General features: G+C 47.0%; 30 protein-coding genes, 2 tRNA genes, 1 pseudogene and 1 riboswitch. Of the genes and pseudogenes, 15 read left to right on the top strand and 18 right to left on the bottom strand.

The window, feature by feature from the left end; translation table 11 throughout:
• The 10 genes from SPD80_RS01360 to galE all read right to left on the bottom strand — a co-directional run.
• On the bottom strand, positions 1-898 hold an 898-nt coding region (locus SPD80_RS01360), incomplete at its 3' end, for a hypothetical protein (RefSeq protein ID WP_320828127.1).
• Positions 899-1048: 150 nt separating this feature from the next.
• Positions 1049-2446, bottom strand: coding sequence for an NADPH-dependent glutamate synthase (gene gltA, locus SPD80_RS01355; protein WP_320828126.1), 1398 nt, complete (start codon positions 2444-2446; stop codon positions 1049-1051).
• Entirely contained in the window at positions 2434-3276 is an 843-nt protein-coding gene (locus SPD80_RS01350) for a sulfide/dihydroorotate dehydrogenase-like FAD/NAD-binding protein (protein WP_320606094.1), read from the bottom strand. Before SPD80_RS01350 ends, gltA begins: the two co-directional genes overlap by 13 nt.
• A gap of 154 nt (positions 3277-3430) precedes the next feature.
• Positions 3431-4000, bottom strand: a complete 570-nt coding sequence (gene pth, locus SPD80_RS01345) for an aminoacyl-tRNA hydrolase (protein WP_320606093.1) — start codon at positions 3998-4000, stop codon at positions 3431-3433.
• A 6-nt stretch (positions 4001-4006) separates the two neighbouring features.
• Complete coding sequence (locus tag SPD80_RS01340) at positions 4007-5002, bottom strand: ribose-phosphate pyrophosphokinase (RefSeq protein WP_320606092.1); 996 nt, start codon at positions 5000-5002, stop codon at positions 4007-4009.
• Positions 5002-6411 carry a bifunctional UDP-N-acetylglucosamine diphosphorylase/glucosamine-1-phosphate N-acetyltransferase GlmU gene (gene glmU / locus SPD80_RS01335; RefSeq protein ID WP_320828124.1) on the bottom strand — a complete coding sequence of 470 codons (1410 nt, stop codon included), beginning with the start codon at positions 6409-6411 and terminating at the stop codon, positions 5002-5004. The genes SPD80_RS01340 and glmU overlap by 1 nt, the downstream gene beginning before the upstream one ends.
• Before the next feature lie 42 nt (positions 6412-6453).
• Positions 6454-6528 (bottom strand) — tRNA-Gln (locus SPD80_RS01330).
• Positions 6529-6573: 45 nt separating this feature from the next.
• The gene (locus SPD80_RS01325; protein ID WP_320606090.1) at positions 6574-7485 is read right to left on the bottom strand and encodes a peptidoglycan-binding domain-containing protein; all 912 of its coding nucleotides are present in this window, start codon (positions 7483-7485) and stop codon (positions 6574-6576) included.
• 90 nt (positions 7486-7575) lie between these two features.
• Positions 7576-8661, bottom strand: a complete 1086-nt coding sequence (locus SPD80_RS01320) for a polyprenyl synthetase family protein (protein ID WP_320828123.1) — start codon at positions 8659-8661, stop codon at positions 7576-7578.
• A gap of 3 nt (positions 8662-8664) precedes the next feature.
• Complete coding sequence (galE, locus tag SPD80_RS01315) at positions 8665-9720, bottom strand: UDP-glucose 4-epimerase GalE (protein ID WP_320828122.1); 1056 nt, start codon at positions 9718-9720, stop codon at positions 8665-8667.
• Between the two features lie 151 nt (positions 9721-9871).
• On the opposite strand from galE, the gene SPD80_RS01310 reads away from it, so the two are divergent.
• A complete protein-coding gene (locus SPD80_RS01310) occupies positions 9872-10900 on the top strand; it encodes a 3-deoxy-7-phosphoheptulonate synthase (RefSeq protein ID WP_320828120.1) in 1029 nt (342 codons plus the stop codon).
• A gap of 7 nt (positions 10901-10907) precedes the next feature.
• On the opposite strand, the gene SPD80_RS01305 is transcribed toward SPD80_RS01310, so the two are convergent.
• The 4 genes and pseudogenes from SPD80_RS01305 to SPD80_RS01295 form a co-directional block, all read right to left on the bottom strand.
• On the bottom strand, positions 10908-11708 hold the full coding sequence (locus SPD80_RS01305; protein ID WP_320828119.1) for an energy-coupling factor transporter transmembrane component T: 801 nt from the start codon (positions 11706-11708) through the stop codon (positions 10908-10910).
• Positions 11693-12565, bottom strand: a complete 873-nt coding sequence (locus SPD80_RS07405; protein ID WP_414429686.1) for an ATP-binding cassette domain-containing protein — start codon at positions 12563-12565, stop codon at positions 11693-11695. Before SPD80_RS07405 ends, SPD80_RS01305 begins: the two co-directional genes overlap by 16 nt.
• A 279-nt stretch (positions 12566-12844) precedes the next feature.
• Positions 12845-13618 (bottom strand): annotated as a pseudogene (locus tag SPD80_RS07400) (ATP-binding cassette domain-containing protein); the annotation flags it as partial.
• Positions 13619-13631: 13 nt separating this feature from the next.
• The gene (locus SPD80_RS01295) at positions 13632-14213 is read right to left on the bottom strand and encodes an ECF transporter S component (protein WP_320828116.1); all 582 of its coding nucleotides are present in this window, start codon (positions 14211-14213) and stop codon (positions 13632-13634) included.
• Positions 14214-14218: 5 nt separating this feature from the next.
• A riboswitch (FMN riboswitch) is annotated at positions 14219-14349 on the bottom strand.
• A gap of 84 nt (positions 14350-14433) precedes the next feature.
• Here SPD80_RS01295 and murB point away from each other — a divergent pair.
• On the top strand, positions 14434-15363 hold the full coding sequence (gene murB / locus SPD80_RS01290; RefSeq protein ID WP_320828115.1) for a UDP-N-acetylmuramate dehydrogenase: 930 nt from the start codon (positions 14434-14436) through the stop codon (positions 15361-15363).
• Between the two features lie 26 nt (positions 15364-15389).
• Here murB and SPD80_RS01285 read toward each other — a convergent pair whose 3' ends face one another.
• Together SPD80_RS01285 and SPD80_RS01280 are read right to left on the bottom strand one after the other, a co-directional pair.
• Entirely contained in the window at positions 15390-16754 is a 1365-nt protein-coding gene (locus SPD80_RS01285) for a PFL family protein (protein ID WP_320828114.1), read from the bottom strand.
• Between the two features lie 545 nt (positions 16755-17299).
• Entirely contained in the window at positions 17300-18259 is a 960-nt protein-coding gene (locus tag SPD80_RS01280) for a serine hydrolase (RefSeq protein ID WP_320828113.1), read from the bottom strand.
• Positions 18260-18763: 504 nt separating this feature from the next.
• Here SPD80_RS01280 and SPD80_RS01275 point away from each other — a divergent pair.
• From SPD80_RS01275 to SPD80_RS01250, 6 genes are all read left to right on the top strand, one after another.
• Positions 18764-19486 (top strand): TetR-like C-terminal domain-containing protein, encoded by a 723-nt coding sequence (locus SPD80_RS01275; RefSeq protein WP_320828112.1) that lies wholly within the window; start codon positions 18764-18766, stop codon positions 19484-19486.
• Entirely contained in the window at positions 19483-24144 is a 4662-nt protein-coding gene (locus SPD80_RS01270; RefSeq protein ID WP_320828111.1) for an acyl-CoA dehydratase activase-related protein, read from the top strand. Before SPD80_RS01275 ends, SPD80_RS01270 begins: the two co-directional genes overlap by 4 nt.
• Before the next feature lie 221 nt (positions 24145-24365).
• A complete protein-coding gene (gene pepT, locus SPD80_RS01265) occupies positions 24366-25664 on the top strand; it encodes a peptidase T (RefSeq protein WP_320828110.1) in 1299 nt (432 codons plus the stop codon).
• A 131-nt stretch (positions 25665-25795) separates the two neighbouring features.
• The gene (locus SPD80_RS01260; protein ID WP_320828108.1) at positions 25796-26635 is read left to right on the top strand and encodes an HAD family hydrolase; all 840 of its coding nucleotides are present in this window, start codon (positions 25796-25798) and stop codon (positions 26633-26635) included.
• 16 nt (positions 26636-26651) lie between these two features.
• Complete coding sequence (locus tag SPD80_RS01255) at positions 26652-27449, top strand: HAD family hydrolase (RefSeq protein ID WP_320828107.1); 798 nt, start codon at positions 26652-26654, stop codon at positions 27447-27449.
• Positions 27450-27735: 286 nt separating this feature from the next.
• Positions 27736-27812: transfer RNA gene (locus SPD80_RS01250), tRNA-Met, on the top strand.
• Positions 27813-28076: 264 nt separating this feature from the next.
• On the opposite strand, the gene SPD80_RS01245 is transcribed toward SPD80_RS01250, so the two are convergent.
• Both SPD80_RS01245 and SPD80_RS07395 read right to left on the bottom strand, forming a co-directional pair.
• The gene (locus tag SPD80_RS01245) at positions 28077-29003 is read right to left on the bottom strand and encodes an ORF6N domain-containing protein (RefSeq protein ID WP_320828106.1); all 927 of its coding nucleotides are present in this window, start codon (positions 29001-29003) and stop codon (positions 28077-28079) included.
• Between the two features lie 398 nt (positions 29004-29401).
• Positions 29402-29626, bottom strand: coding sequence for a DUF3784 domain-containing protein (locus tag SPD80_RS07395; protein WP_414429685.1), 225 nt, complete (start codon positions 29624-29626; stop codon positions 29402-29404).
• Between the two features lie 371 nt (positions 29627-29997).
• On the opposite strand from SPD80_RS07395, the gene SPD80_RS01235 reads away from it, so the two are divergent.
• From SPD80_RS01235 to SPD80_RS01205, 7 genes are all read left to right on the top strand, one after another.
• Entirely contained in the window at positions 29998-31644 is a 1647-nt protein-coding gene (locus SPD80_RS01235; RefSeq protein ID WP_320828104.1) for a DUF4116 domain-containing protein, read from the top strand.
• Between the two features lie 386 nt (positions 31645-32030).
• Entirely contained in the window at positions 32031-32330 is a 300-nt protein-coding gene (locus SPD80_RS01230) for a hypothetical protein (protein ID WP_320828103.1), read from the top strand.
• A 216-nt stretch (positions 32331-32546) separates the two neighbouring features.
• Complete coding sequence (locus SPD80_RS01225; RefSeq protein ID WP_320828102.1) at positions 32547-33722, top strand: hypothetical protein; 1176 nt, start codon at positions 32547-32549, stop codon at positions 33720-33722.
• 613 nt (positions 33723-34335) lie between these two features.
• Entirely contained in the window at positions 34336-34500 is a 165-nt protein-coding gene (locus SPD80_RS01220) for a hypothetical protein (protein WP_320828101.1), read from the top strand.
• 462 nt (positions 34501-34962) lie between these two features.
• The gene (locus tag SPD80_RS01215; protein ID WP_320828100.1) at positions 34963-37956 is read left to right on the top strand and encodes an AAA family ATPase; all 2994 of its coding nucleotides are present in this window, start codon (positions 34963-34965) and stop codon (positions 37954-37956) included.
• Positions 37957-38086: 130 nt separating this feature from the next.
• Positions 38087-39424 carry an ATP-binding protein gene (locus SPD80_RS01210; protein WP_320828099.1) on the top strand — a complete coding sequence of 446 codons (1338 nt, stop codon included), beginning with the start codon at positions 38087-38089 and terminating at the stop codon, positions 39422-39424.
• Between the two features lie 67 nt (positions 39425-39491).
• Positions 39492-40019 carry an RloB family protein gene (locus SPD80_RS01205; RefSeq protein ID WP_320828098.1) on the top strand — a complete coding sequence of 176 codons (528 nt, stop codon included), beginning with the start codon at positions 39492-39494 and terminating at the stop codon, positions 40017-40019.
• Positions 40020-40448: the final 429 nt, after the last annotated feature.

Raw genomic sequence — 40448 nt, 5'->3', positions numbered from 1 at the left:
GAGGTATAGCCGTTTGGCTTGATGCTTGTATCGTTTGTGACTTCCAGGCTTGCTTACTATACAGAAGGTATATGAAGAGAGCTATGGTTGTGATCAGATATATAACGGGCAAAACAATAGGTAACAGAGGGTAACTGCTTAACTTTACAAAACGCAAAGATAAAAACCCAATGCTTGCTATACAAAAGTAAATAGCTGGTTCAAATACAGGGGAGCTACTGGTCGTTTTAAGGAGCCACAAAAAATAAAATACTAGGGCAGAGTGTATAAAAAGCATAAGAAGCACCATTGGATTATGTATTGAAGCAATATACGATGATGACCCTAGTACTTTAAGAGCTATGCAAACTATAAGGACACTGCTGATACAGAGCACTTGCAGAGGACTGAGCTGTATTGCTGGAGTGGTTTTATCGACAGTCTTCTTAACATCAAGTAAGGCAAAGCTACACACAATACCAGCTGGTAAAAGTGAAATATATGCAAGTTCTCCGAGCATAAATTGGAGGGTATACATTCCAGGCAGAGTATCAAAAAGTGCTAGTCCAAAAATAACTGCATAGCGCAATACCTCTCCGTACATAACCAGAAGTGTTACGCCTATACCAAGTAAACATGCTGCTTTAAGGGCTAAACGATACACAGTAAGATAGCTGAAGTGTTCTAGCTGTACATGTAATACATACCCAACGATAAAACCAATAGAGATGCAGGCAAATGCGTTGTTGACCTTAGGGGCAAGCAACTCAATATGTGCCGAAAAGGGAACAGTGAAGAGTATAAAAAACCATGCATATATGAGTTTGACCCACAAGGACTCAAAGACCCTGTCATAGGTGTTTTGCCAATCCTGATGACTAGGACTGGCTGTATCTGGTATGTGAGCCTTTTTATTCATATCCCTATTATGGAGTAAAGCTGCGCTCAATAAGGCAACGAATAGGGGAACGCAAAAAGAGAGACCTGGTACTTCAACTAACCGGGTCTCTCATAGATATGCTATGCAACGCGTGTCTTACTGCGTTGTCTACAGCAGACAGTGTAGGTTTTACGCAAGTGCTTTAGTAATAGCAGCGGCAGCAGTTTTGCCGGCACCCATTGCCAAAATGACGGTTGCAGCACCAGTTACAATGTCGCCACCAGCCCAGATGCGCTTATCGGAAGTCTGACCATCTTCATCAGCCTCAATGTAGCCCCACTTGTTGAGTTTCATGTCACCAATCATGGGAGCAAAGGGGTTGGCATTGGTGCCAATAGCAGAAATGGCTACATCACAAGGGATTTCTTCGATTGCACCCTCAATAGGTACGGGGCGCCTACGACCATCTGCATCGGGCTCGCCCAGTTCCATCTTTTGCACGCGTACGGCAGCTACAGCGCCGTCCTCGCCAGCAACAAACTCAAGAGGAGCAACCAAAGGCATGACCTCTACGCCTTCTGCTTTAGCATGGTGCAGCTCTGCTTTACGAGCGGGCATCTCTTCCTCAGTACGACGGTAGGCGATAATTGCATGCTCTGCGCCAAGGCGCTTAGCGGTACGCACGGCGTCCATGGCTACATTGCCGCCACCAAATACTACGACGTTCTTGCCATGCTTGGTAGGCGTGTCATACTCAGGGAAGTTATTGGCCTTCATGAGGTTAACGCGGGTTAGGTACTCATTGGCAAAGAATACATTAGGTAAGTTCTCCCCAGGGACGTTAAGGAACTTGGGAAGACCTGCACCTGTGGCTACATAGATAGCGTCAAAACCCTTTTGGAACAACTCAGAAGCATCCGTGATGCGACCAACAACGGCATTGTATTCAAACTTAACGCCCAGCTCTGCCAATGCATCAATCTCGCGCTTTACGACGGCCTTAGGTAGACGGAACTCAGGAATGCCATAGACTAGTACGCCGCCGCCCGTAAAGAATGCCTCATACACTGTTACATCAAAGCCGTTACGAGCAAGCTCGCCTGCGCACGTAATGCCCGAAGGACCAGAACCTACAACAGCAACTTTTTTGCCGTTAGAGGGAGCAACCGCTGGCTCAGAAGCAAGTTCAGGCTGATCGCCAACAAAGCGCTCCAGCTGGCCAATGGCTACAGGATCGCCCTTGCGACCAAGGATGCACTTGCCCTCACATTGGGTTTCCTGAGGGCATACGCGACCGCAGATTGCGGGGAGCATGGAGTCTTCACGAATGACATCCAGGGCGCCGCCAAAGTCTTCTTCGCGGATTTTCTCGATAAAACGAGGAATCTGAACATTAACAGGGCAGCCGTCTACGCACAAAGGCTTTTTGCAGTTAAGACAGCGGTTTGCTTCTGCAATTGCCATCTCGGGGGTGTAGCCCTTATCAACGGGACGGAAATCTGTTGCGCGCTCGGCAGCGGGTTCTTCATTATCGGGAGTACGGGGTGCCTTAGCGTTAGGTACGTACCTTCCATTTACCTGTGGCATGCGCAAGTCGCCTCCTCATAAGCCTTGAGCGATTGACCTTCCTCGGTGAGGTAGGATGCCTGACGCATGCGTAGGTCATCCCAGTTGACTTTGGTTGCATCAAAGTCAGGACCGTCAACGCAAGCAAACTTGGTCTCGCCACCAATTTCTACGCGGCAGCAGCCACACATGCCGGTACCGTCAACCATGATGGGGTTAAGGGAAGCGGTAATGGGAGTGTTGTACTTTTGAGCGGTGAGGGTAGAGAACTTCATCATAGGTACAGGGCCAACACAAAATACCTGGTCAATTGCACCAGCCTGCAGTAGGCGCTCCAAAGGTGCAGTTACTACGCCTTGCTCGCCATACGAGCCGTCGTCTGTAGTAATGTGTACATGGTCATCATCCAAAATCTCGCGGAATTGGTCTTCAAGCAAAAGAAGGCCTTTGGTGCGAGCGCCCATAATGGCATGGACTTCATTACCAGCTGCAGCTAAGGAACGAGCTACGGGATAGGCAATTGCCAAGCCAACGCCACCGCCAATAACGGCGTAGCGACCCTTACCCATCTCGGTAGGCATGCCTAAAGGTCCGGTTACGTCTTGCAACGCATCGCCGGGCTCATAGGTGGACAAAAGGCGTGTGGTCTTGCCAATTACCATAAAGATAAACTCAACCCAGCCCTCCTCAGCATTCCAGTCTGCGAAGGTAAAGGGCACGCGCTCGCCCACCTCGTTTGCACGAACCATCAAGAACTGGCCAGCATGAGCATGCTTTGCCATCTCTGGTGCCTCAATGCGGAACTTAAATACCTTCTCAGAGAACTGCGTCTTTTCGAGGATTTTATACATTAACCGTACTCCTCTCCGCTTTCTCCATACGGTGATAAGCCCTCCTCTTAAGGGTTTATCGATTTTCCTTCCGGGTTGTGCAACATGCACAACGTCGTATATTTTATTCTAGAGTATGTGCCTACGTAAATTGCTTACATATTTGTAATCAGTTTTAAAGAAGTGTTTGTATGCCGTAAGAAATACATTGTTGGCACAGGTTGGCACCTGATTGTGCATTAAAAATATAGTCCTCACGGGCGGAGCCCTTAAGTTCACGTAATACGTAGGTTGCTACATCCATCTTTCCTGGTGGGCGACCAATTCCCATGCGCATACGAGCAAAATCTTTGGTTCCTAGTTTGTTAGAGATGGAACGCAAGCCGTTATGTGCATTAAGGCCGCCTCCAAACTTTATGCGGTTTTGCCCTGCTGGCAAATCTACCTCATCATGGATAACCAAGATTTCTGCAGGAGCAATGCCATGTGCACGCACCACCTTAGAAAGTGGGCCGCCACTTGTATTCATGTAGCTTTGTGGTTTAACAAGAAGGATGGGCTTATTAGCAATGGTAACTTCTGCTACCTGTGCGCCTGCCTCATCTTTCCAATAGCGTACGTTATAGGCTTGAGCAAGAGCGTCTATGACTGCAAAGCCAATATTGTGACGAGTAAACGCATACTGTGGCTCGGGATTACCCAAGCCGCAGATACTACGAATCTCTTTTAGGTTTGAACTGGGCATACTGCCTTACATTTCTGAGTTGCCGCCGTGTACACCACTTACGGTTTGATCAGCGTATACGGCGTAGATGGCATCTGCAAGCTCTTGTGCTACAGAGATGGACTTAATCTTGGAGCCTTCTGTGTTTGCAATAGCGCAAGGGATAGCATCCGTTACTACGCACTCTTCAATAGGAGCTGCTTCCAAGCGCTCAATGGCAGCACCAGAAAAGATGCCGTGGGTTGCGCATACATAGATGTCTCCGGCACCCATTTCCTTAAGCTTGCTAATGGAACCGCAAAGCGTACCTGCGGTATCAATCATGTCATCATTGATGATGCAGGTTTTGCCCTTAATATTACCAATGATGCCCATGACCTCTGCAGCATTGTGCTTGGGACGGCTTTTGTGAGCAATGGCAACTTCACAACCAAGATAATCGGACAGCTTTTTTGCTACCTTTGCGCGACCCATATCTGGAGACACAACGACCGTGTTGTTTATGTCAAAGCCTTTGGTCTTAAAGTAATCACCAAACTGATACAGAGCAGTGAGGTGGGTTACGGGAATATCAAAGAAGCCCTGAATCTGACCAGAGTGCAAATCAAGGGTAATAACACGATCAATACTGGCGGCCTCAAGTAGGTTTGCAACAAGGCGAGCAGTAATAGGCTCACGGCTGGCAGCTTTACGGTCTTGGCGTGCGTACCCATAGTGAGGAATAACGGCAGTAAAGTTGCTGGCAGATGCACGATGTGCAGCATCGGCAACAATGAGTGTCTCCATAAGCAGGTCATTGACATTAGCACCTGCAATGGACTGTACGAAAAATACTTCGCTGCCACGAACGGTCTCTTCAAAGCGCGCGTAAATCTCGCCATTAGCGAATTTCTCGATCTTAAGACCAGACAGCTCAAGGTGTAATACATTTGCAATGCGCTGAGCAAGCAGTGGATTGCCGGTACCAGTGTAGAGCCTGATTTGTTTCTCTACGTTAAGGGGCTGGCACAGAGTTTCGTACATTACTTGTTGCCTTTCTCGAGTCGCTGCTGCCTTGCGGCTGCATAACCTTCCTTTATGACCTGAGGGGAACGCTCAATACCAAGCGCACCCGCAGGAACATCCTCGTAAATGCAAGAACTTGCGCCCGTCACAGCACCTTCTCCAATATGTACGGGAGCTACCATCATAGTATCCGAGCCTATGAAGGCATTATTGCCAATTGTGGTCTTATTTTTGTGAACGCCATCATAATTGCATGTAATGGAACCGCCGCCAATGTTGACACCGCTGCCCATGGTGGTATCGCCCAGGTAGGATAAGTGGGGAACTTTGGAGCCTTTTCCTACAACAGAGTTTTTAAGCTCAACGTGGGTGCCTGCTTTGGCGCCGTCCTTCAGGTGAGTGCCGCCACGCAAATAAGCGCGTGGGCCGCAAGTTACATGGTTGTCTATGGTGGAATCCACAATAATAGTCTCATCCACAAGGCAATTGTTGCCTACTTTAGCATTGATAAGGCGTGTGTTGGGCCCCAGCACACAATCCGTGCCAACTGTGGTATGACCAAATATGAGTGTATGAGGCAAAATTTCTGTGTCTTGGCCAATGATTACATCTGGACCAATCCACACCGTTGCAGGGTCTAGCATGGTAACACCCTGCTCCATGTGTTGTTGGTTAATACGCTGTTGCATGATTTTGTTGGCACTTGCAAGCTGCACGCGAGAGTTAACACCCAAAAGTTCGGTATATTCTTCGCAATGTACTGCAGAAACAGCGCTACCACGGCTATTGAGCCAAGCAATCATATCAGTGAGGTAGTACTCGCCCTGAGCATTATTGTTAGACAGCTGGGTAATGCCTTCTGCAAGAGCAGTGCCTTCAAAGCAATAGATACCAGAGTTGCACTCACGCAGTGCTTCTTGCTGTGCAGCAGTGCAATCTTTATGCTCGATAATAGCTTTAACCTGTCCATCCTCAGAGTAGATACGCCCATATCCCGTGGGGTCAGGAGGCGTCATGGTAAGGACGGTACAACTGTCCTTACGCGCAGCGGATGTGGTAGCCAACCAAGAAATGGTTTGTGGGCGTACCAAGGGGCTGTCGCCGTACAAAACAATGAAGTTACCTTGAATATTGAGGGGATTGGACCCAGAATACAGAGCATCAAAAACGCAGCGTACGGCATGACCAGTTCCGAGTTGTTGGGGTTGCTCGACAAACTCTACGTCATCAAAAGTGCCCATATAATCGCGTACTTCTTGCGCACCATGCCCCACCACCACAATAATGCGGTCACAGCCGGCGCGTCGTGCGCAATCAACCGTCCAACCTACTAAAGGACGGTCTAGCAATTTGTGCATAACTTTAGGATGACGGGACTTCATGCGCGTACCCTCGCCAGCTGCGAGGACTATCGCGGTGAGTGGCATTACTATGCCTCCAAGAAAGAGATTAAGCCGTCAAAATGCGACTGGCTGGGGCAGAGGGAGTCGAACCCCCATTACAGGCACCAAAAACCCGTGTCTTAACCATTGGACGATGCCCCAGTGCGCCTTACTAGTGTATACGACAAAGGGTGTTTTTCGCTACTACTAATTAGAAAATGCTTCGCAAATTGCATCAAGCAACATAACTGCCAACGTTTGTGCATCAGAAGCAGAGAAGGTTCCGTCGTAATCCGTGCCAATAGGAAGCTCAAGGCGCACCAATGGATGAGAAGCACGAGAGCTTTCACAGGCAGTGCGAATGCGGCGAGGAAGTGTTTCTAAGTCATCTACTTCCACATTGGGGATGTTGGTGTTGTATGGAAGCGAGCTGGGCGAGAGCAAAAAGACCGTTTTGGTGAGTTTGGTATGCTCGTCCACAGAATCAATGAGTTCAATATCCGCATCGGTTACGGTTGCTTGTGCAAGGTTCCATAGACGGCCAGCAACATTGCGCGAGATAGGGTCTGCAGCACTAAAAGCTAGGTGAGCATGTTCCAAAACGGATGCAGCACGGGCAAAGCTCATGCCCATTTGAGGATGAGGGCCAGCTGCAGGTTTACCGTTCCATACATGATGTAGGCGATTAATGGCATCAAAGGTATCCGAGAAGGCCATGCCATCTGCCAACAAACCAATGTTTTCTTGGAATTGCTTAACCGCCGCTTCTGTATGAACACCGTAGTAACCATCGGGTTGCCCACAGGAAAAACCCAGCACATTAAGGCGTTCTTGCAGGATTTTAATGTCCCGTCCATGGAAATTAGGGAGACGTAGGTAGAGTGTGCGCTCACCAAACTCCCAGCTTTCTTCTACGAGTTTTGCCCAACAGGCAGTATCTACCTCGCTGGAGAGTGACAGCTCGTGATCGAGACGAAAACGGGTGACTGCCGTAGCGGTTGAACTGCCAAACGTTGCATTACTGCGCTCGGCATCGTCGATGTTGTAGCCAAGATTAACCAGGCGTTCCTGGATATCTTCCACGGCAACTCCGCTCATGCCTTCACGAATGGGGTCCATCTATCCTCCTAAAACGTAATGCTACGTTATGTTGTGCAAACTTATTGTACGTAGTGCAAAGTGTACCCGACCAAAGTTACCTCAAAGCTGCTAGCCAAGACGTTCAATAAAAAAGTCTGCCATAGAATACAAAATTGACCGGGCGCTTGTTGTTAACTGAGCCTCATCCAGCACAGATTGTGCCTCATGTACCAGCGTATGTGCATAGTTTTGAACATATGCAATACTGCCAGCCTGCTCCATAAGCTCTACGGCGTATGCAAGCTGTGCTTGGTCTGATGTTGTGTTGCTTAAAAGTTCTATAAGCTCATTGCGGTTTTTTGTGTTCAGATGGGAAAGAGCATGTACAACACAAAGTGTGCGCTTGCCTTCTGTTATATCGCTGCGCCAGTCCTTACCCTGAGTGGCGGCATTACCCACTAAGTTAAGCACATCGTCATGGAGCTGGAAGGCAAGACCTGTTTTCATGCCAAAGGTATTGAGTGCCCGTAGCTGAGCATCCGTGGCCTTGCCAGTACAAAGGGCCCCCGCAACAAGCGGAATTGCTGCAGAATAATAAGCCGTTTTATGAGAAGCCATATAGAGATAGTCATCCTCAGAAATATCCCAGCGACCATCACGCGCCCAACCAAGGTCGAGTGCCTGACCCTCAATGGTGCGTTCTTCCATTTGGCAGAGAAGCTCAATAAGCTGCACTTTTGTGGCATCAGATAGCTGCGCGGCGCGCACTGCGCGTGCAATCACATTAACTAAGGCAAGGTCACCAATGGTGATGGCGCTCCCTATTCCCTGGGTACGATACACACAAGGTTCTCCGCGACGCAACTCGCTTTTGTCTGCGATATCATCGTGGATAAGTGCGGCGCTTTGAAAGTCTTCAATAGCTGCAGCAATGTCTAGTGCTCCTTCTTCATCCCCACCTACCGCAAGAGCACCCAATAAGCACAGTGCCGGACGCGTGCGTTTGCCACCCTGAGCAGTAAATGCCTGTAGTGGTGCATACAAAAAACTATTCAAATCATCTACAGGTACTCCAGATGTTTTTGTAGAAGCAACGCGTGGAGCAGTGGCTTGCAAATAGTCATCAATACCTGCATGTTTGGCGGCTAAGAATTGCGCAAAAGCGGCACCCTTGTCCGATGGTTTGGTTGTGGAGGGGTGTGAAGAAGTGGTCATGAATTAACCTTCATAGCCATTAGGGTTGTGGGACTGCCAATTCCAAGAATCACGACACATGTCATCCAGGTCATACTGAGCTTCCCAACCCATATACTCCTTAGCCTTAATGCAATTGGCATAATTAGCGGTAACATCTCCAGAGCGACGTGGCTCCATAACATATGGAAGTTTTTTGCCACAAGCTGCCGAGAAGGACGTAATAACATCCAAAACAGAGCTACCCTTACCTGTACCAAGGTTAAAGACCTCAACACCGGTGCGGTCGTTCATCCATGTAAGAGCTGCTACATGGCCACATGCCAGGTCACAAACGTGAATGTAATCACGCACGCCCGTGCCATCAGGGGTGTCGTAATCATCGCCATATACATGAATAGCATCACGTTTACCCACTGCTACCTGAGCTACGTATGGTACTAGGTTGTTGGGAATGCCCTTAGGGTCTTCACCCATAAGTCCTGAGGGATGAGCGCCAATAGGATTAAAGTAGCGCAGCAAGACAACATTCCACGCGGAATCAGACGTGTGAAGGTCCGTCAAGATTTGCTCAATCATCCACTTGGTCCATCCGTAGGGATTAGTGGCGTTTTTCTTGGGGCTTGCTTCCGTAAGGGGTAGGGCGTCGGGGTTACCATATACTGTGGCAGAGCTCGAGAAAATAATTGACTTGCAGCCGTGCTCGCGCATGACATCCACCAGCGTTAGTGTGGAGGTGAGGTTGTTGGTATAGTACTCAATAGGCTTTACCACAGATTCACCAACAGCTTTATAGCCTGCAAAATGAATGACAGACGTAATGGTATTGTCATCAAAAATGCTCGTAAGAGCCTCACGGTCGCATACATCTGCGCGGTAAAAAGAGAGGTTTTTGGCTGCATCTTCACCTACGATGGTGTCAATACGATCCAAGACCTTCTCGTTTGCATTAAAGAGGTTATCTACAACTACAACGTTGTAGCCACCTTTGAGCAGTTCAACTACGGTGTGGCTTCCAATAAAGCCCAAGCCACCGGTTACGAGCACGCATTGCTGTTGTGCAGGTGTTGCAGCGTCCATGTTTCCTCCGAACCTCGCGAAAGCCATTTGAGCCGCCGCGAACTGTTAACGTTTCTTTGCAAGTATAAGCGAGCTACATGAATTGCATGTGCACGGATGGGTTGAGGTGCTAACATGCATCCATTACATAAAATAGATAGCGAGGTATATCATGGCGTTTGACTTCATGCGCAAGCTGCCTATCCCACAAGAAATTCGCGAGCAGATGCCCTTATCGGCAGATGCCAAGCAGCGCAAGTGTGCGTTTGATGAGGCTGTGGCTAATGTGTTGCGTGGTAAAGATGGGCGCAAGCTGCTTATTATGGGGCCGTGTTCGGCTGATCGTGAGGATGCCGTGCTGGATTATATGGTGCGTCTGGCAGCAGTTTCTGAGAAAGTTGCCGATAAGCTCATAATTATTCCGCGTGTATATACCAATAAGCCTCGTACTAAAGGCACCGGGTATAAGGGTCTGCTGCATAACCCCAATCCACAAGCGGGCGATGATTTGCTGGCGGGTGTGAAGGCTATTCGTCACATGCATCTTCGTGTGATTGAAGAAACAGGTATGTATACTGCGGATGAAATGCTGTACCCATCCAACTATCAGTTTTTGAAGGATTTGTTGGCATACAATGCTGTGGGCGCGCGCTCTGTAGAAAATCAGGAGCATCGCCTGGTTGCTAGTGGCGTTCCTGGCCCTGTTGGTATGAAGAATCCTACGGGCGGTAGCTTGGACGTTATGCTGAACTCCATTTATGCAGCGCAGCAGTCACAGACGTTTATTTATCGTAATTGGGAAGTCAGAACTACGGGCAATGAGCTGGCACATGCCATTTTGCGCGGCTATGTTGGTTCTGATGGGCGAACGCACGCCAACTATCATTACGAACATCTAGAGCGTCTGGCAGATTGTTACACCACCGATATGTATAACAACCCTGCGGTAGTTATTGACTGCAACCATGACAATTCAGGCAAACGCCCCTTGGAGCAAGTGCGTATTTGCAACGAGGTTTTGGACAGCATGAATCGTTCGAGCAAGGTAGCTGGTCTTTTCCGAGGCTTTATGGTGGAGAGTTATTTAGAAGACGGCAATCAACCTGTTAATGGTGGCGTATACGGTAAATCTATTACTGACGCTTGTCTTGGTTGGGATGCGTCTGAGCGCTTGATTTTCTCTATGGCTGAGCGCCTTTAGTTTGTCTTTAGTAACGTGCAAGGATTCCTAAAACAAGGCAGTACATAAGCGTGATGCCCCAAGCAAGGGCGTCACGCTTTTTATACGCCAAAGGATGCCAATGGGAACGAGCGGCACCGCCTTCATAGCAGCGAGCATCCAGTGAGCGAGCCAGACCATTGGCATGACGCAGAGCGCTTGCAAGCAGGGCAATAATGACGGGAATACAGGATTTAATGCGCTTGAGTACAGAGCCTTCGTGCATGCTGGCTGCACGTATAGCCTGTGCATCCATAATGGCGTTTGCTTCATCTGCAAGTATGGGAATAAAGCGCAACATGAGCGAGAAAACCATGGCAAGCTCATGGGCGGGTAGGCCTAGGCTCCCCAAGGGAGCAAGCAGCGCATCAAAGGCGTCCGTGAGCTGTGTGGGCGTGGTACTTACGAGCAAAAGTGATGCCGCTACAATAGCCACAATCATACGAAGAGAATACAGTAGTGCTACCCGTATGCCTTCACTGGTAATAGTAATAATGCCCCAGGTAAACAGCACTTCTCCACGATGAATCATGAGCATATTAATCAAACCAAGTGCAAGTAGCATGCCTATAAGGGGCTTGATTGAATCAAACAACGTGCGAGCGGGAATCTGAGCAGCACGACTTAGCAGTGCTGCGCAGATTAAACCAAAGACCAGTTGGATGGGCGTTTGAATAAAGAAGGCAGAGACCATAAGCACCAAGGATGCCAAGATTTTTGTGCGTGGGTCAAGCTTATGGATGGAAGAAGTGCCAGCCACATAGTGGCCAATGGTTATATGGAAGGCCATGGAGGCGTCACCGCCTTTGCGGGGGAAGGCGTAGAGTGTGGCGTGTCCGTAGATGTGCTGGAATGCGTATAAGAACGAGTGTGAGACAGCGCATGGATAAGCTCATGCATGAGCTTATCCATGGTGAGCGGCTGTCCAAGCGTAAGGCCATCGACGTTTGCTTGAAGCGCCAAAGCAAAGATAAGTGAATAGGGCAGGTCTAACCCAGCATCACGTAAGCACTGCTGGTTGTGCGGTTGATACACCTCAGATGGCGTGCCGTACATAAGGATATGCGATTGGTCCAGCACAAGAATGTTGTCCGTTAAGGCGGCTTCTTCCATAGAGTGGGTGATGTGCACTACCGTAGTACCTTGCTGGTGGATGCGCACAAGAATCCTACGGAGGGTTTCTCGGCCAGCGGGGTCAAGGCCTGCAGTTGGTTCATCCAACAGCAAAATCTTTGGCTGCATAGCGAGGATACCCGCAATGGCACAGAGACGCGCTTGGCCTCCAGATAGCTCAAAGGGCGAGGCATTTTGTTTATGAAGTAAGCCAACTTCTTGGAGAGCTTGGCGAGCACAGGCGGTAGCTTCTTTTGCTAAGAAACCGAGGTTTTTGGGGCCGTATGCTACATCGTCGAGCACGGTTTGAGCAAAAAGCTGTCGCTCAGGACGTTGCATAACATAGCCTACTTGGCCGTGGAGCTTGCGTCGGTTACGTTTGTTGGCAGTGTTGATGTTATTGACCAGTAGCTCACCAGAGTCTGGGCGCTCGAGACCGCATATGAGCCGTGCGAGGGTAGACTTACCCGATCCAGTTTGGCCAATGATTGAAGTATATGAGCCTTGTGGGATAGCAAAGCTAATATGGTCCAACGCAATGCTTGGGATGTGTGGAGCATCTGCAGTGGGCGCAACAGCTTGCGCATGTGCAGCGTAGGAGTAGCACAGCTTATGAGCTTGGATGGCTGGCGTGCAAGAGGTAGGTGCGGCATCTGGGATGGTTGCGGTTGTATGGGGGTATGTCTGCTTTTGCGGTGGTGCTGACGGGATGGTGTTGTGAGATGCGCAGACGGGTTGCAGAAGGCATGTAAGTTGCTGGCGGAGGTCTTTCTCGTCACAGGTCCAAGAGATGGGAACGTGCTTTTGTGCAAGCTTGGCGGAAAGCTGGGCAATAAAAGGCTCTTCTAGTTCAAGCTGCGCCAGCTGGTCTGTGTGAGAAAACACTTCTTGCGATGTACCGTCCAATACAATGCGACCATGGGACAGCACAATAACACGGCTTGCCGCGAGAGCTTCTTCCATAAAATGTGTGACGTGCACAAGAGTAGTGCCTTGTGCTGCGAGATTGTTCATGACGTGCATAACACTTTTTCTGCCACGAACATCAAGCAAGGCTCCTGGCTCGTCCAGCACAAGAAGCTTGGGTTCCATAGCAAGTGCGCCCGCAAGAGCCACACGCTGTTTTTGTCCACCAGAAAGATGCGATGGATTTGCCTTGGCGTAGGACTCAAGAGCTACGCGCTGTAATTCTCGCTTAACGCGATGAGTAATTTCTTGCGGGTCAACCCCAAGGTTTTCTGGGCCAAAAGCAATGTCGTCTTCTACGATGGAAGTAACGATTTGGTCATCAGGGTTTTGGAAAACAAGCCCCAGCCAGCGCCGTGCTTTTGTATACGCATCAAAGTTAGGGGAGCCATTGATGCAAACATCCTGGTCAACTAGGGTAACGCTGCCCTCATCAGGAGCAAGCAACCCACAGAGTACGCCCGCCAAGGTTGACTTGCCCGAGCCGTTAGCACCCAAGATGCAAAGACGCTCTCCGGGGTATATTGAGAGGCTCACCTTGTTGAGTGCGGCAACATCCTTGTACCACAGGCTCACCTTGTCGAGCCGTGCAAGAGGTTTGTTATGAGAAGTGCTGGTCATGTATAAGATTGACTTACTCAGATAAGGCCTTGGTAAGAGGCTTGTAGAGGATAGCGGCAACTACACAGTTAATGAGTATCTTTATCAGATTAAAAGGTAACAGTGCTGGCACAATAAGCGCCACAACATCATGAAAGCTGGCGCCCATATACAAAGGAGTGAGTATGAGGTTGCCAATAATACAAGCACCAATGCAGCATACAGCACCAACAAACATACCCACCAGGGCGCCAACAAACGTGGGCTTGTGCTGATAAATAGTTGCTGCAGGTAGTGTAAGTGAAATGGTTGCAAGCACAGCCATAATCACACCATAGAATCCAGAGTGTGTTGCAAAGTGAACCAAATAGGGCAAGACCGAGACAACCGCTGCAGTTGCTGGCCCAAAAGCAAAGCCGGCGATAAGCGCAACGATGCCCGAAGGGTCATATTTTAAAAACTCAAGACCAGGCAAAATAGGAAACTCTAAAAAGAGCGTACAGATGGCAGAGACGGCACAAAGCAATGACGTAAGAGCAATGCGTTTGGTAGTCCATGCACCTTGAGCGGTAGTGGAATGAGAATCGTGCTGTATGTTTGAAGTAGGTTGTGCCATGAGGCGCTCCGTTTCTTCCATCCGGACTATACCGTTGGCTCTGGACTTGCACCAGATCAGCCGTTTTTCTCGGCGCGCGGGCTTGGCATGCAGCCTTACCGCCAGTGGGGAATTGCACCCCGCCCTGAAACTGTGAGTAAGAGTATAGCATTTAATGGGCATGCTTGATGGGTTATACTCATGTTCAAGATTTTTAAGCATAAAGGAGTGAATCTTTAGCATGTCTGATTTGGGTAACGACAAACCCTCGCTCGCCGCGCGTTTAGTGAGTATTGCCGGCGAGGATAATGTCTATTTTGACGAGCCCATGAGTGAGCACACAACGTTTGCTATTGGTGGTCCAGCAGATATATATGTGGTGCCCGATACACTCGAGCGCGTACGTGTTTTGATTGATACCTGCCGTGAGTTTGGTTCTGACTATTTTGTGTTAGGTCGCGGTAGTGATGTGCTTGTTTCTGATGCGGGCTATCGGGGCGTCATTATTGGCATGGCAGACGCTTTAGATGACTTGACCGTAGAGGGAGAGCGCGTTATTGCTCAGGCTGGCGTTTCTCTTTCTGATGCAGCAGAGATGGCGTGTGCCCTTAGCCTTACGGGTATGGAGTTTGCCTGCGGCATTCCTGGTACGGTGGGTGGAGCAGCCTTTATGAATGCGGGTGCCTATGATGGCTGCATGGCAGATATTATTGAATCTGCTCGCGTGCTTACACCAGCAGGTGAGATACTCACGCTTTCTAATGAGGAGCTTGAACTGGGGTATCGTTCCAGTCGTATTAGTAAGGAAGGTCTTGTTGTTCTTGAGGTAACGTATTTGTTGCATGAAGGCAATGAGGCTGAGATTCGCGCAAAGATGGATGATTTAACTGAGCGTCGTACGGCTAAGCAACCGCTTGAGTTGCCTAGTGCGGGCTCCACGTTTAAGCGTCCTGAAGGATATTTTGCGGGCAAGCTTATTTGTGATGCTGGCTTGCAAGGGTATCGAGTGGGCGGCGCCGAGGTATCTACTAAGCACGCTGGCTTTGTGGTTAACGTGGACCATGCAACTGCAGCTGATGTTCATGGGGTTATTGAGCATGTTCAAGAAGAGGTGCAACGTCAGTTTGGTGTTCATCTTGAGCCTGAAGTTCGTTTCTTGGGCGAGGTATAGTCGGACGTTAAGAGTCTGGGCAAAGGTTAGTTCTTAAGTGAGTTAAGCGGCGCAGGAAAACGACCACCGCGGTGAGCCAGCACGGTGCCTGCATGAGGGTTAACATGCATAACAGGAGCAGAACCAAACAGACCACCAAACTCCAATACGTCACCTTCTTTACAGCCAATAGCTGGGATAAGGCGTACTGCGGTGGTTTTGTTATTAATAACGCCAATAGCCATTTCGTCTGCAATAATGCCAGCAATTGCCTCAACAGACGTATCTCCAGGAACCGCAATCATATCTAAGCCTACAGAGCAAACACAGGTCATAGCCTCAAGTTTTTCTAGGCTTAAGGCACCAGACTCTGCGGCTGCAATCATGCCTGCGTCTTCAGATACTGGGATAAAAGCACCAGACAAGCCACCAACAGAAGATGATGCCATGACACCACCTTTTTTAACGGCATCATTAAGCATGGCAAGTGCGCAGGTAGTGCCAGGACCACCAGCGGTGCCTACGCCAATAATTTCTAGGATACGAGCAACGGAATCTCCAACGGCGGGAGTGGGTGCAAGTGATAGGTCTACAATGCCTTTCTCGACACCTAAACGGCGAGCGGCCTCACGACTCATAAGCTCACCTGCACGAGTAATTTTAAAAGCGGTTTGTTTAATGCGCTCAGCTACCGTCATCATGTCTGCGTTGGTAGGCAAGTTCTCCAAAGCGCTTGCCATAACACCAGGTCCAGAAACACCTACATTAATAACGGCATCTGCCTCGCCTGTGCCATGAACGGCACCAGCCATAAAGGGTGAGTCCTCAACCATATTAGAGAAGACAACAAGTTTGGCAGCGCCATAACATTGAATGTCTGTGGTGAGTTTTGCCGCCTCTACAATCTTTTGTGCCATGAGCAAAACGGCGTCCATGTTAATGCCTGCACGTAGGCTTGCTACATTTACTGACGAGCAGACACGCTCGGTTGTTGCCAGCGCCTCAGGGATAGAGTTAATAAGACGGCGGTCACCATTGCCAATACCCTTATGAACAAGAGCAGAAAAGCCACCCATAAAGTCAATATCCAGCGTTTTTGCTGCGCGGTCCATGGCATGGGCAAGAGGAGTGAGGTCTTCATTGGGACAAGCGGCGGCAATTTGTGCCATAGGCGTTACCGAGACACGCTTATTTACAATGGGAATACCGTATTCACACTCCAGTGCTTGTGCGGTGGGAACAAGATTTTGGGCGGTGCTGGTAATGCGGTCATACACTTTGGTACACATACGGTCAAGATCTTCATCCGCACAGCCACTGAGGTTAATGCCCATAGTAATAGTGCGAATGTCCAGATGCTGGTCCAAAACCATGCTGCGAGTTTCTGCAATTTCTTCGAGTGAAATATCCATTGAGACCTCTTTGCGGGTGTAGTTGCATGCCAAGAAAACCGTGTAGGAGATACCTTGGTTTACAAAACTTCATTCTAGCAAAAGAGGGTAGCAAACTGGGTTATTTACCATTTGCAGAGAAGGATATACCACTAGAGCTAATAATTAGTCATAGTAAACTTATTGCGTAATAACTTAACGCGTAAGGACGAGTGATTACCTATGGAACAACTGCTTTTTTATTTGGGAGACTAAGACGGGTAAGTATCTGCGTATTGGATATAGGGTTCTCATCATTGCAGCGTTTGTGGTATGTCTTGCTCTTCCGTCTGCAGCTCAAAATATAAATTGGATTGGTGCGGTAAGTTTTACGACTTCGTTGTTCTTTGAGGTTATTCGGCCTATTGGAAAAGAGCCTTCAGAAAAACGCGGACATATAGCATGCATTGTCGCTAACATCTTTTGTATCGTGCTTTTGTTCTCAATGCACTTGGCATTAATCTGTTTGAGAAACTGTTCCAGTTAGCTCAATTGATTTAAATGGTTCAGATGTTTTGTTGTGTAAATTAAACACCAGGTAAGGTAGTTGAGCTCGTGTAAACAGGTTCGCTGCTGCCACCACACATACATCCATGTGCTGCATTAAGGGCATCTTCCAGAGGAAACATGGCATTAAAATCTTCTGGAGCATCGGACATAACCACAAACACGTAAGGCCCGCAGTCCGAGAAAACCACACCAGCGTCTACCGTTGCCTCACTATTGGTGCCATCTGCTGGATACCAGCCAGGCTTTGCCCACACAGTGTAGCGATTGCGCAAAAGTCCGCCCATAGAAGTGTGGTTGGACTGAGCCAAGAAACCCGTAAACTCTTCAGAGCCCTTCTCGCCAGACACACCGTAGCGATAAATCTCTTGCCAAACATTGGATAGCTCAGTGCTACTAATGTTGGGATAGTAGTGTATATAGGCTATTTTACCTGCGTTTTCTGCACCATTGTCTATGAGCCAGTTGGCATAACTGGATAGACCAAAGGTTTGAATGAGCCTGTGGAATGACTCATTATCAGAGTTAACAATGCAGTTTTCTGCCACGCTTGACATGCCAGCTGCTCCACCGTGTGTCTCGTACACCATGGCGACATAAGCTGCCTTAATGGAGCTGGCGGGATACATGGCGGTATCGGCGTTGTAATTGAGTGAGCGACCTGTATTTAAGTCTAAAAGCGAGAAGCCCAACGAATAACCATGAGATTCAAAGTCATCTATTGCGTCAACAAGTTTGATATAGGCGGTAGTCTCTGTAAAACCTTCAGGTACCGTGGCAAGAATCCCATCTTGATCATAGTCCACAATCATGGCGTCTTTACCTGTATTGATGGTCTTACCGGCATCAGCGGTAGTGGCACGCGCAGGCGTTACAGGAGCAGACGTTGCTGCATGAGGTGATGCCGCGTAGTTTACTTTTTGATTCTGAGCTTGGTTAGCTTTACAAGAAATAAGTGCTATGAGCATACCAACGATCACAAAAGCCCCTAATGCAAGTACGATAATGACCTGCAGTGAAGGATCACGCTTTGGCGTTCGAGCTGTATGTACGCTACGCGTATGTCTGCCGGTGTTGGCAGGCTGCTGTATGTGGGCGGCATGTGACGTACGTCGTTGTGTGCTACGTGCCTGCGACGATTGGCCAAGCGGAGTAGGCCGAGGAGAATTGTAACGGTTGTTGCTAGGCAAGACGTACTTCCTTTGACAGCAATTGGACTTACAGTTGAGCTGGCTTAGCGCGTTTTGGAGTACCTGTGCTTCTACCGTACCCCATCATTTTCTGGAGCATCAAGTAAAACCTAAGCACATTTTCAGCTTACTAGTATAGCGGCACTCTACGTGAACTGTAACGGTTTCGTGGTTTTACACCTGAATCTCTTACGCGGGTTTCTCTGCCGTGCAATACTACTCAAATTGTTACTTATTACACACAGTGTGTAATAACTGATAAGAACCTAAAGAATAGGTGAAAGAGGAGCATTCATGCGTGTCAGAATTGCCTGTGAAGACACCCCACCTGCGTCTCACTCTGTTGTGACAGCAAGTACCGATAAGCGCATTGTGCGCACGCGTCGTGCCTTGCGTGATGCTTTGGCAACAGAGATCGAGAAAACCGGGGACTTGTCGCAGGTAACCGTTACGGCAGTGTGTGACAGTGCCCAGATTACCCGTCGCACGTTTTACTTGCATTTTAAGGATATTCCCGACTTGGTTCGTGCTACTGAAGATGAGACGCTCAAGAGTTTGCGTCCTTACATTGCGCGTATTGCCGCAACCAATTTAGATGGTTTGCAAGATGCTATTTCACAGTTGCAGCCATGCCCGGGAGTTATTGAGGCTTTGGAGTTTCTTAAAGAACGCGGCAGCTATATGTCTGCGCTGTTGGGCGATGGGGGAGACCCAGGATTTACACACCGCATAGAACTTCTCGTTAGAGATGTGGTGCATAAGCGTGCCGCTGAAGGCATAAATGAATACGTGGGCGAGGCGCTTCTGGATTATTACCTGACTTATACGATTGCTGCCGAAGTTGGCGTTTTAGTTCGTTGGCTTACGCGCGGCATGCAAGAAGATGTGAGCATTATATCTCGCGTAATGACGGCGCTTATGTTTGTGCGTCCAGGTGATCTGTATAACAGACGCATGAATTTTAACGTAGGTGCGCTTGGCGCGGCCCTTGCGTTTTATGAGGGGGAACAACTATGACAAACCATGAGCTCTCTAATCGTGAACAGGCGCGAGTAGCGCGTCCTTTGGATTTGGTAGCACATGAGGCAGAGTTGCACCCTGCACATCCTACAGATTTTTCTCATGCTCAGCTGCGACTTGGTATTGATGTTGGTTCTACCACAGTTAAGCTCGCAGTTATAGATGAGAATGCCCAGCTGGTGTATGCAAATTATCAACGGCATCATACCGATGTGCGTGCAACGGCGCGCGAACTGTTCCAAAAGGCACAGACGTATTTATCTGGGGCAACCTTGCGTGCATCCATTACGGGGTCTGGTGGTTTGCTATTGGCCAAATGGCTTGAGCTTGAATTTGTGCAGGAAGTTATTGCCTCTAAGCGTGCCGTGGAAACCCTCATTCCTCAGACTGATTGTGCCATTGAGCTGGGCGGCGAGGACGCCAAAATCATTTATTTTGATAATGGTATTGAGCAGCGTATGAACGGTACGTGTGCCGGCGGTACCGGTGCTTTTATTGACCAAATGGCAACACTGCTTAAGACAGATGCTCCTGGCCTGAATGAACTGGCTAAAGATGCAACGCATATATATCCTATTGCAAGTCGCTGTGGCGTTTTTGCAAAATCAGATGTGCAGCCCCTTCTTAATGAAGGTGCAGCTCCTGCAGATATTGCTGCTTCTATTTTTCAGTCTGTAGCTAATCAAACGGTTTCTGGCTTGGCATGTGGCCACCCCATTCGTGGGTATGTCGCCTTTTTGGGAGGTCCGCTCAACTACTTATCTGAACTGCGCAATCGTTTTTATGAGACGCTCAAGTTGGATGAAGAACATCGTATTGTTCCCACAAATGCACATCTGTTTGTAGCAACAGGCGCTGCTTTAGCTGGTGAATCCACGCAACAAATAAGCCTGAGCGAGCTCATTGATCTTCTGGATAACTTAGGGGATGTGCAGGGTTCTGAGGTTGCGCGCTTAGATCAGCTTTTTGCCACGCCGGAAGAATATACGAAGTTTTGTGAGCGTCATGACAAACAAGTGGTGCCCAAAGGTGATTTATCACAGTACGTGGGACGTATCTTTTTGGGTATTGATGCTGGTTCTACCACTATGAAAGCGGCTGCTGTGGGTGAAGATGGCCAGCTGTTATATACCTGGTATGGCAATAACGGTGGTGACATCTTGGGCACCGCGCAAAAAATCATGGATGACTTTTATAGCAAGTTACCTGCGGGCTGTACCATTGGTCATGTAACAACAACTGGCTATGGAGAAGCCCTGCTTATTGAAGCCTTACGTGCGGATTCTGGTGAGATTGAGACCGTAGCTCACTTGCGTGGTGCAAAGGCATTTATTCCCAAGGTTGACTTTATTCTGGACATTGGCGGCCAGGATATGAAGTGCTTGCAGGTTAAGGATGGCGTTATTGAGCACATCATGCTTAATGAGGCCTGTTCTGCTGGTTGCGGCTCCTTCATAGAGAGCTTTGCGGTTTCTATGGGCATGGATGTGCGTCAATTTGCAGCAGAAGCCGTTAAGGCAACTGGTCCTGTAGATTTGGGTAGTCGCTGTACCGTCTTTATGAACTCGCGCGTTAAGCAGGCGCAAAAAGAGGGCGCAACCGTTGGTGATATTGCATCCGGTTTGTCATATTCGGTTATCAAGAATGCGCTGTTTAAGGTCATTAAGTTGCGCGACTTTTCCGAGATTGGCAACTACGTGGTAGTGCAGGGCGGCACCTTTATGTCCGATGCAACCTTACGTGCTTTTGAGTTGCTTACGGGTCGTGAGGTTATTCGTCCAGATATTGCTGGTTGTATGGGTGCCTATGGCGCAGCACTTCTCGCCCGTGACCGAGCAGGGGAGAATGGTACTTCTACGCTGCTTGATCGTGAGTCTCTTGCAGCGCTTACGGTCAAGCATTCCAATGTGCACTGTGGCTTGTGCTCTAATAATTGCCTGCTTACGGTGTCTAATTTTGGCAATGGCCATAAGTTTATTACGGGCAATCGCTGTGAGCGTGGTGCGGGAACCAAGAAAAAGAAGTCGGATGCTCCCAACCTGTTTGCGTATAAAAATAAGCTGTTGTTTAAGCGTCCATCATTGGATGCAAAGACGGCACCGCGTGGTACGGTAGGCATTCCTCGCGCGCTTAACATGTATGAAAATTATCCGTTTTGGCATACGTTCTTTACGGAGCTGGGCTTTAGCGTTGTGCTTTCTGACCCCTCTTCCAAGAAAGTGTATGAATCAGGTATTGAGTCTATGCCTTCGGAGAGCGTGTGTTATCCGGCCAAGCTGTCTCATGGTCACGTGATGAACCTGCTGGCAAAGAAGCCAGACTTTATTTGGATGCCATGTATTCGTTGGGAACGCCTTGAGGACGAGACTGCTGGCAACCACTACAACTGCCCCATTGTTATGAGCTATCCTCAGGCGCTGAGTCTTAATATGGATGAGCTGTCCGCTCCCGACGTGCAGTTTATAGCTCCGTTTATTCCCTATGACAACAAGAAAGAGCTTAAGCGGCGTTTGTATGAGTTGGTGTCCGTGCAGCGCGAGAAAGACGCGAAGGAAGGAAAGGGCGTCTTTCGTGGTGAGCATATTACACGCACAGAAATTGACCGTGCGGTTAATGCTGCATGGCAGGCAGACTTGGACTTTAAGGAGGCTCTGCAGCGTAAGGGCGACGAAGCTTTAGCGTGGCTTGAGGCCCATGATGGTCATGGTATTGTGCTGGCGGGGCGTCCTTATCACAATGATGGTGAGATTAACCATGCCATTCCCGAGCTTATTGCGTCGTTTGGCTTTGCCGTTTTGACTGAGGATTGTGTCGCGCACAAAATGAAGCCCGAACGTCCTATTCGCGTGGTTGACCAGTGGATGTACCATAGCCGTTTGTATAGGGCTGCACGTTTTGTTGCTAGCAGAAATGACCTTGATTTAATCCAGCTCAATAGCTTTGGCTGTGGCTTGGATGCTTTGACTACCGATCAGGTACAGGAGATTCTTGAGGCGTCCGGCAAGATTTATACCGTACTTAAAATTGATGAGGTATCTAATTTGGGTGCCGCGCGTATTCGTATTCGCTCTCTTATGGCAGCCTTGAGCGAACAACGTGCGGAGTTGGAGCGTGGCCTGGGTAAAGATGAGATTGTGCCCGTAGAAAGAGAGGCGGCAAGCGCTGCTTGGGAAAAGAAGGAGTTTACCAAGCAGATGTTTGATGAGGGCTACACCATCCTTGTTCCGCAGATGGCGCCTATTCACTTTGATATTCTCGCCGAGCTCTTGCGCCAGTATAAGTACAACGTTGTGCTGCTGCCGTCTGTGGATCATGGCGCCATTGAGGCTGGTTTGCGCTATGTAAATAACGATATTTGTTATCCCTCCATTTTGGTAACGGGTCAAATTATGGAGGCTATTGAGTCTGGTAACTATGACCTCAACAAGACTGCTGTTATTATTTCTCAGACGGGTGGCGGCTGTCGCGCAACCAACTATATTGCGCTTATCCGTAAGGCTTTGCACGATGCAGGCCACGATCAGGTGCCGGTTATTTCCCTTTCTGTAGCAAGGAGCTTGGATGAGAATAACCCTGGCTTTAGCATCATGAAGCCTGGTCTGATTTTGCGCGCAGGCTTTACCCTGCTGTTTGGTGACCTTATCATGCAGCTTTTGTATCGCACTCGTCCGTATGAGACGGTCCCAGGTTCTGCCAATGAACTGTACGAGAAGTTCATGGCGCGCGCACGTAAGGAAATACCTACTATAAGCCGTCGTGCGTTTTATGCGCTGTGTCAAGATGTGGTTGATGCGTTTGAGGCGCTACCGCTCACCAATGACCGTTCCAAGCCGCGCGTTGGCGTAGTGGGCGAAATCTTGGTGAAGTTCCATCCCACAGCCAATAATGAGCTGGTTAAGGTTATTGAGGCTGAGGGTTGTGAAGCCAACGTTCCTAACCTTATGGACTTCTTCTTGTTTGGTATGTCCAACCAGATCAATATGAATGATGAGCTGGGCACTAAGCTTCCTAACCGCATGGCGCATGCTGCTGGCATTAGTATGGTACAGGGACTGCGCAAGCCCATTAATGACATGCTGGAAAAAAGCATGCGCTTTGAGCCGTACGAGTCCATTGCCGAGTTGGGCAACAAGGCCAGCCAGATTTTATCGCTCTGCAATACTATGGGCGAAGGTTGGCTGCTTACGGCCGAAATGGTGGATTTGATAGACCACGGCACACCCAATATTGTGTGTGCTCAGCCATTTGCTTGCTTGCCTAATCATGTAGTTGGCAAGGCCGTTATTAAGCGCCTGCGCCAGATGCATCCCGAGTCCAATATTGTTGCTGTGGATTATGACCCTGGTGCCTCTGAGGTAAATCAGCTTAACCGTATTAAACTTATGATTTCCGTTGCTAAAGAGAACTATCGCAACAATCCTGATGGCGGCTTTAAGCTGGAAAATCCCGCTGACCCAACACAGCATGTAGTTGCTCCTTATGTGGACGAGAAACGCGGTGGATGTGTGCTACCCGATACTATTGTGGTGGGCGATGGTGGCGCAGCCAAATCATGCGGGATGCAGCTGAGTCCCGAGCAACTAGCACGCCTTGAAACTGCTAAAAAGGCCGCTGCTCAACGTGCTGCTCGGCGTGAGGCATCACACGAGGCATAACGTGAGGCATCACACGAGGCGTAACGTGAGGCATCACACGAGGCGTAGCACAAGACGTGGCATGTCTTGCGCAATGCGGGATTGCTCCAGAGCTTGTTGCCAAATGCTTTTGCGTAAGCATAGATTTGCTGCCGTTACCGGAACGTAAGGAATAACGTGTCCGCATTCCTCTAAACTGGGATGCGGACATTTTTTATTGGCTTGCAAACAAAGGAGCAGTCATGACAGATAGTACGATTCCACAAAACTACACAGGCGTGCCCATTCCTGAGGGAGTTTCTGATGTAGTTGCTCGTTTTATGCGCTATGTACAGGTGTATACAACGTCTGACCCAGACAATGATACGCAGGTGCCTTCTACCGCAACGCAGTTTGATATGGCTCGTATGTTGGAAGCAGACTTGCGTGAGCTGGGTTGTCAGGATGTTTGCGTAGATGAGCATGCTTACGTTACTGCCACGGTCCCTGCTTCTTCTGGTGCTGAAGATTTGCCTGCATTGGGTTTGTGTGCTCATATGGATAGTGCGCCTGATGCCCCTGGTAAGGGCGTTGCTCCTCATATTGTGCATTATGAGGGCGGTCCTTTGGTGAGCGGTATTGTTAATGGTGAGCCCGTGCAATCCACGCCTGAGCAGGTGCCTGATTTGGACAAGTTTGTAGGTATGGATATTGTCTGCTCCGATGGCACCACGCTGCTTTCTGCTGACGATAAGGCCGGCATAGCAGAGATTATGTCTCTTATTGCACGTCTTAAGGCACATCCTGAATTGCCTCATCCCACGCTTAAGATTGCGTTTGTGCCCGATGAGGAAATTGGTCATGGTGCAGAACTGTTGGACTTAGACAGGTTTGGTGCCGCCTGGTGTTATACCGTCGATGGCGAGACATTGGGAGAGGTTAACTACGAGACCTTCTCGGCCTGTGAAGCAAACATTAGCTTTACTGGCGTGATGGTGCACCCAGGTTCTGCCAAGGATATTATGGTCAATGCCATTACGGTGGCGCGTGAGTTTGATGCTTTGTTGCCTGCTCATGAGCGTCCCGAGCACACCGAGGGGTATGACGGATTCTTTATGCCCACTGAGGTTTCTGGTGATGCCAATGCGGTTAAGCTGCAGTATATTGTGCGTGATTTTGACTCTGCTAAGTTTGAGGCACGCCAGCAGTTGTTGTATGACATTGCAGCGTTTCTTAACAAGCGCCATGGGGAGGGCACGGTAGAGGTTTCTCTTAAGCCTGAGTATCGCAACATGGCTGAGTGCTTTGAGGGTCTGGAGTTTTTGGTGGACAATGCGCTTGAGGCAAATCGTGAAGCTGGTATTACAAATGCTCATTGCGTGGCCGTTCGTGGTGGTACCGATGGCAGCCAGCTTACCTTCCGTGGCTTGCCTTGCCCCAACATTGCAACGGGTGGCTACAACGCCCATTCTGTGCGTGAGTTTGTGCCCGTGCCTAGCCTCGAGATTACCGTTGACGTGTTGGAGCATTTGGTTGCCAAGTTTGCGGTGGCTCAACAATAGCGCTGTTTTATGGTGCTGCTCAAGGGTAAGCAGTGCTGCCCTCGGGTAAGCAGATTAAGCATGGTGAGTTGGTTAAGTGTAGTAAGAAGCCAAAGCGTCATAAGCAGACAAAGCGTCGTAAGCAGGTTCATATGATAAAGCTTGTATTAAGTGATATGGATAATACCCTGTTGCCTTTTGGTGATTCACAGGTTTGCGAAGAGACAATCCAGGCAATTCGCAGACTCATTGATGCAGGTATTCATTTTGCACCTGCAACGGGTCGTGGCTACGCGGATGTATCGCAGTTTTTTACGCTTGACCCCAGTGTTTTAACTACGGCTATTACCTGCAATGCCTTGGAAGTTTGGCTCGATAACGCGCCTGTGTTCCAGAAGTTTTTCTCGCAAGAAGAGCTTGAGCGTATAGCTTGTTGCCTTTCTACACTTGATGACGCGGCACTTGTCATAACGGGCAATGACCCAAAGCCTTGGATTATTGGCTTGCAAAAAGCAGATACGAGCAGGCTTGATAGCCCGGGGGCTTTTCCAAATGGTTACCATCTAACTGATACGATTCCTGAGGTGCAAACGCTTAATGTGGGCGTTGTGTTTGATTCTGATCGTATGGATCCAAAGGATGTTCAGCAAAAATTGGCGCAAGCGGTGCCTTCGCTTGATTTTTTGTACACGTATACTGATTGGTTTGACGTGACTCCTAAGGGCTGGTCAAAAGCTGACGGCGTGCATATTTTGATGGATGCGTTGCATATTACTAAGAACGAGATCGTTGTTTTTGGCGACGGCATCAATGACCTTTCCATTATTTCTGCGCTGCCACATTCTGTTGCTGTTGCTAATGCGGTGCCAGAAGTTGCTGCAGCAGCTCGGTATCATATTGGCAAGAGTTCGAAGTATGCGGTTGCTTTGGCATGCAACCAGATTGCAGATGTAGCTGGGACAGACGTGCTTCCTGAGTTTATGCGCTTGTAGCTGAAAGGTGTATTATATGATTAAACTTATTGCTTCTGATATGGATGGTACTTTGCTTAACGAGAACAGCGAGGTCCCACCAGAGACCTTTGATCTGATTATGGCTCTGCGCGAGAAGGGCGTACATTTTGCGGCGTCATCTGGCCGTCGCTATGACACCCTGTGCAAATTCTTTGCGCCTGTTCGCGAGTACATGGACTTTGTCGCTTCCAATGGCGCACAGGTTTTTGTAAATGGTGAGGTCGTAGACCGTGAGGTTATGAGTCATGCATCGCTGTTGCGCCTCATTGAGGTAGTGCGTCGTTTTGATTGTTTGCACGTGGCTTTGTCTGACCGTACGCATACGTTTTTGTACGATGACTACGAGGTGTACGAGCGCGAAATAGACAAGGACCTGCCCGATGCGCACCGCATTTATGATGAGCTTAGTCCTAACGTCAATATCCTCAAGGCGTCCATTTATTGCGACACCTCCGAGTATTTGATGGACATGCAGTATGCGCTTTCTCGCGAGCTGGGGGATAGGTTTGCCTTTACGCCGTCTGGCAAAAAGTGGATTGATGCCAATCAACTGGGCGTGACTAAGGCAACCGGAATTGCGCAGGTCATGCGTGCTCATGGCATTGCGCGCGAGGAAGTTATGGCCTTTGGCGACGCTATGAACGATTACGAGATCCTGAGTTTTGTGGGCCATTCTCGTGCGATGGGCAATGCACGCTATGCCATCAAGCAGATTGCCGATAAGGTTATCGAGACAAACGTGGAGCATGGTGTCCAAAATGAGATGCGCAAAGTGCTGGAGGGCTTGTCGTAGAATAGCGTGGTTAGTGCGGTGCAAGTAGCTTGGCGCATAGGCGGCAAGTGGGAAGCCAGTGGATTGTGAGCGTATTAGTGAGCAGCTTGGCGAATGAGGTAGCGAGCGCGTTAGCGAGCGAGCCGGTACGCGAGCTGATGCGCGGGTTGGTACGCGGACTGGTACGCGGCTGGTGAACAGTGGGTAGGTTGCGCTGTTCACAATTCCGCCATGTTTGATTAGCCGTTGTTGACATCATGGGTGCGCGCGCGTATTATTAGTTCCCGCGCTTTAGCGCACCTTATATTGCGGGGTGGAGCAGTCTGGTAGCTCGTCGGGCTCATAACCCGAAGGTCGTTGGTTCAAATCCGGCCCCCGCGACCAAACATTCAACCCCTGACCTGTGAAAACGGGTCGGGGGTTTTTCTTTTGTCCTATAGCCCAGGTTCTGCCTGCTGCTTGAAGGACAGCCAAGGTTTCGTGTACATTCCCACGGTGCTCATGTACCTCCAAATAAAGAAAATCTGCCAGTGTGCATGCTCGAAAGCAGAGGTCAGGTGGGTTTGCTGGCTTTGCCAAGTCTCAGATTGGCTTTAATGCTTTGAGGTCACAGTTTGTGGCCTCAAAGATACTGAATGCTCTAATCTCCTACTCACCAAGCGCAGCAACAATCGATTCTACGATAGAAGAATCCTCAAGTTTGGTTATGGCAAAACTCTTCTTGCCTGCGTCCTTCAGCGATGCTCCAATCAGGTAGCCTTCAACGCCATCTAGGATAAGAAAACGGTCGTGGAACGAGGTCGTGTGCTTGACCATGAGCGTTGGGTACTGCGCGTTGAAGGTTGCGACATCGCTCTCGGTGAGGCTGGTCTTTGGGTGCGTCCATACGGTGACGACAACACTGAGCTCCTTCTTCGAGAGAATGTTGAGTGTCCCCGTATCTACGTAGCCATCGACCAAGACAATCTCGTGCTTTGCTTTCTGTACGAGGGAAATTAGCAGTTCAAAAGCATCGTAGACCTGTCCCTCAAAGAATACCTTCTGACTTGGTGTTTTGTGGGTTTCCATGTAGTTGAATACGCGCTCGAAGCGCTCGTTGGTCGAGCGCTCTAAGCTATCCAGCCTGTAGTCAATGCTCTTGATTTGCTCGAACATGCGAGCGTTGTCTGCAACGAAGTGTCGCATCTCGACGAAGGCGTTCATGATTTTGACACTTACCTTTATCGCCGTCTCGCTTCTGAGGACGGCAGAGAGCATGGCAACGCCCTGCTCGGTGAAGGCTCTAGGGAGGTAGCGTCTTCCGCCACGACCTTCGGCCGTCTTTGAGGTCGCAATTTGCGACCTCAAAGATTGTTCTTCGTTACTTGTGAGCTTAAAGCAGAAAGCTTCAGGAAAACGTGCCTTGTTTCTGCCCACTGCCTCGTTGAGCCTCTTCGTCTCAACGTCATACAGTTCAGCGAGGTCGCTGTCGAGCATGACCTGCTGACCTCGTACGGTGTAAATCATGTCCCTGATTTGTGAATCGTTGGAGACGATGATTGCAGATTCATTTTTGGTAGGTTCTTTGTCGGGCATGGACGTAGCCTTTCTGTTCGAACCGTTGGTACAATTCTATCAAACACGCATTCATATCCAGCGCGAGACGACGTGGAAGAGCCAGCGCACCAAGTGACCGTCAAAATGAGGTTGGAAATATAGAAGAAGCAGAATCCTGTAGAACGTTGGAGACATAAAAACACAAAACGCCTGCTCAGCGCAGTGCGTCCAGACGAGGTAGACGAGGGAGAATCTACGGAACCTCCAGCTTTGCTCACTTATAACCCTATAACCCGAAGGTCGTTTGTTCAAATCCAGTCCCGCAACCAAACATTCAGCCCCTGACCTGAGAAAACGGGTCAGGGGTTTGCTTTTTTCCAAGGACTAAAATCAGTGAAAGTAACGGTATTAGTAACAGTATCGCGGGTAATTTATTGTCACTTCTTACATTTCGTGTTCGCGAGGTAGATTATGGCAGCGCAATCGACCCCCATGATGACAATCGCTACGTATACGAATGCCGTAGGAACCCTCTCTCCCAGCAGTGCAAAGACGAAAATGACTGCTGTGGCTACGAGCATTCCCACGCCCATGACCCGAAGCAGCTTTTTCTCGTCCACGGTCCTTTTCTCTGCCTCGGTAGCAGTGTTGTAGCCCGCGATGAGGCTTGCTCCGTGGCTGGATAGGAAAGGTGATGGTTATGGTGGCGAGCGTCGCAAATGTGACCTATAGTACGATACGTGCGAACATCTCGCTTACCTCGAACTTTTCCGTTTGATCTTTCGGCCCGTTTTTATACCTGACGGCTCACTATCCATTATACGAGCTCCTGAGGCCGAAAGAAGGACTGCGCCAGCGCGTTTCATATCTGCCCGGCCTTTTTAATCATATGTATTGGAACTCTCTCGGACTTTTTAACGTCTTTTCTTTTGAAAATATTTTTGCAAAAGCCCATTACGCTGTCCCGATTGTGGGTCAGTTGGTGTTTCTTCTACATGAAATAATATGGTAGTAACCATATAGGGAGGTTGTGATGAAAAACTCTGAGGGTTTATCGGATTTGAGCGAAGAGCAGTTAAGAGCAATTGAACGCTTCAAAGAATATCATGCGAATAAAGATGCTAAAGAGGGACAGTTACATCAGCTTATTTGGTCAATTGATGATAAGGCCAATGATAATTTTTTGAAATGTACATGCGGTGCTGCACTACATGTTAATGAGCCGATATATGTTAGGGTTGAACCTAGGAAACCACCCGCAGAAACTATAAACGCAATCCATAAAAAGAAGCGTGTAAAATTCGAAGAATGGATGCGTGCCAGTATAAGTGATGCTGCATATGAATCTCTTTACCAGAGTGCGTTAGTTACACTTTCCGATGAGACGTTTGGGCAGATTCGGCTATATCCTTCCGTATTTGAAATGCATTTTGGTTTGGGGATGTATCTCAGAAATCGATTTGTACATAGTGGGCTTCTATATTGTGGAATAGACCCTGATAATTTATCAAGCTCTGCTCTTTCAAAACTTATTCGACATTGCTTGCCAGAATTTGCAGAATACAATCTTGTATATGATCAGCTTGAACAAGAACCTCTGTACACTGCGTATCGCTATTGCATGAAGGTTCGTGGCTACTTCCCTAAAGAAGAATTCATAAAACACTATGATATTCTCCTAGAGGCTGAAGCGATTAATAATGCTAATCCCTATTCGATTTTAGATGATAATCATTATGATGAATGGTGTGAGTGGTCAAAAAAATATGATACGAAGCTCCAGGAATATACCATCGCAACGTTGTATGAAATCTGGAACTTTGAAAAACTGCGCACGGATCTTGGCAACAAAATTACTGATGCTTGTGAAGCTATCTGTCTTGCTGCTACAGGTGATGACCAAACTAGTTTTATGCCATCAGAAATTGCATACATCATGGCTGGAGCTAGTGATGAGATGTCAATGAAGGCCTTTGACTGGGCGGTTGAAGATTATCGAGTTGTTGATTATTTACCCGATAGTCTGTTTAAGAAACGTGGTTTAGTGCTTAGGGCGGTTGCATTGTGTGGCGATTTTCTTGAGCGAGCAACCGCATATCAAGATGATGATGAAGTTGTTTTGGCTGCAGTTACTAACAGTCCTCATGCTCTCACGTTTGCTTCATCACGTCTTCAAAATGATAGAAAAATGCTTATTGTTGCTGCTAGCAATGCTCAATATGGGGATGTATTCCGTGAGGAGTGCATGGCGAAGTATAATGACGATGACGAACTGGTTAGGCTTGCTCTTATGGCAAATGGTGCGAATGTTAAAGATGCATCTACTAGGGTTCGTAATGATATTAATTTTGGTCTCCTTGCCATACAAAACAAGCGTGATATTTATCCTGATTTATCGTATGAAGGTCTTAGTGACGAATTAAAGAAAGATAGGCGGATTGTCGAAGAGGTTGCCCAAACATGGGATAGCATGCCTTCTGAATTCCCACCAAAAGAATATGCAGACGATGATGCGGTTGCAGCCCTTCTTTCTGTACATGAGGATCATTACTGTCTTTATGGACTTAGTAGGCGGCTAAAAGAACGATACATGACTGAAGATGAGCTTGAGAAGTGGGGTTTTGACCCTTATTGGTGGGATGATGATTGGTGTGATGATGAGGATGAAGAAGATGAGTGAGCTAATTAATGTTATGAAGCGCTATTGAACTTGAAAGGAGGCTGTTATGACATCTCAATTAAAGGATTCATTTTAGTACGAGGGCGAACAGTACGACCTCTTTGATGTTTCTGATAATAAGATTCTAACGTGCAAGAAATGTGTTGGAGAGTCATTTAATGAAGCATATATCACATGTTGCTATCGGGGTATGGTATCAAGCTATGAAGTTGTAAATGAGTTTCTGACCCTTAGGTCCGTTACTAATTTGAGTAATTTTGAGAATACATCACGCCTTCTATCATCCCTTACTGAAGATAACAAATTAACAAGAGACCTCTAACTATCCCTCTAACACAGTAATACCGTTTACAGGACGGCTGATAGTTACTCAAGGCGGTCAGTTCATGGATTTCTTTAGCAGGATATTGGATGCTAAGAAGGCTCTTGAGCTTGAGTTTTATGAAGGCTTGTTTGTAAGCGCTACCAATCTTGATGAGTTTATTAAAGTTGGAAACGAGTATAGAAGGAAGATGGATAAAGATAACAGCGGCTGCTATCTAGATGACGATGACGAATTTTTCCAAGATACAAAAAATATGATTGAAACTATAAGCAAGATTAGTGCAGTGGTTCCAAGAGGAAATTATGCGAGTAGAACGTATGTCTGGCGTTTTAATACTTCTGAGTGCGTTTTATGCAAATAGTTGTGCGGTAAAGCTTAAGAGATAAAGCACGTATAGCCCTATGATTTTGAGTTTAGTAACAGGGGCATATACCTGCATAAACAAAAAACCCTTCCTATATAATTGAAGGTAAGAACAGTTTTTATTATTTAACCCAGCAAACTTTTTATATTTCTTTAAGTTATTTAAGTTTAAGATATTAATTATTGGAATGGAAAGTTATTAAAGGAGTTTTTTATGAGTAAAGAAAATAAATCTAGCAACGGTATTACTGACTGGTGTGAGGAAGTAAAGAAAGCTAAATGGGAAGAGAATGAATCAACAGAGTATGTTTTAGAACAGGATAAAGCATACATTGATGAACTAATTAAAGAAGACGAAAACAAAAACAACCTGTGGGGTATTAAGAAGGCGTGGGAAAAGCATAATTTATATCAGCTCCCTCATCTCTTTTCTGGTGATTTAGAGAATGCAAAAATCATTGTTTTAATAGCTAATCCTGGAGATAAAGAAGGTGAGACTGAAGAATGCAGAGCTCATTTCGAAGAACGAAAAGAGTTATTAACATCTCCAAAATCTCAAATTCTGAGTGAAAAAATGGGAAAAGACACGCATGGATGGTCTTGGACGAGAAGAACGTATATGAGTGCTTTTTGGACTGAACCCGAGCTAGAAAAGCGAATAATAGGTGGTGACTTTGATACTTTTTTCCCGTCATGTAAGGACTCTGATGAGTTTCGTAAACAACTAAAAGAATATTTTTCTTTAGACGAAAATACTTCCGCAAAATTTATCGAAAAGATGGAAGAAGATAATACTTCTTATAAGCTATCAAGTATCTATAAAAAGGTGAAGAAGAAAAGGGGAACGAAAGGATTACTTCATAATTTTATTCAGCAAATGCATATCGGTCTAATTAACCGATATGTTGCTAGCGCTGAGTATTATCCTTACCATTCAAAAGCTCCTCAGCTTCTTTCCTTTAAATACAAAGGAGCTGCTTCGGGTAAAGGCGAATATTGCATGCCTAGCACAAAATGGATTATTAATCAGATTTCAAATCGTATAAAGGATAGTCAAAGCTCTTCTGAAGAATCATCGTTTAAGCAGCAGCCTCTTATTATTATACCAAGAAAAAGTGGCCAAGAATTATGGATTAAGCAAGATAAGGCCCTAAAAAAAGATAGGTATTCTATCTCTGTAGAGAAATTAGATGACTATGATAGAGTATTAGTAACTACCGGCAAGGGAAATGCACGCAAAAACAATAATTTGTTCCTTCGACCAGAAAATCTTCGTAGCTATCAAAATAAACAAGTAGATGAAGAAACAAATGATGAGGCTAAAAAACTTTTGGGAAAGGTTTTAGATGAAATTGTAGATGAAATGACGAAGTCTAAGAAAGACATATAAATAAGTTATATATAATACTCTTTGTTGAAGCACGAGGTAGATAGTTAACACCCTCGTGCTTCATGTTACTGTTTGGTCAGTGGTTTTTTTAGTGGGCATATATTCAGTAAAATAGTGTCAAAGCCATAGATTAATTTAGATATACCACATTGCTGATTCCAAGCTTTTTAGTATCAATAAAGATGTTTATAGAAAGTTAGTAGCTACGTTTAAGCCTTAGTATTAAAAAATTAAGCAGTTCACCCGTTTTTCCAGATTTTATGCCCATATCTACCTGCATAAACAAAAAACCCTTCCTATATAATTGAAGGTAAGAATAGCTTTTCTCCTTAAGAGCTTTGATGCCTGTGCGCACAAGCGGGTTTCTCGGTAGAAAAAAATAAAAATATTTTTAAAAATAAGTGAATAGTACTTTATGCGATGGGTATGAAGTCTCTCGCCGTTATTGGAAGCGATTTTGTGTTTAGTTTTATTGGCTTCGTTTTGTCTAATGTCCATCTAAATTAAAAGTACTATTTGTCACCTTTTGTCTATTTGTTATTAAAACAGTAGGTGTCTGGAGCGCTTGTTCATTATAGAGGGCGTAAAGGGCATGAAAAGAAAAGGGGTCTGCATGGCACTTTCCAAGCTCGAGTATACGCAGAGTATTCAATGTTTAGAAGTAGGGCGGCTGTGTGCATGCTTGTTGGCACAGCTTAATAATTCTGGCTTGGGTAAGCATATGTTTGAGCAGGGACATGCAGTAGGAGCTCTAATCACCGTACATGCTAAGGAATAATTCCAGTAAACGGTAAGTTCAAGCCAAACAAACGGTAAGGTACAACTACATAACCAGTAAGGTAAAAGCAAACGATTTGCAAGGTAAAGACATCAGTTTGCCTAGCTCGTTGATGTATTAAAACTCAATGGTTCAGTATTTTTAATACCTATATCTTATATCTATACACCCATGCACCTATACATACGTGTGGCACTTCGCCAAGATGAGCTGTTTAACGCGTCTTGGTTGATGGGTTTCTCGCTTCATCTACTGGTGTGTTGGCCACTTGCCTTGTCGATGTATTGGCTCACTAGCTCACTGGCTTACTGACTCACCGACCCGCTGATCTGCTGATTCAACTTTTGGGAGGCCGTATGAAAACATAAAACCTTTGGCGATAAGACTCTGCTTATTCAAATGAAGTGTTGGTACTTGTCAGCGAACGCTTAACGAACAGCTAACGAACAGGTGGGAGAGTGTATGAGAACGTATATCGCAGAAGTAGTACACGAGTATTTTATAGATTCAGATTTTAAAAGTTCGGTGGCGGAAAATAGTACATTTTTATATGACGAGTTGGACAAAGAAAGCTGTGTGGCTGTTTGTGAATCACGCTTTGGCTTTAGGCGCTCGCTATCGTTTTGCGTCATGGTGTATAACAAGCCATTTGTTGATAATACAGAGTTTGTAAAGGACCAAGTTGTAAAAGCGTGTGAAATCTGGGATTTGGGCTTTGATAAAGACCTGTGGAAGAACCTCTTAGTTAGGGAAAGCAATGCCCTACAGGCTTTGAGTGACGCTACTACGCAGGGATTAAACTCCTTACGCTGCATGCTTAACATTGTGGGTGCTAATGAGCTGTATGATTTGTTTAAACCGTCCAGTAACTTTGCTACGGAATCATTTATTGATATACCGCGCGGTAAGGACGCATTATTGAAGGGCGCTCTGCAGTCTAAATTTGGTAAAAATCTTGCAGAAGAGGTGCGTCGCATTTACAAGAGCGCTGAAGCACTGGCTGCAGATGATGACGCGCACAATCGCTTGCCTGTTCACTATATTTTGGAAGGCGCAGGCTCTCCTGCTGGTGCGCAGGGTTTTAATGTACTGGCCAGCGCATTGCAAGATGCTGGTCGTGTTCCCTCTACACATGTGTATAAGCTTAATTTTGATTGCCTATGGGACAACATATATAAACTCGATTTTATGGACTATCTCAATGATAACCTTGCAAGTTGCTTCGAAGATAATTTGCTGCTTATCCAATACTCTGAGCCCCATGATGATAAGAGCCTTGACCTCAAAAAGTATCGAGCACTTACCAAACTTATTGGGCTTCTCAACAATCATTTAGACCGCGTCCAAGTAGTGTTTATGGTTGCGGCAGACAATAAAGAAAGTGCGCAACGCCTTGCTCAAAGGCTGCAGGCTCCTGTGGTAACCATAGCGTATCAAAAAGGTGCAGCTGCTTGGAATCAAACAGATGCATATGACAGGCTTGCGCAGGTGGCACAGCGCTGTGGGGTAAAGCCGTCTGCATCGATGGAGTCATTGCTTGCAAAATACCAGGCCAACCGTAGTGACCGCACGGTTGAGCAGATATTTGATGATTGGCAGGCGCTGACTCATGCTCAGCAAAGCTACCCCTTATATCACGATGCATATCAGACGTACCTGGAGCCTCCGGCAAGGCGGGCAAACCCCATGCAACGTTTGCAGGAGCTCATTGGTTTATCGGCACAAAAGCAGCTGGTACAAGATATTGTTTTGCGTATCAAGATGAATCGTACGCTTGCAAAGTTGGGACAGCCTACAAGGAACTTCTCTATGCACATGGTGTTTTTGGGCAATCCCGGTACGGGAAAAACTGAGGTAGCAAAGTTATACGGAGAAATATTGCGTCATGAAGGCATTTTGTCAGAAGGTCGTTTGATTGTTACTTCTGGCAATGAGCTTGGAAGTAGGGACATCTCTCAGGTGTTTGAAAAGGCACGTGGTTCGGTGCTGTTTATAGATGAAGCGTATACGCTTATTGGGTGTACGAACACGGTAGCAGAGTTGATTGCCTGCATGGAAAACAACCGCGAGGAAACAGTAGTCATTCTAGCTGGGTATTCTTATCATATGGAGTACCTGCTAGACACAAATCCTGGCTTTAGATCACGCATTGGCTTTACCATGGAGTTTGCCGATTATGCCACGGAAGAGCTGGTCCAGATTTTTGAGTTGATGGCCAAGCGCGCGCAGGTAACGTTAACGGACGAGGCGCGTGTTCGTGTGCTTGATATGCTGTCTGGCGCAGGTCGCCGAGAAGATCAGGGTAACGCGCGATTTGTACGCAAGTTGTTTGAGGATTCGCTTGGTGCTCAGCAGCTGAGGTTAGCTCGTTTGTATGCAGACGCAGATGACGTGCGTTTGCGGGCTGACGATGCAGCTCATTTACAGCAACTCAAGCATGAACTTGGATTGTTACAAGCGTGCGACATTGTGTCTTTGGCGGACAGCGATGCTATAGCTCAGTGTGGTGTAGGCTCTGCTGGGCAGGCGTCAAAACAGGGTACGGGTGTTACGTCTGCACAAGAGCAGCTGGTAGATTTAATTGGCTTAACAGAGGTAAAGCGGGTTGTATCTGAACGTCTTACGTATGCAAAAATGCAAAAGTATAGGCGCGATAATGGCTTTGAGTCTGAATACTTACCCATACATATGGCGTTTCTTGGCAACCCCGGAACTGGAAAAACTGAGGTAGCACGCCTAATAGGAAAGATTCTAAAGGAAGAAGGCATCTTGTCTGTGGGCGATGTGTACGAGTGCGGTCGCGCAGATTTAGTGGGTCCCGTTGTAGGATCTACAGCGCCTAAGGTGCAAGCACTCTTTAAGAGAGCCAAGGGTTCAGTGATTTTTATTGACGAAGCCTATTCACTTATTGATGCTCATGCCCATGGGTTTGGTGACGAGGCAATTAATGCCATTGTTCAGTGCATGGAGAACATGCGCGATGATGTGGTGGTAATTTTTGCTGGTTATGAGCAAGAAATGCTTGATTTTATGAGCTGTAATCCAGGGCTTACGTCTCGCATAAAAACAAAGGTCCATTTTCCTAATTATTCGGTAGATGAGTTGGGGCAGATCTTAGAACTTATGTCTTACAAACGTGGGTTTACTTTGGCGGATGATGTACTGCCTTGTTTTAAGAAACAGATTGCCGCGATGGCACAGTTGCCTAGCTTTGGCAATGCTCGCGTGGTTCGTGCCATGCTTGAGGATGCTATGGTGGCACAAGCTGTGCGTATGGATGCTGTTGTAGCTGAGGCGGCTGCTCGGGATGCTGGGGTTGTAAAAGAAAATGGGTCTGCCAAGAAAGCCGCTTGTGCCGAGAAAACCATTGATGGCAAACAGCTTATGGAACTGCGAGGATGTGACTTTAGGACGTCAACTCCTTGGACGTCAAAGCGAGTCATGGGATTTGCATAAGTAAGATTGACGCCTTAGTGACGATTAAACGTTACGTGATAAAAATATTTTTATCACTCGGTTACGGGTCAGCTGATTCTATTACATCAAATGTGATAAAATCTCTTCAGATGTAACAAGGAGGAAGACGATGCTATTAAGTTTTGCTGTCGAAAACTGGATGTCCTATCGTAACGAGGCAACGCTCAGTTTGATAAGCTCTCTTGAGCGTCAGCATATGAGCACGCTTTCTAAGGTTCCTGGGTTTAGAAGCAAAAAAGTGTTACCGCTTGCAGCAATTTATGGTGGTAATGCATCTGGCAAGACTGGAATGTTTAAGGCACTTTCCTGTCTTAAACAAATGGTTATTTCAAACCCAAGTGTCAATAATGTAGTGCCTGTAGTGCCTTTTGCTTTTGATGCTGAATCGAGTTTAAAGCCAACGATGTTTGATGTAGCTTTTATAGCAAAAAATACGGTTTATCGTCTTGTCGTAGAGGCTACTATGGATGCTATACATTATGAGTCTCTCGAGGTTATTTCAGAAAAAGGAAATACTGGAATATATGAAAGAAATGATGGCCAATGGGTGTTTAACCAGGCTTTCTTCATAGATTCAGAGCACGTTGAATATGCTGCAAAAAGTACCCGTGTAAACCAGCTATTTCTAGGCAGTGCTGTTGCTCAGAATATTGTGGAGTTGAGAGAGGCATATGATTGGTTTGATGTAACCCTTGAACTTGTGGGAGTGGAATCTCAGGCTTGGAGTTTTGCTACAAATGCAATACGAAAAGAAGGTTTTCTCGAATATGCCTCTACCGTTCTTTCTCGATTGGATACTGGCATAGTTGAACTGACAACTGAAAAAGTGAGTCCTGATCGGCTTCCACAAAATGCCACTATTCGTAAAGACATATCTGAGTTGGGGCCTGATGAGCTGCTGACTTTTGTTGGAGAACGTACGGCTGGTGATTATGGATTTGAAATGGGGACTATCCGGCTGGAAAATGGCCAACCTATTGTTGAGCTATTCAGTACAGTCCATATGAGCTCCAATGGCGAGAAATATTCACTGCCGATATCTATGGAATCTTCTGGCACGCAGCGTCTCATGGGGTTGCTTCCTATGCTCTTTGATTTGATAAACCCTGACGGTAGTACTGGTGAAAAAGTATATGTTGTTGACGAGTTGGATCGTTGTCTACATACGATGCTGACGAAGCGCTTAATAGAAGACTTCACTGTTGGTTGTAGATCAGATACTCGCAAGCAGTTGCTATTTACTACTCACGACTTATTGCTCATGGACCAGTCTCTTTTGCGTCGTGATGAAATGTTTATCTCACAACGCAATGCTGATGGTTGTTCTGAGTTGGTGGGTCTTAGTGAGTACAGGGATATACGTTACGATAAAGATTTAATCAGGAGTTATCTGGACGGACGTTTTGGTGGTATTCCGATGCTTGGAGAGCTGGGTACTCGTGGCTAGGAAAATGAACAATACACTTGAACGTAAAAAGCCAACTCGCGAGTATAGGAAAATTTGTTGGATAAGTATGGAGGGTCAGACTGAGCGAGATTATCTGAATATGAACGTCTTCAGGAATCGCCCTGATGTAACAGTGCGGTTTGTAAAAGACATTCATCCTGGAGGACGGAATCCCTGTCAGGTCCTCAATCGACTGCAGAAAGCATTGAAAAAAGAAGACTTTCGTAATGGTGATGAAGCTTGGTTAGTTGTTGATGTAGATGAGTGGGATGATACTGAGTTTGCCAAGTTACTGGAATGGGTAAAGAAGGATTCTCGACATCATTTAGCTATCAGCAATCCAAAGTTCGAATTGTTTTTAGTGATGCATTTTGAGCGTGGTAATGGTTATACTACTTCGCAAAAAGTTGATGCTGCGTTAAAGAAATATTTGCCGAAGTATGTTAAGCGACTCAGTGCCACTCAGTTTACACTTGAGCAAGTGCGGACTGCTATAGAAAATGCTCGTATGAAATGCATGAGTTGTAAATCCGAGATTCCTGATTCTGGGATGATAGGCATGTATGTATTAGTTGAAAGGTTGATAGGAGATTGATAACGGATAAGAGCAAATCAAATAGTGTCTTTTGTGGTGCTCTTAGTCGTTAGACATGTGCCTTTCCTGTCGAAGTGTTTTATCGGTAATAATGTCTGTGTCCCCAGAGATGTCGTTTCGGTATTAAAAAGCTGCAAAGCGCATAGCCGTTGTTACTAATACATACACAAATACAGATGCAGCAAAAAGAATGAAATAGACTAGCTCTTGAAGTTACTGAGCTAGTCTATTTTTATGCCGTCTTAAATTGTACGGAAATCTGTCCTAAGCCCTTTTTTCCTATAACCCTGTATGCGTAGTTCAACATGTATCACCCTTCACATGGTATGCTGCAGGTATGCAATCAAAAGAGGCAAAGGCGGCGTCGTTTGGTGTTGTTGTGTCTCTTCACAGCCCACAACAAACGCACCTGGGGTGTCTCTATGGAAT

Origin of the sequence: Atopobium sp. (assembly GCF_034113385.1) — a bacterium.
Lineage (GTDB): Bacteria > Actinomycetota > Coriobacteriia > Coriobacteriales > Atopobiaceae > Atopobium.
Note: the sequence above shows the minus strand (reverse complement) of the source record. Positions and strands in the feature narration are given on the sequence as shown.

Bases quoted from the DNA above. Each gene is read 5' to 3' on its own strand.
- gltA (WP_320828126.1), bottom strand. From the start codon at position 2,446: ATGCCACAGGTAAATGGAAGGTACGTACCTAACGCTAAGGCACCCCGT.
- SPD80_RS01350 (WP_320606094.1), bottom strand. From the start codon at position 3,276: ATGTATAAAATCCTCGAAAAGACGCAGTTCTCTGAGAAGGTATTTAAG.
- SPD80_RS01230 (WP_320828103.1), top strand. From the start codon at position 32,031: ATGGATTTCTTTAGCAGGATATTGGATGCTAAGAAGGCTCTTGAGCTT.
- SPD80_RS01210 (WP_320828099.1), top strand. From the start codon at position 38,087: ATGCTATTAAGTTTTGCTGTCGAAAACTGGATGTCCTATCGTAACGAG.
- SPD80_RS01295 (WP_320828116.1), bottom strand. From the start codon at position 14,213: ATGGCACAACCTACTTCAAACATACAGCACGATTCTCATTCCACTACC.
- galE (WP_320828122.1), bottom strand. From the start codon at position 9,720: ATGGACGCTGCAACACCTGCACAACAGCAATGCGTGCTCGTAACCGGT.
- SPD80_RS01275 (WP_320828112.1), top strand. From the start codon at position 18,764: ATGCGTGTCAGAATTGCCTGTGAAGACACCCCACCTGCGTCTCACTCT.
- SPD80_RS01235 (WP_320828104.1), top strand. From the start codon at position 29,998: ATGAAAAACTCTGAGGGTTTATCGGATTTGAGCGAAGAGCAGTTAAGA.
- SPD80_RS01245 (WP_320828106.1), bottom strand. From the start codon at position 29,003: ATGCCCGACAAAGAACCTACCAAAAATGAATCTGCAATCATCGTCTCC.
- SPD80_RS01305 (WP_320828119.1), bottom strand. From the start codon at position 11,708: ATGGCCTTCCATATAACCATTGGCCACTATGTGGCTGGCACTTCTTCC.
- SPD80_RS01270 (WP_320828111.1), top strand. From the start codon at position 19,483: ATGACAAACCATGAGCTCTCTAATCGTGAACAGGCGCGAGTAGCGCGT.
- SPD80_RS01310 (WP_320828120.1), top strand. From the start codon at position 9,872: ATGGCGTTTGACTTCATGCGCAAGCTGCCTATCCCACAAGAAATTCGC.
- SPD80_RS01255 (WP_320828107.1), top strand. From the start codon at position 26,652: ATGATTAAACTTATTGCTTCTGATATGGATGGTACTTTGCTTAACGAG.
- SPD80_RS01215 (WP_320828100.1), top strand. From the start codon at position 34,963: ATGAGAACGTATATCGCAGAAGTAGTACACGAGTATTTTATAGATTCA.
- glmU (WP_320828124.1), bottom strand. From the start codon at position 6,411: ATGCCACTCACCGCGATAGTCCTCGCAGCTGGCGAGGGTACGCGCATG.
- SPD80_RS01285 (WP_320828114.1), bottom strand. From the start codon at position 16,754: ATGGATATTTCACTCGAAGAAATTGCAGAAACTCGCAGCATGGTTTTG.
- SPD80_RS01205 (WP_320828098.1), top strand. From the start codon at position 39,492: ATGGAGGGTCAGACTGAGCGAGATTATCTGAATATGAACGTCTTCAGG.
- pth (WP_320606093.1), bottom strand. From the start codon at position 4,000: ATGCCCAGTTCAAACCTAAAAGAGATTCGTAGTATCTGCGGCTTGGGT.
- SPD80_RS01325 (WP_320606090.1), bottom strand. From the start codon at position 7,485: ATGGACCCCATTCGTGAAGGCATGAGCGGAGTTGCCGTGGAAGATATC.
- SPD80_RS01220 (WP_320828101.1), top strand. From the start codon at position 34,336: ATGGCACTTTCCAAGCTCGAGTATACGCAGAGTATTCAATGTTTAGAA.
- SPD80_RS01340 (WP_320606092.1), bottom strand. From the start codon at position 5,002: ATGTACGAAACTCTGTGCCAGCCCCTTAACGTAGAGAAACAAATCAGG.
- SPD80_RS01225 (WP_320828102.1), top strand. From the start codon at position 32,547: ATGAGTAAAGAAAATAAATCTAGCAACGGTATTACTGACTGGTGTGAG.
- murB (WP_320828115.1), top strand. From the start codon at position 14,434: ATGTCTGATTTGGGTAACGACAAACCCTCGCTCGCCGCGCGTTTAGTG.
- pepT (WP_320828110.1), top strand. From the start codon at position 24,366: ATGACAGATAGTACGATTCCACAAAACTACACAGGCGTGCCCATTCCT.
- SPD80_RS01320 (WP_320828123.1), bottom strand. From the start codon at position 8,661: ATGACCACTTCTTCACACCCCTCCACAACCAAACCATCGGACAAGGGT.
- SPD80_RS01260 (WP_320828108.1), top strand. From the start codon at position 25,796: ATGATAAAGCTTGTATTAAGTGATATGGATAATACCCTGTTGCCTTTT.